Origin of the sequence: Dyadobacter frigoris (assembly GCF_005280585.1) — a bacterium.
GTDB lineage: Bacteria > Bacteroidota > Bacteroidia > Cytophagales > Spirosomataceae > Dyadobacter > Dyadobacter frigoris.
Genome location: NZ_SZVO01000007.1, coordinates 115,344 through 173,014, shown reverse-complemented (window position 1 = coordinate 173,014; position 57,671 = coordinate 115,344). Strand labels below are relative to the sequence as shown.

56 protein-coding genes (2 of these 56 cut by a window edge) are annotated in these 57,671 nt (G+C 39.3%); 26 read left to right on the top strand and 30 right to left on the bottom strand.

Features of this window, described 5'->3' with window-relative positions; all coding sequences use genetic code 11:
* Positions 1–393: the 3' portion of a hypothetical protein gene (locus FDK13_RS16155; protein WP_137341043.1), read on the top strand. Its footprint begins 231 nt before the window's first position; only the last 393 of its 624 coding nucleotides appear in the window; its start codon lies beyond the left edge, outside the window; it ends in the stop codon at positions 391–393.
* 188 nt (positions 394–581) lie between these two features.
* On the opposite strand, the gene FDK13_RS16150 is transcribed toward FDK13_RS16155, so the two are convergent.
* The 4 genes from FDK13_RS16150 to recQ form a co-directional block, all read right to left on the bottom strand.
* Complete coding sequence (locus FDK13_RS16150; protein WP_137341042.1) at positions 582–1,778, bottom strand: anhydro-N-acetylmuramic acid kinase; 1,197 nt, start codon at positions 1,776–1,778, stop codon at positions 582–584.
* A gap of 75 nt (positions 1,779–1,853) precedes the next feature.
* Positions 1,854–3,050, bottom strand: a complete 1,197-nt coding sequence (locus tag FDK13_RS16145) for a PSP1 domain-containing protein (protein WP_137341041.1) — start codon at positions 3,048–3,050, stop codon at positions 1,854–1,856.
* Positions 3,051–3,065: 15 nt separating this feature from the next.
* The gene (gene purD / locus FDK13_RS16140) at positions 3,066–4,355 is read right to left on the bottom strand and encodes a phosphoribosylamine--glycine ligase (RefSeq protein ID WP_137341040.1); all 1,290 of its coding nucleotides are present in this window, start codon (positions 4,353–4,355) and stop codon (positions 3,066–3,068) included.
* 64 nt (positions 4,356–4,419) lie between these two features.
* On the bottom strand, positions 4,420–6,627 hold the full coding sequence (gene recQ / locus FDK13_RS16135) for a DNA helicase RecQ (protein ID WP_137341039.1): 2,208 nt from the start codon (positions 6,625–6,627) through the stop codon (positions 4,420–4,422).
* A gap of 93 nt (positions 6,628–6,720) precedes the next feature.
* Between recQ and FDK13_RS16130 the strand changes: the two genes are divergently transcribed.
* Entirely contained in the window at positions 6,721–7,695 is a 975-nt protein-coding gene (locus tag FDK13_RS16130; RefSeq protein ID WP_137341038.1) for a KpsF/GutQ family sugar-phosphate isomerase, read from the top strand.
* 90 nt (positions 7,696–7,785) lie between these two features.
* On the opposite strand, the gene FDK13_RS16125 is transcribed toward FDK13_RS16130, so the two are convergent.
* Positions 7,786–8,262 carry a DUF4293 domain-containing protein gene (locus FDK13_RS16125; RefSeq protein ID WP_137341037.1) on the bottom strand — a complete coding sequence of 159 codons (477 nt, stop codon included), beginning with the start codon at positions 8,260–8,262 and terminating at the stop codon, positions 7,786–7,788.
* A gap of 331 nt (positions 8,263–8,593) precedes the next feature.
* On the opposite strand from FDK13_RS16125, the gene FDK13_RS16120 reads away from it, so the two are divergent.
* Together FDK13_RS16120 and FDK13_RS36115 are read left to right on the top strand one after the other, a co-directional pair.
* Positions 8,594–9,307, top strand: coding sequence for a PDDEXK nuclease domain-containing protein (locus tag FDK13_RS16120; protein WP_310588133.1), 714 nt, complete (start codon positions 8,594–8,596; stop codon positions 9,305–9,307).
* Positions 9,273–9,452, top strand: a complete 180-nt coding sequence (locus FDK13_RS36115) for a PDDEXK nuclease domain-containing protein (RefSeq protein ID WP_229216058.1) — start codon at positions 9,273–9,275, stop codon at positions 9,450–9,452. The genes FDK13_RS16120 and FDK13_RS36115 overlap by 35 nt, the downstream gene beginning before the upstream one ends.
* Before the next feature lie 4 nt (positions 9,453–9,456).
* Here the strand turns inward: FDK13_RS36115 and rimO are convergent, their stop codons facing one another.
* The 6 genes from rimO to rpmG form a co-directional block, all read right to left on the bottom strand.
* On the bottom strand, positions 9,457–10,767 hold the full coding sequence (rimO, locus tag FDK13_RS16115) for a 30S ribosomal protein S12 methylthiotransferase RimO (protein WP_137341036.1): 1,311 nt from the start codon (positions 10,765–10,767) through the stop codon (positions 9,457–9,459).
* Between the two features lie 247 nt (positions 10,768–11,014).
* Positions 11,015–11,179, bottom strand: coding sequence for a hypothetical protein (locus FDK13_RS35435; RefSeq protein WP_170982815.1), 165 nt, complete (start codon positions 11,177–11,179; stop codon positions 11,015–11,017).
* A 41-nt stretch (positions 11,180–11,220) separates the two neighbouring features.
* On the bottom strand, positions 11,221–11,874 hold the full coding sequence (locus FDK13_RS16110) for a PH domain-containing protein (protein ID WP_137341035.1): 654 nt from the start codon (positions 11,872–11,874) through the stop codon (positions 11,221–11,223).
* Positions 11,875–11,980: 106 nt separating this feature from the next.
* Positions 11,981–12,940: a signal recognition particle-docking protein FtsY gene (gene ftsY / locus FDK13_RS16105; protein WP_137341034.1), complete on the bottom strand. Its 960-nt coding sequence runs from the start codon at positions 12,938–12,940 to the stop codon at positions 11,981–11,983.
* A gap of 166 nt (positions 12,941–13,106) precedes the next feature.
* On the bottom strand, positions 13,107–13,259 hold the full coding sequence (locus FDK13_RS16100) for a DUF4295 domain-containing protein (protein ID WP_137341033.1): 153 nt from the start codon (positions 13,257–13,259) through the stop codon (positions 13,107–13,109).
* A gap of 93 nt (positions 13,260–13,352) precedes the next feature.
* Positions 13,353–13,535, bottom strand: coding sequence for a 50S ribosomal protein L33 (rpmG, locus tag FDK13_RS16095; RefSeq protein WP_137341032.1), 183 nt, complete (start codon positions 13,533–13,535; stop codon positions 13,353–13,355).
* 289 nt (positions 13,536–13,824) lie between these two features.
* Here rpmG and FDK13_RS16090 point away from each other — a divergent pair, with 289 nt between their 5' ends.
* The 3 genes from FDK13_RS16090 (at position 13,825) to FDK13_RS16080 (ending at position 17,153) form a co-directional block, all read left to right on the top strand.
* Positions 13,825–14,376, top strand: coding sequence for a c-type cytochrome (locus tag FDK13_RS16090; protein ID WP_137341031.1), 552 nt, complete (start codon positions 13,825–13,827; stop codon positions 14,374–14,376).
* A gap of 92 nt (positions 14,377–14,468) precedes the next feature.
* Positions 14,469–15,962 (top strand): Asp-tRNA(Asn)/Glu-tRNA(Gln) amidotransferase subunit GatB, encoded by a 1,494-nt coding sequence (gatB, locus tag FDK13_RS16085; protein ID WP_137341030.1) that lies wholly within the window; start codon positions 14,469–14,471, stop codon positions 15,960–15,962.
* Between the two features lie 39 nt (positions 15,963–16,001).
* Positions 16,002–17,153 (top strand): TlpA disulfide reductase family protein, encoded by a 1,152-nt coding sequence (locus FDK13_RS16080; protein WP_137341029.1) that lies wholly within the window; start codon positions 16,002–16,004, stop codon positions 17,151–17,153.
* Between the two features lie 85 nt (positions 17,154–17,238).
* On the opposite strand, the gene FDK13_RS16075 is transcribed toward FDK13_RS16080, so the two are convergent.
* Positions 17,239–18,105: a Rossmann-fold NAD(P)-binding domain-containing protein gene (locus tag FDK13_RS16075; RefSeq protein ID WP_137341028.1), complete on the bottom strand. Its 867-nt coding sequence runs from the start codon at positions 18,103–18,105 to the stop codon at positions 17,239–17,241.
* 19 nt (positions 18,106–18,124) lie between these two features.
* Between FDK13_RS16075 and FDK13_RS16070 the strand changes: the two genes are divergently transcribed.
* Together FDK13_RS16070 and FDK13_RS16065 are read left to right on the top strand one after the other, a co-directional pair.
* Complete coding sequence (locus FDK13_RS16070) at positions 18,125–19,141, top strand: gliding motility protein GldB-related protein (RefSeq protein WP_137341027.1); 1,017 nt, start codon at positions 18,125–18,127, stop codon at positions 19,139–19,141.
* A 63-nt stretch (positions 19,142–19,204) separates the two neighbouring features.
* Entirely contained in the window at positions 19,205–20,290 is a 1,086-nt protein-coding gene (locus FDK13_RS16065; RefSeq protein ID WP_137341026.1) for a complex I subunit 1/NuoH family protein, read from the top strand.
* Between the two features lies 1 nt (position 20,291).
* Here FDK13_RS16065 and FDK13_RS16060 read toward each other — a convergent pair whose 3' ends face one another.
* The 4 genes from FDK13_RS16060 to FDK13_RS16045 all read right to left on the bottom strand — a co-directional run bounded on the left by FDK13_RS16060 (position 20,292) and on the right by FDK13_RS16045 (position 23,304).
* Positions 20,292–20,855, bottom strand: a complete 564-nt coding sequence (locus FDK13_RS16060; protein ID WP_137341025.1) for a Uma2 family endonuclease — start codon at positions 20,853–20,855, stop codon at positions 20,292–20,294.
* A gap of 7 nt (positions 20,856–20,862) precedes the next feature.
* A complete protein-coding gene (locus FDK13_RS16055; RefSeq protein ID WP_137341024.1) occupies positions 20,863–21,312 on the bottom strand; it encodes a YEATS domain-containing protein in 450 nt (149 codons plus the stop codon).
* A 58-nt stretch (positions 21,313–21,370) separates the two neighbouring features.
* A complete protein-coding gene (locus FDK13_RS16050) occupies positions 21,371–22,609 on the bottom strand; it encodes an ABC transporter permease (protein WP_137341023.1) in 1,239 nt (412 codons plus the stop codon).
* Between the two features lie 68 nt (positions 22,610–22,677).
* The gene (locus FDK13_RS16045; RefSeq protein ID WP_137341022.1) at positions 22,678–23,304 is read right to left on the bottom strand and encodes an ATP-binding cassette domain-containing protein; all 627 of its coding nucleotides are present in this window, start codon (positions 23,302–23,304) and stop codon (positions 22,678–22,680) included.
* A 266-nt stretch (positions 23,305–23,570) separates the two neighbouring features.
* Here FDK13_RS16045 and FDK13_RS16040 point away from each other — a divergent pair, with 266 nt between their 5' ends.
* From FDK13_RS16040 to FDK13_RS16025, 4 genes are read left to right on the top strand one after another with little or no spacing between them, the layout of a single operon-like run.
* A complete protein-coding gene (locus tag FDK13_RS16040; protein ID WP_137341021.1) occupies positions 23,571–24,560 on the top strand; it encodes a DUF6089 family protein in 990 nt (329 codons plus the stop codon).
* 20 nt (positions 24,561–24,580) lie between these two features.
* Positions 24,581–25,270: a type IX secretion system protein PorG gene (gene porG, locus FDK13_RS16035; protein WP_229216057.1), complete on the top strand. Its 690-nt coding sequence runs from the start codon at positions 24,581–24,583 to the stop codon at positions 25,268–25,270.
* 5 nt (positions 25,271–25,275) lie between these two features.
* On the top strand, positions 25,276–25,818 hold the full coding sequence (locus tag FDK13_RS16030; RefSeq protein WP_137341020.1) for a DUF2911 domain-containing protein: 543 nt from the start codon (positions 25,276–25,278) through the stop codon (positions 25,816–25,818).
* 28 nt (positions 25,819–25,846) lie between these two features.
* Positions 25,847–26,743, top strand: coding sequence for a S1 family peptidase (locus tag FDK13_RS16025; RefSeq protein ID WP_137341019.1), 897 nt, complete (start codon positions 25,847–25,849; stop codon positions 26,741–26,743).
* A gap of 43 nt (positions 26,744–26,786) precedes the next feature.
* Here FDK13_RS16025 and FDK13_RS16020 read toward each other — a convergent pair whose 3' ends face one another.
* Complete coding sequence (locus tag FDK13_RS16020; protein ID WP_137341018.1) at positions 26,787–27,482, bottom strand: YjjG family noncanonical pyrimidine nucleotidase; 696 nt, start codon at positions 27,480–27,482, stop codon at positions 26,787–26,789.
* A 378-nt stretch (positions 27,483–27,860) separates the two neighbouring features.
* Between FDK13_RS16020 and FDK13_RS16015 the strand changes: the two genes are divergently transcribed.
* The 4 genes from FDK13_RS16015 (at position 27,861) to FDK13_RS16000 (ending at position 30,591) form a co-directional block, all read left to right on the top strand.
* A complete protein-coding gene (locus tag FDK13_RS16015; RefSeq protein ID WP_137341017.1) occupies positions 27,861–28,460 on the top strand; it encodes an RNA polymerase sigma factor in 600 nt (199 codons plus the stop codon).
* Positions 28,435–28,683 carry a hypothetical protein gene (locus FDK13_RS16010; protein ID WP_137341016.1) on the top strand — a complete coding sequence of 83 codons (249 nt, stop codon included), beginning with the start codon at positions 28,435–28,437 and terminating at the stop codon, positions 28,681–28,683. The genes FDK13_RS16015 and FDK13_RS16010 overlap by 26 nt, the downstream gene beginning before the upstream one ends.
* Before the next feature lie 269 nt (positions 28,684–28,952).
* Positions 28,953–29,597 (top strand): endonuclease III, encoded by a 645-nt coding sequence (gene nth, locus FDK13_RS16005; RefSeq protein ID WP_137341015.1) that lies wholly within the window; start codon positions 28,953–28,955, stop codon positions 29,595–29,597.
* A 109-nt stretch (positions 29,598–29,706) separates the two neighbouring features.
* Positions 29,707–30,591, top strand: coding sequence for an FKBP-type peptidyl-prolyl cis-trans isomerase (locus FDK13_RS16000; protein ID WP_137341014.1), 885 nt, complete (start codon positions 29,707–29,709; stop codon positions 30,589–30,591).
* 53 nt (positions 30,592–30,644) lie between these two features.
* Here the strand turns inward: FDK13_RS16000 and FDK13_RS15995 are convergent, their stop codons facing one another.
* The 4 genes from FDK13_RS15995 to FDK13_RS15980 are packed head-to-tail and all read right to left on the bottom strand — an operon-like array spanning position 30,645 to position 35,483.
* Entirely contained in the window at positions 30,645–31,778 is a 1,134-nt protein-coding gene (locus FDK13_RS15995) for a DegT/DnrJ/EryC1/StrS family aminotransferase (RefSeq protein ID WP_137341013.1), read from the bottom strand.
* Positions 31,775–32,374, bottom strand: coding sequence for an acetyltransferase (locus FDK13_RS15990; RefSeq protein ID WP_137341012.1), 600 nt, complete (start codon positions 32,372–32,374; stop codon positions 31,775–31,777). Before FDK13_RS15990 ends, FDK13_RS15995 begins: the two co-directional genes overlap by 4 nt.
* A gap of 25 nt (positions 32,375–32,399) precedes the next feature.
* The gene (locus tag FDK13_RS15985; protein WP_137341011.1) at positions 32,400–33,017 is read right to left on the bottom strand and encodes a sugar transferase; all 618 of its coding nucleotides are present in this window, start codon (positions 33,015–33,017) and stop codon (positions 32,400–32,402) included.
* Positions 33,018–33,074: 57 nt separating this feature from the next.
* Entirely contained in the window at positions 33,075–35,483 is a 2,409-nt protein-coding gene (locus FDK13_RS15980; RefSeq protein ID WP_137341010.1) for an alpha-ketoacid dehydrogenase subunit alpha/beta, read from the bottom strand.
* A 208-nt stretch (positions 35,484–35,691) separates the two neighbouring features.
* Here FDK13_RS15980 and FDK13_RS15975 point away from each other — a divergent pair, with 208 nt between their 5' ends.
* On the top strand, positions 35,692–36,090 hold the full coding sequence (locus tag FDK13_RS15975; RefSeq protein ID WP_137341009.1) for a DUF1573 domain-containing protein: 399 nt from the start codon (positions 35,692–35,694) through the stop codon (positions 36,088–36,090).
* 138 nt (positions 36,091–36,228) lie between these two features.
* Here the strand turns inward: FDK13_RS15975 and FDK13_RS15970 are convergent, their stop codons facing one another.
* Positions 36,229–39,126 (bottom strand): putative LPS assembly protein LptD, encoded by a 2,898-nt coding sequence (locus FDK13_RS15970; RefSeq protein ID WP_137341008.1) that lies wholly within the window; start codon positions 39,124–39,126, stop codon positions 36,229–36,231.
* A 75-nt stretch (positions 39,127–39,201) separates the two neighbouring features.
* Between FDK13_RS15970 and FDK13_RS15965 the strand changes: the two genes are divergently transcribed.
* The 3 genes from FDK13_RS15965 (at position 39,202) to FDK13_RS15955 (ending at position 42,842) form a co-directional block, all read left to right on the top strand.
* Positions 39,202–39,999 (top strand): N-acetylmuramoyl-L-alanine amidase family protein, encoded by a 798-nt coding sequence (locus tag FDK13_RS15965; RefSeq protein WP_137341007.1) that lies wholly within the window; start codon positions 39,202–39,204, stop codon positions 39,997–39,999.
* A gap of 121 nt (positions 40,000–40,120) precedes the next feature.
* The gene (locus tag FDK13_RS15960) at positions 40,121–41,089 is read left to right on the top strand and encodes an MlaD family protein (protein WP_137341006.1); all 969 of its coding nucleotides are present in this window, start codon (positions 40,121–40,123) and stop codon (positions 41,087–41,089) included.
* A gap of 139 nt (positions 41,090–41,228) precedes the next feature.
* A complete protein-coding gene (locus FDK13_RS15955; RefSeq protein WP_137341005.1) occupies positions 41,229–42,842 on the top strand; it encodes an acyl-CoA carboxylase subunit beta in 1,614 nt (537 codons plus the stop codon).
* Between the two features lie 98 nt (positions 42,843–42,940).
* Here the strand turns inward: FDK13_RS15955 and FDK13_RS15950 are convergent, their stop codons facing one another.
* Together FDK13_RS15950 and FDK13_RS15945 are read right to left on the bottom strand one after the other, a co-directional pair.
* The gene (locus FDK13_RS15950; protein WP_137341004.1) at positions 42,941–43,225 is read right to left on the bottom strand and encodes a hypothetical protein; all 285 of its coding nucleotides are present in this window, start codon (positions 43,223–43,225) and stop codon (positions 42,941–42,943) included.
* A 68-nt stretch (positions 43,226–43,293) separates the two neighbouring features.
* Entirely contained in the window at positions 43,294–44,658 is a 1,365-nt protein-coding gene (locus FDK13_RS15945; protein WP_137341003.1) for a M24 family metallopeptidase, read from the bottom strand.
* 114 nt (positions 44,659–44,772) lie between these two features.
* On the opposite strand from FDK13_RS15945, the gene FDK13_RS15940 reads away from it, so the two are divergent.
* Positions 44,773–46,722 carry an SGNH/GDSL hydrolase family protein gene (locus tag FDK13_RS15940; protein ID WP_137341002.1) on the top strand — a complete coding sequence of 650 codons (1,950 nt, stop codon included), beginning with the start codon at positions 44,773–44,775 and terminating at the stop codon, positions 46,720–46,722.
* A 22-nt stretch (positions 46,723–46,744) separates the two neighbouring features.
* Here FDK13_RS15940 and FDK13_RS15935 read toward each other — a convergent pair whose 3' ends face one another.
* The 4 genes from FDK13_RS15935 to FDK13_RS15925 form a co-directional block, all read right to left on the bottom strand.
* Positions 46,745–46,981, bottom strand: a complete 237-nt coding sequence (locus FDK13_RS15935) for a DUF4926 domain-containing protein (protein WP_137341001.1) — start codon at positions 46,979–46,981, stop codon at positions 46,745–46,747.
* Between the two features lie 8 nt (positions 46,982–46,989).
* Positions 46,990–47,334: a DUF6883 domain-containing protein gene (locus FDK13_RS15930; protein WP_137341000.1), complete on the bottom strand. Its 345-nt coding sequence runs from the start codon at positions 47,332–47,334 to the stop codon at positions 46,990–46,992.
* Positions 47,321–47,497, bottom strand: a complete 177-nt coding sequence (locus tag FDK13_RS35430; RefSeq protein ID WP_170982814.1) for a hypothetical protein — start codon at positions 47,495–47,497, stop codon at positions 47,321–47,323. The genes FDK13_RS15930 and FDK13_RS35430 overlap by 14 nt, the downstream gene beginning before the upstream one ends.
* 113 nt (positions 47,498–47,610) lie before the next feature.
* Complete coding sequence (locus tag FDK13_RS15925; protein ID WP_137340999.1) at positions 47,611–48,522, bottom strand: DUF1338 domain-containing protein; 912 nt, start codon at positions 48,520–48,522, stop codon at positions 47,611–47,613.
* Between the two features lie 286 nt (positions 48,523–48,808).
* Between FDK13_RS15925 and FDK13_RS15920 the strand changes: the two genes are divergently transcribed.
* The 3 genes from FDK13_RS15920 to FDK13_RS15910 all read left to right on the top strand — a co-directional run bounded on the left by FDK13_RS15920 (position 48,809) and on the right by FDK13_RS15910 (position 54,883).
* Positions 48,809–51,133, top strand: coding sequence for a PSD1 and planctomycete cytochrome C domain-containing protein (locus FDK13_RS15920; RefSeq protein WP_137340998.1), 2,325 nt, complete (start codon positions 48,809–48,811; stop codon positions 51,131–51,133).
* A gap of 108 nt (positions 51,134–51,241) precedes the next feature.
* Positions 51,242–52,699, top strand: a complete 1,458-nt coding sequence (locus tag FDK13_RS15915) for a DUF1501 domain-containing protein (protein WP_137340997.1) — start codon at positions 51,242–51,244, stop codon at positions 52,697–52,699.
* Entirely contained in the window at positions 52,700–54,883 is a 2,184-nt protein-coding gene (locus FDK13_RS15910) for a chitobiase/beta-hexosaminidase C-terminal domain-containing protein (protein ID WP_137340996.1), read from the top strand.
* Positions 54,884–54,952: 69 nt separating this feature from the next.
* On the opposite strand, the gene FDK13_RS15905 is transcribed toward FDK13_RS15910, so the two are convergent.
* Together FDK13_RS15905 and FDK13_RS15900 are read right to left on the bottom strand one after the other, a co-directional pair.
* Entirely contained in the window at positions 54,953–55,438 is a 486-nt protein-coding gene (locus FDK13_RS15905; RefSeq protein WP_137340995.1) for a heme-binding domain-containing protein, read from the bottom strand.
* 19 nt (positions 55,439–55,457) lie between these two features.
* Positions 55,458–56,198, bottom strand: coding sequence for an MIP/aquaporin family protein (locus tag FDK13_RS15900; protein ID WP_137340994.1), 741 nt, complete (start codon positions 56,196–56,198; stop codon positions 55,458–55,460).
* Positions 56,199–56,358: 160 nt separating this feature from the next.
* Between FDK13_RS15900 and purB the strand changes: the two genes are divergently transcribed.
* Positions 56,359–57,671, top strand: partial view of an adenylosuccinate lyase gene (gene purB, locus FDK13_RS15895; protein WP_137340993.1) — the 5' portion only. Its footprint extends 43 nt past the window's final position; 1,313 of the gene's 1,356 nt are visible here — the first part of the coding sequence; it begins with the start codon at positions 56,359–56,361; the stop codon falls past the right edge of the window.

The window sequence follows — 57,671 nt, the reverse complement described above, 5'->3', positions numbered from 1 at the left end:
ATTATTGTTTGTTGTATATCTATACTTTTTGGAATACTAGCTATGATAAGCCGTTTATATGACTTTAAAATTACTAGAAATATAACTTTAATTAGAAAAATTTATTTTAAAAAGAATAATGTTAAAAGAACAGGAACAGAAAAGGGAAAATTACCACATTCTCAGAAAGGGAAAAATAGCTTGTTAGATTCTTTTTATGTAGTCCTAAAAGTGTTTTTTTATGATATAGATAATCTTAGTATAGAGATGTCCGATTTAATTCAAAATTTCAAAAAGAGGAGTGAATTATCAAATTCACTTGGTTTCGCTACTTGGAGATTTTTTAAGTTGCAAACAGGTGTTTTCGTCATATCGATTTTACTATATCTTATATTCTATTTAAAATATCTTTAGCTTATAATGAATTCCAAAAAAAATTCAAACTGATATCTTTTTGGATAGAGTTGCAAAGCAGGACAAAATCGAGAAATTCGCCATGCTGTTGCCATAAATCAATTTAATAGATTAATGAAGATGAGCAATAACCAAACCTATTAGTTTACTGATATGACGTCATAGTTATCGTCTTTCCATGCAGTAATTTACCCAGGAAATGAAATCTTCCCCATCGTCACACTAGGCACGCCTTCACGTTCTCCAAAAGCAACTTCTCCACCTGCCACAGTTTCGTTGGCTAAAACAGCAAATAACACTGCTTCTTTCGCATCTCCTGATACGCCAAGATCATCGATTAAGGATAAATGGCAGTTTGGCAGTTGCTCATGAATGGCAGCCATCAGCACAGGATTATGGGCGCCACCGCCGCTTGCATAAATCTTATATATTTCATCTGGTTTTATCATGCGTAGAATGGCGCTTGAAATAGTATCTGCACTAAACCTTGTCAATGTAGCAAGAATGTCCTCGTGAGAGATTCTGGACAAATGATTTTTGATAATCAGGTTATTAACAAATTCCTTGTTGAAAACCTCCGGCCCGGTGGTTTTTGGAAACGGCGCCTCAAAAAAGGAAAGAGATTTCAGCGCATCCAATAAAATTTCATTGACTGAACCACTGGCTGCAATCGCGCCATTATCATCATATGGTATATTGAAAAACTGTCGTGCGAAGGCATCAATCAAAGTATTTCCCGGACCAGTATCTGTTGTGAAAATGGCGGACGGATCAAGTGAACCAGGCAAAAAGGTAAAATTCGCGATACCACCCATATTTAATAAAATCCTGTTTTCTCCTTTTTGGGAAAACAGAAAATAATCACCGTAAACGGCAAGTGGTGCGCCTTCTCCTCCGGCTGCGATATGTTTTTGCCGGAAATCACTCAGGGTAATAATCTTGGTTGTTACAGAAATGTGATCTCCGTCTCCTATTTGTAAAGTTGAATTTGGAAAACCGGAAAGATTATGCTGCTTTTTTGGCGCATGAAAAACCGTTTGTCCGTGACTTGCGATAAGATCGATTTCCTCCGCCGGAATGTTCCAGTTTTTTAAACATTCAAGAATCATACGGCCATGTTCCAGTCCGATTAATGGATTTAAAACACATAAATGTTGAAAGTCAATTTCCCTTTTTGCAAAAATCTCGCGGATGTTATCACGAAAATCTTCTGTAAACGGAACCGTTGCAAACTGCTCAACTTCTAAAACAGTATCCGTTCCGCTTCCCTGGATTTTACAAAGTGCAACGTCAAGTCCGTCCAATGATGTGCCGGACATAAGTCCTATGATGCGTCTCGAAGGCTGATTGGCAATTTCAGCCAGACGAATTACATGATTTTTCAAGAATTCAGAATGTTGGGTTTGGTTTAAAAGAAAATGAGCTGCAAAATATCAATTTTGCAGCTCATTTTCTTTATTTTATTGAGGACTTGAAGGTGTTGCCGCCTGAGGCGGCTTAGCTCCGCGGTTTTTGTTGCCGTTCCTGCTTTTCTTCTTTTTCTTCTTTTTCTGTTCTTCGCTGTACTTACGATCAAGATTAGCCAGATCACTGTTGAGTGATTGAGTACCTCTGTCCAGTTTCTTTTCAGGTTCCGGAGTCAGAATTTCAAGTGATTCAGGAATCACATTATTCTTGTTCAACTCCATAATTTCAAGAACTTTATCGATCGCTACGGGATACCAGTTTGTATCTTTTTCAAAACCAAACCACATGATCTTTTTGAAAATGTCGGTTTTTTGAAGTGTTGCCGTTCCTTTCTTTGTTTTTAAAGGAACATCTACCGTCGGAATATCACGCAAAGCGTCGATATAAGTTTCCAACTCGTAGTTCAGACAGCATTTCAACCGTCCGCATTGTCCTGAAAGTTTTGCAGGATTCAGTGAAAGATTCTGATAACGCGCAGCCGAAGTTGAGATATTCTTAAAATCAGTTAACCAGGTTGAACAGCAAAGTTCGCGTCCGCAAGAACCTAATCCGCCTAAACGGCTCGCTTCCTGACGAAGGCTGATCTGCCTCATCTCAATCCGAACCTTAAATTCAGAAGCCAGAGATTTGATCAATTCCCGGAAATCAACACGTTCTTCGGAAGAATAGTAAAAAGTAGTTTTGGTATTATCCGACTGAAATTCAACGTCAGATAACTTCATATTCAGTTTCATCTCACGGATAATTTCCCGTGTACGATACAGCGTAGGCATTTCACGTGCCATTGCCTGCGTGTGTTTGTCCAAATCTTTTTCGTTGGCAATCCGGTAAATAACATGAATGTCATCGCTGATCGCAACGTTTTTACGCTTCATCTGAAGGCGTACAAGCTCGCCCTGTAAGGAAATAGTTCCTATATGCTGGCCTGAGGCCATTTCACAAACAACGTAGTCGCCTGTGAAAAAATCCAGTTGATTTATATTACGGAAATATTCTTTTCTTCCGCCTTTGAATTTAACCTCAACAACGTCAAACTTCTGGCTTGCAGGCACATCCATGTGGCTGAGCCAGTCGAAAACGTTCATTTTATTACATCCACCTGTACCACAGGTTCCATTACTTCCACATCCTGAGACGGCCGATCCTTCTTTAGTACCGCACCCGCCGGATGCACATGATCCACATCCCATAGTTCATCGTCTTCATCAAGAGTTATAACGAATTAAATCCATACCGATGTCGTGTCTGAAATATTTTCCCTCAAACTGAATCGCTTGCGCGGCACGCTGCGATTTACGGACTGCATTTTCAAGCGAATTTGCTACGCCGGTTAAAACCATCACGCGGCCTCCATTTGTCACGACTTCGGTATTTGCATTAAATGTAGTTCCTGCATGAAACAGAAATACATCTTCAAGCTTGTCATTGCCGGAAATTACTTTCCCTTTTTCATAATCTCCCGGATATCCGCCCGATACAAGTACTGTTGTTACAGCCACTTGCGGAGAAATAGTCATTTCAATATCCTGTAAAGTACCTTTCGCCGTTGCAGCTAAAAGGATCAGGAAATCAGATTGAATTCGTGGTAAAACCACTTCCGTTTCCGGATCTCCCATACGTACATTGTATTCAATGACATATGGTTCACCTTTTATATTCATCAATCCGATAAATATAAATCCTACGTATTTTATTCCTTCACTTTTTAAACCATAAAGCGTAGGTTTAACAACTTTTTCTTCAACTTTTCTTAAAAAATTGGCATCAGCAAATGCTACGGGTGATACAGCGCCCATTCCTCCGGTATTTAGCCCGGTATCATTTTCGCCGATTCTTTTGTAATCCTTTGCTTCTGGTAGAATTTTATAATTTTCACCGTCACAAAGTACAAATACTGAAAGTTCAATTCCTTTCAAGAATTGCTCAATTACGACTTTATTTCCTGCTGATCCAAATTTGCCATCAACCAGCATTTCTTTAAATGCTACTTCAGCATCCGCTTTCTTCTCAGCGATAATTACGCCTTTTCCTGCTGCAAGTCCGTCTGCTTTCAAAACAATTGGTAACGGATGGTTCTCAATATATTCAAGACCACTTTCCAAAGTTTCAGCCGTAAATGTACGTGACGAAGATGTTGGAATGTTATATTTTTGCATAAACTGCTTGGAGAAGTCTTTACTTCCTTCAAGCTCCGCACCTGCTGCATTTGGTCCTATGATCTTAATTTTTGCAAGATCAGGACGGTTTTCAAAATAATCAACAATCCCATTTACTAACGGTTCCTCGGGACCAACGATAACCAATTCTATGCTGTTTTCAAGAACAGCCGTTGCAACTGAATCAAAATCATTATAAGAAATTGGAATATTTGTTGCCACGGTGGCTGTGCCGGCATTTCCCGGCGCAACAAACAAACTGTCACAAAGAGGGCTTTGGGCAATTTTCCAGGCAAAAGCATGTTCGCGTCCACCTGATCCCAATATAAGTACATTCATAACCTGATAATAATAATTTTAACGAACAAAATCTTAACAGGCAAAATCCTTGCCTGGATATATATTAATTCGCCAATTCCGATAAAAACTTAATTCGCACTAGCCTTAATTCTTCTTCGCTTACATCGTCGTTTGAGAATTCGTTCAGTGCTGCTGCGATATTATCTGTTTCCGCACTCATGAAATAATCATAAATATCCTGTTGACGTTCTTTGTCAATCACCTGATTGATGTAGTAGTCAAGATTCAATTTCGTTCCGGAATAACAGATATGTTCGACTTCTTCAATAATATCGCCAAGGGCCATATTTTTAACATCGGCAATTTCATCCAGACTTACTTTTCTATCAACCTGCTGAATGATAAAGATCTTGATCTTGGATTTGTTGACCGTTGATTTTATAACAACATCTTTCGCCGTTTCAATCTCATTTTCATCAACATATCTTGTAATGAGATCAATAAACTGGCGTCCGAATTTCTGCACCTTACCCATTCCGACGCCGTTGATCTGCGCCATTTCCTGTTGTGTGGTAGGATAAGTTGTTGCCATTTCTTCCAGAGACGGATCCTGGAAAATAACGTATGGAGGTAGATCTTTTTCTTTGGCAACTTTTTTACGAAGTACCTTCAACATGCCTAAAAGTGCTTCATCATAGGCGTGCGCACTTCCACCAGATGCTGAATCTGTATCATCCTCTACTTTTACCTCTTCTTCATCGAAGTTATGGTCTTTGTAAAGTGTTACAGGATAGGGATCGTTGATGTAGTTAAGCCCTTTTTCGCCGATTTTAAGAATGCCATAATTCTCGATATCTTTTTCAAGATAATTTAAAATGACAAGCTGGCGAATTGTAGAGATCCAGTAATCACGGGATTCGTTCAGTTCGGTGCCTTTGCCAAAAACATCCAGTTTGTCGTGCTCGTAACTACGAACATACTGATTGTCAGTGGCCGTAATTAAGTCGGTAATGTGTTCACCATCAAAACGTTGTTCGGTTAAATGGACAGCACGAAGCACAAGAACTACTTCATCCTGAACTTTGCTTTTTTCTGTTGGTTTGATACAATTGTCGCAGAATCCACAATCTTTATCAAGATATTCACCAAAGTAGCTTAAAAGTTGTCTTCTCCGGCAAACGCCCAAAGTGGAATAAGCTACCATTTCATTCAGCAAATGGCGTGCATTATCGCGTTCGGTAACCGTTTTGTCCTTGTTGAATTTTTCCAGTTTCTGAATATCATCATAACTGTAAAACATCAAACAATTTCCTTCCAGACCGTCACGGCCGGCACGACCTGTTTCCTGGTAATAGCCTTCAAGCGATTTTGGTACATCGTAGTGGATCACAAAACGTACATCCGGCTTGTCAATGCCCATTCCAAAAGCGATAGTAGCAACAATTACGTCAACATCTTCATTCAAAAAAGCATCCTGATTTGCCATACGCGTATTGCTATCCAGGCCAGCATGGTAAGGAAGTGCTTTTACGTCATTAACAGAAAGCAATTCAGCAATTTCTTCAACTGTTTTCCGGCTTAAGCAATAGACAATTCCAGACTTGCCTTTGTTGTTACGAACGTAGCGGATCAGTTGTTTTTTAGTATCTTTTTTAGCGCGGATCTCATAGTAAAGATTTTTACGGTTGAAGGAAGACTTGAAAGTCTCGGCTTCTTCCATTTGTAAATTTTTACGGATATCCTGCTGAACTTTCGGTGTGGCAGTAGCAGTAAGCGCAATGATCGGCAGGTTACCAATGTTTTCGATAATCCCGTAAATACGACGGTATTCCGGGCGGAAATCGTGTCCCCATTCAGAGATACAATGCGCTTCGTCAATAGCGACAAAAGAAATTTTAACTCTTTTCAGAAATTCAAGATTTTCTTCTTTTGTCAAAGATTCCGGTGCGATGTAAAGAAGCTTCAAACTTCCGTCCAGGGCATCATTTTTAACTCTTGTCATCTCCGCTTTTGTTAGCGTCGAATTCAAAAATTGTGCGTTGATCCCAAATGCAGTCAGCTGGTCAACCTGATTTTTCATAAGGGCAATAAGCGGAGATATAACGATTGTCATACCTTCCGTCACAAGTGCCGGCAATTGATAGCAAAGTGATTTTCCTGCTCCCGTTGGCATAATAACGAAAGTATTTTTGCCTAGCAGGATATTTTGAATTATAACTTCTTGCTCTCCCCGAAACTGACTGTAACCAAATATTTCTTTGAGTCTTTCTTTTAATGTGTCTAAAACGACATTATCAACCTGCTTTACCATACTTTGTCAACAAAATGGATATCCCAAAAGTCTCTATCTTTGTCTTTGATCTTAATAATTGGAATTAGTTCTCAATAAAACTGTAATTCAGATTTGAAATTAATAAAAAATATTCAGTCCATCGCAAAGAATGTGATACTGCACGAAGCTATTGCTTTACAGAATCTTGTTGAAAGGATTGATGACGAATTTGAAAAATGCGTATATGCCATTTTAAATTCCGGTGGGCGGGTCGTTGTTTCGGGAATTGGCAAAAGCGCAATCGTTGGACAGAAAATTGTAGCAACCCTGAATTCTACCGGTACTCCGGCATTATTTATGCACGCTGCTGACGCAATTCATGGAGATTTGGGCATGATCCAGGATAATGATGTGGTTTTGGTTTTATCAAAAAGCGGTGATACACCTGAAATAAAAGTCCTGGTTCCGTTACTGAAACGTACCGGAGTTCCGATCATCGCGATGGTCAGCAATACCGATTCTTATCTTGCTCAGCACGCTCAATTTATTTTAAATGCTTATGCACCTAACGAAGCTGATTCGCATAATCTGGCGCCGACAACCAGCACAACGGTTGCAATGGCCTTAGGTGATGCGCTAGCTATTTCATTGCTGGAAACGCGTGGTTTTACACGTCAGGATTTTGCAAAATATCATCCGGGAGGTGCGCTTGGAAAAAGATTATATCTGAAAGTCTGTGATATTTATCCAAATAACACGTTGCCGATTGTTGATGAAAATGCTTCGTTAAAGCAAGTTATTATGGAAATTACTTCCAAAAGACTTGGTGTAACAGCTGTTAATAATGCCAAAGGAGAAATGGCTGGAATAATTACCGATGGCGATTTAAGACGTATGTTAAATCAGCATTCCGGCGAAGAGCTTTTGCATTTAAAAGCTTGTGATATTATGACGGAGTCTCCAATTTGTGTTGATCCTGAGGATTTTGCGGTGAGGGCTTTGGAAATCATGCAGTCAAAAAGTATAACACATGTGGTTGTAGTTGAAGGAACAACCGTAAAAGGATTTGTTCATTTGCACGATTTACTGCGGGAAGGTTTGGTATAGAAAAATAAAATTTGGCACAAAAAAAGGTTTGAAAATTGAAAATTTTGCTTTCTTTTTTCAAGCCTTTTTTTACAAAGATATTTCTCAGAATTATCTCAATCTGTTCGATTGCTGAACGGTTTTTTCATCCTTACGAATGTAACGGTTCGCCATCACGTTTGCGAGCATAGCCGCTACAAGGCCATAAAAACCTATGGTGTAATCGCCAGGAATCTGCGGATCGAATAATTTGGCAGCTTTGTAAAAAGTTAAATAAATAACAATTCCGAGAAGCGTACTCATCAATATTGAATTCACGGCACAAAGAGCAGACTGCAAGATCCGGTTACGAAATTTGACCAATGAAAAAGCAGAAACTCCTGCAATCACAATAGCAAGAACCAATAAATAGGGAACCGAATCAATATTGGATTGTACCGGATTAATCTGATGTGTCATTTTCAGGGCCGTTAAGGAAATCTGCTGATCTCCTGCGGCAGCTATTTTAGTCCAAACGGGAAAGGAAACAAAAATGCCCATTCCTATAATCGTAATGGCTAAAAAAATGGATTGAACGCGTTGCAACATGGGAGATTAAATTTATTCTTTATTTGAAGATGCAAAAATAGGATACTTTAATTTCTAAGCCAAAAATGAAATGGTTTGGATCGTTTAAGTTGACCATTGTTTGATCATTAATTTCGATTTGATAGTGACAGAATTGTAAAAACCCGTCTCTAAACTTTGTGGTTTTTATCTCAATTACAATTCAATAGTCACACACTTCATGGAAATTGATAAAGTACATTTTGAAAACCTGAGGAGGCTCATCAGAGAAACTAAGGTCAAACTTGCCCGATCTGTTAATGCTGAGCTTGTAAATTTATATTGGCAAATAGGAGAATATTTGAGTCAATAGATTCTGGAACAAGGCTGGGGGAAATCTGTTGTTGTTCAATTTGCAAATTATCTTCAGCAAACAGAGTTTAGTGGGCCTGGCTTTTCGGATAAAAATTTGTGGCGGATGAAGCAGTTTTATGAAACATACCATAACTATCCAAAACTCTCGGCACTGCTGAGAGAAATTACCTGGACGAATCATTTAATGATTTTCTCCAAAACCAAGACTATTGAAGAGAAAGAATTCTACTTACAGCTTTGTGTAAAGGAAAGATATTCTTCCCGTGAGCTGGAACGGCAACTTAATAGTGCTGTATTTGAAAGGACAATGCTGGGAAATGCAAAACTCTCATCAACGATGAGAGTTTTGTCTCCGGATATAGGAAGTATTTTTCGGGACAGTTATGTACTGGAATTTTTAAATTTGCCAGAAGCGCATGTCGAAAAAGATTTGAAAAATTTGATCGCTGCAAACATCCGTACATTCTTACTCGAATTTGGGAAAGACTTCGCCTTTTTAGGAGAAGAGTACAGATTGCAAGTAGGAAATCATGATTTCTTCATTGATCTTTTATTTTACAATCGCTCATTAAGTTGTTTGATAGCTATTGAACTAAAAGTTGTCGAGTTTTCTCCTGAACATCTCGGTCAGCTCAATTTTTATCTGGAAGCTCTTGACAGGGATGTAAAAAAACCCAATGAAAATCCCAGTATTTGGTATTTTACTCTGTAAAAACAAAGATGAAACTGTTGTTGAGTATGCTTTAAGTCGTACTTTGTCTCCGACCTTAGTAGCTGATTATCAAACCAAGTTACCAGATAAGAAAATTTTACAAGCTCATTTACAACAATTGTTTGATTCTCAAACTTTCGAATAAGTAATTAAACAACAACATCCCCATACAAATCAAACTCCTCAGCGTTATTGATTTTTACATTGGCAAAATCTCCCAAACGTACATATTGACTTGCCGGAACCAAAACTTCATTATCAACTTCCGGAGAATCAAATTCTGTACGGCCAATAAAATATCCACCTTCCTTACGATCAAACAGAACTTTGTAGGTATTACCGATTTTCTGCTGGTTTAATTCATGAGAAATTCCTTGTTGCAATTCCATAATCGTATCGGCACGTTCCTGCTTGATTTCGGCAGGGATATCATCAGGCATTGTGTAGGAATGCGTATTATCTTCATGCGAATATTGAAACGCTCCCAAACGGTCAAAACGCATTTTCTCAACAAACTCATACGTTTCATCAAAAAGTGCTTCGGTTTCTCCCGGGTGGCCAACGATCAATGTCGTACGCAATGTAATTTCAGGTAGTTTTTCACGGATAGAATAAATCAGTGATTCTGTTTTCTCGCGTGAAATTCCTCTGCGCATTGATTTCAATATTTCCGAAGAACCTGATTGCAATGGCATATCAAGATATTTGCAAATGTTGCTGCGTTCTTTCATCACATCCAGAACATCCATAGGGAAACCAGCTGGATAAGCATATTGTAATCTGATCCATTCAATGCCTTCAACATCAGAAAGTTGAGCCATTAAATCAGATAAATTTCTTTTTTTATAAATATCCAGACCGTAATAAGTAAGATCCTGGGCGATCAGAATTAATTCTTTCGTACCACGTTTCGCAAGTGATTTTGCTTCTTTTACCAACTCATCGATCGGACGGGAAACATGGCTGCCACGCATAATTGGAATAGCACAAAAACTGCAAGGTCTATCGCAGCCTTCTGCAATTTTCATGTAAGCGTAATGCGTAGGTGTTGTGAGCAGACGTTCTCCAACAAGTTCATGTTTGTAATCTGCTTTCAGCGTTTTAAGCAAACGGGGAAGTTCGTTTGTGCCAAACCATGCATCTACGGTAGGAATTTCGATGGAAAGTTCATCTTTGTAACGGTGCGACAAACATCCTGTGACATACACTTTATCCACAATTCCGGCTGCTTTTGCATCTGCGTAACGAAGAATTGTATTGATGGATTCTTCCTTTGCATTGTCAATAAAACCACAGGTATTGATAACTACAATCTGGGAATTATCCTTTTTTGATTCGTGTGTTACATCGAATCCGTTTCCCTTTAACTGGGTATATAAAACTTCGGAGTCAACCAGGTTTTTTGAGCAACCAAGCGTGACAATATTTACTTTATTTGTACGTATTCCTTTGGTTTTCATAGGATGTAGCTATCGGCGATTAGCTTTTAGCTATTAATTTTTATTGAATAGATATTCATCACGCAACCGGAAGTCAGAAAAGTTTCCTGTGAAGTAGTTGATAATGAACGGTCAAACGGGGTGCAAAGTTCGTTAAAATTTGAATAGTAATTTCTATCAGGCGATAGAATAGTTTTATTCTCGAAAATTATTGATTTGGGAGATGTTATATTTTAATTTTTCGTGTGGCTTTTATTCTCACTCATTACTACTTAGAGTACTTTTTCTTCCAAATTTTAATCCGTTCAAATACTTGTTGCGTGGAATAAAAAGGACCAATTTCTGCCGCTTTTATCATAACCTTAAATTCCTGATCATCCATGGGAGCGGCTGGACTTACAAGATTATTTTTTGAAAATTTAAATTTTCCCATAGCCAGATATAAAAATTAAGTCTGTTTGAATCAGATTACTTTTACATAAGTTTGGATTCAACAAATGACCCATATTTTATTACCGGAAATCGTTTTTCCGTCCATTGAAAAGGAATTTTCTTAAAGTATTCCTGTATAGCCCAGGTTCCCGGCATACGATCAGTGAGAATAAAAGAATCTCCATTCATTAGTGAATAGATTGAATACCCAAATCGTACCCTACCACCACTACTTATTGTTTCAATATTTTTAATATCACCTTCTTTTATTAAATAACTTTTTTCTGGGAAATTAATTTCTATGGTTTTTTCATCCGGATGATATGCTATCCGTACATTTTTAGTGTATTGCCAATAATTTAAATCCAGATATAGATAAACCATAAATGGCGCAATCATAACCAGGGATATTAGTATGAGAGCAGTGGTAGTTCGCCAGTCATGTAAATAAGCGGAGGATGAAGTAGTGTAAGGTATCCGAAATAGGCAATAGAAACCGGTCAGTCCGCAATAGTAGATCGCCCAATTTTCGAATTTGGTGAAATATTGAAAGGCTGTGATCTGGTATGACCTGGAGATTTTTAAAGGAGAATGCTTTCCAACAGTATCATCTGTATATTTCAATAATCCCCAGATTGCGCATCCAAAGATTCCGAAAATAAAAGCAAAAATTAGAAATGAACCGTTCTTATCCATAGCCAAAAGTGGTACTTAGTGAACAATAGTTCAAAATACCATTTTGCTGACTATGGAGAAAGCAGAAAGTTATTGAAGTGCTACTAGCAAGGATGAACGGCCGAAATCAGATTTTCTTGAAAAGAGAATCAACAAATTCACTCCGGTCAAAAACCTGCAAATCTTCCATTTTTTCTCCTACACCAATGTATTTGATAGGAATTTTGAATTCATCTGAAATACCGATAACGACGCCGCCTTTTGCTGTTCCGTCTAATTTCGTAATGGCTAATGCGGAGATTTCAGCAACTTTTGTAAACTCACGAGCCTGAATTACAGCATTTTGCCCTGTACTTCCATCGAGCACAAGAAGAACTTCGTGCGGCGCATCCGGAATAATTTTCTGCATGACGCGCTTGATTTTCGAAAGCTCGTTCATCAGATTAACTTTGGTATGTAATCTTCCGGCCGTATCTATAATGATCACATCCGCATTGATTTCCATACCACGTTTCAAAGCGTCGTATGCAACCGCTGATGGATCGGTATTCATCCCATGGTCAATCACAGGAACATCAATACGTTTTCCCCAAAGTTTCAATTGTTCAACAGCAGCTGCGCGGAAAGTATCAGCAGCGCCCAGGATCACTTTGTGGCCGCGTGAATGGAACTGATGGGCAAGTTTTCCGATGGTTGTTGTTTTTCCAACACCATTTACGCCAACAACCATAATCACGTATGGTTTTGGCAAATGCTCCGTTTCAAAACTATCCGTCACATCAACGGATTTATTTTCTGTTAGTAGCGATGCGATTTCTTCACGTAAAATAATATCAAGTTCGGCTGTCGTTGCGTATTTATCTCTCGCAACACGTTCTTCAATACGCTTGATAATTTTTACTGTCGTTTCAACACCTACATCAGAACTGACAAGAATATCTTCAAGTTCGTCAAGCACTTCTTCGTCGATTGTCGTTTTACCAACAATGGCACGGGAGAGTTTGCCAAAAAAACTATCTTTGGTTTTTTCGAGACCTTTGTCTAATGTCTCTTTTTTTTCTTTTGAAAAAAACCCAAATAAAGCCATAGTCTGATGTATAGGTTAAAAATCTAATTTTGTTAGTATGCCAAAAGTATCATATTACTTCTGCATGAATGTTTTTACAACCCAAAAATAAAACAAAAAAGTCCCTCTTGGGACTTTTCGGGCAATCTAATATTAAAACCTTTGAAACATAAGGGAGAAATTCACCTTAGTTTTTAAGGGCACCTTGTACACCATCGATAGGCACCATTTCTTCTTTGAAGGTCCAGGCTCCTGTTTTTGGAGACTTAACGGCTTTAATCACTTTCGCAAATGCTTTACCGCCTTCTTTTTTCAGGGTAGCAACTACTTTCTTTGCCATGTCTGTATATAGTTAATATGTTATTGTATAATTTAAATGCTATTGTAATTACGACATATCGCCAACTTTTCAGTCAGCAAACATTGAAAGTAATTACTTAATCTCTTTGTGAAGAGTATAACGTCTTAGGAAAGAATTGAATTTTTTCAATTCCATACGACCTGGCGTATTTTTCCGATTTTTTGTCGTTATGTAACGTGACATTCCTGGTACACCCGTAGTCTTCTGTTCGGTGCATTCCAATATAACCTGTACTCTATTACCTTTCTTAGCCATTACTTTACATCGTTTTACAAATAGGACTGCAAAAGTAAGAAGATTTCATATTATTTAAAAAACATATTTCAAATAAAATTTAGATAAATAATAAATTTCAAGAATTTACAACTATCGATTTTGGGTTAAATGATTGATAATAAGCTTTTTATATCCTATATTAAATTTACAGTATATGAGGATTTACAATATACAATAGGGAAATCTAAGACAAACTTGCTTTCTTCGTGTAGTGATTAATCGTTGAAACCGATAATCTGGCGGAATTACTTTAAATATGTTAAAAAAAATGGCACTTAAAAAATTTACTTCTCTGGCAACAATTGCCATAGCTGCCTCAATCTGGATCGGCTGTTCTTCGGCTGACGACAAAGCCAAGTATGATACCTTTTATGGCTCTGGTAGTAAGGCTCGTGAAGCAACTGCATTAACAGTTCTTCAGGCTGAAAAAAGAGATACACCTGCACCTGAAAAAACTCAGGCTGCTGCTGCACCTGCACCAAAATCTGACACAGCCAAGGCTGCACCAGCTGCTGAAGGTGCAACACCTGCGGCTGCGGAACCTGCTGCTGAGGCAAAACCAAAACGCAAGCCAGTACCTGCTGACGTATCAGCATTGTTGAACAAACATGCATGTTTGGCATGTCACAATCCTTACGATAAAATTATCGGCCCTCCTTACGCGGAAGTTGCCAAAAAGAAATATACAGTTGATCAAATTGTTGAGTTGGTTCATGCTCCAAAACCTGAACATTGGCCTGGTTTCCCTCCAATGGCTCCAATGGCACACGTTCCAAAAGCAGATATTGCTGTGATTGCTAACTGGATTAACTCGTTATAAGTTGATTTGACGCAGTTTATTATAGAAAAAACGGGTCGTTCATATGGTGGACGACCCGTTTTTGTATCTTTGCTAAAGAATTTTTAACCAATATGACTGAAAGCATACTGAATCCAACGGAGCTGACCGAAGAACTTATTGCCACCTATGAAACGGTAATTGGCCTTGAAGTGCACTGCCAGCTATTAACAGAATCGAAGTTATTCGCTCAAGACCTGAACCGTTTTGGTGCAGAACCGAATACTAATATAGGGCCATTGACACTGGCATTGCCGGGGACTTTACCCAAACTGAATAAAAAAGCAGTTGAATACGCAGTTCGAATGGGACTGGCTTTGGGCTGTTCTATTAGCAGACGTACTATTTTTGATAGAAAAAATTACTTCTATCCGGATCTTCCAAAAGGGTATCAGATTTCCCAGGATAAAAAGCCGATCTGTGAAAATGGCGGGATTATGATTTCTGTAAAGGGAAATGATGGGAAATTGTACGAAAAATATATTCGTTTTCATCATATTCATTTAGAAGAAGATGCCGGGAAATCGGTTCATGATGGAAGTGATACCGATACTTTACTGGATTATAACCGTGCAGGAACTCCACTGGTAGAAATGGTTTCCGAGCCTGATTTAAGATCAGCAGAAGAAACAGGAGCTTTTGTGACGGAAATTCGCCGTTTAGTACGTTATCTGGATATCAGCGATGGAAATATGGAAGAGGGATCGCTACGTTGTGATGTCAATGTTTCTCTTCGAAAAAAAGGCGAAACGAAACTTGGAACGAAGGTTGAGGTTAAAAATATGAACTCGATCCGGAATATGATGCGGGCGATCAATTTTGAAACACGCAGACAAATTTCGATGCTTGAAAACGGTGAAACGATTCAGCAGGAAACCAGGATGTTTGACGTGGACAGCGGAAAAACCTACGGTATGCGTGTGAAGGAAACGATGAATGATTATCGTTATTTCCCGGATCCGGATTTAAGTCCTGTTGTTATTTCGGAGCAGTGGTTAAGCGATATTACGGAAGCGATGCCGGCTTTGCCACAAGCCTTACGTGAGAAATTCACAACGGTTTATGGCATTCCTGTTTATGATGCGCTGGTTTTGACGGATACCAAAGAAATGGCAGAGTATTTTGAGGCCGTTTGTGCGAAAACATTCGCTTACAAAGCAGTATCAAACTGGCTGATGGGTTCTGTGAAATCCTATGTGAATGAGCATGACGGAAACATTGAATCTTTCCCGATTTCAGCACAGATCCTGGCTGAATTGATCGAGTTGACAGAAACCAATGTGATCAGCAATTCTATTGCGACACAAAAAATATTTCCGATTCTTTTAAATGAGCCCGAACGTTCGCCAAAAGAGATCGCGACAACAAATAACTGGCTGCAAAACAGCAATACAAATGAGTTGGAATCGTTGGTAGATGAGGTTATTGCATCGATGCCAGATAAGGTTGAGGCTTACCGGAAAGGTAAAAAAGGTTTATTAGGATTATTCGTAGGAGAGATCATGAAAAAATCGAATGGAGCGGCTGATCCGAAAATGGTTAACCAGTTGCTGGCGGAGAAATTGTAATCTGTACACTTTACATTGGAGAATATTGCAAAGGAAATTATGAAGAAACGCATTAAAACCGACTTGTTTGTTTTAGGATTGGCCTTAACGGGTGTCTCCGTAATGGCCCAGATATCTCCTAAAAGTTTTACGATCAACGGCAAAATTAAAAATGGCTCAGCAGGCGAAAAAGTTTTGTTAAGTCAATCTTTGGTAACCGGAACGGCTATAAAACTGGATTCGGCAAAAATGTCTGCAGACGGATCTTTTACGATTAAAGGATTGGAAAAAGATGGTGGCAGTTTCTATTTGCTGAACATTGCCGATCGCCAGAAGATAGTTTTGCTTTCGGAAGGTGGTGAAACGTTCAATATTGTTGCGGACGGATTTGATAAAGATAGCAAAGGAAATCCTGGTAAAGTAGAAATTACCGGTTCAAAAAATATGGACTACTACGCCAAACTGGTGGATATAAACCGTAGTATGGTTTCAAAAGTGGCTGTCTGGAATGATGAATATGCCAAAGCCGAAGCAAAAAAGGATACAAAGAAAATTCAGGAAATTCAGAAAGCATATCAGGGAGCGGAGCTGGAACAGGTAACTAAAATCAAGGCTTTGATTCCTGAAATGGGTACATCACTGGTTGCTATTTTTGCTGCAAACAACTTTTTAAATCCCGAAACTGATCTTCCTATGTTACAGGAAGTAGCGAAAAGGTTTGAAAGTGTAAAACCAACGCCAAAACTTGCAGAAGCATTTATTGGCCAGATTAAGCGGATCAAGGGGATTTCAGTTGGAGATGAAGCTCCGGATTTTACTTTAAATGATCCGGAGGGAAAACCAGTCACACTTTCTTCTCTTCGTGGGAAATTTGTTTTAATTGATTTCTGGGCATCATGGTGTGGCCCTTGTCGTATGGAAAACCCGAATGTGGTTCGTATGTATGACAAGTTTAAAAGTAAGGGTTTCGATATTTATGGCGTGTCGCTTGACAAAGAAGCAAATGCCTGGAAAGCGGCAATCAAAAAGGATAATCTGACCTGGATTCATGGTTCAGACCTGAAATTCTGGAATTCGGTGGTAGCTCAGACATATGGTGTAAGTGCAATTCCGCAGACTTATTTATTAGACAAAGAAGGAAAAGTTATTGCAAAAAATCTTCGTGGACCAGCTTTGGAAGCTAAATTGACAGAGCTTTTGGGAATGCAGTAATTGAATAGAAAATATTTGATTTAATAAAAAATCCGTGAGGCTTTCTCATGGATTTTTTATTAAAAAACGAGTTGCTTTCGTTTATTTATTCTTCATAATAAAACTGCAAAGGATCCGGAAATTTAAACTCATATTCATAAAATGAATTCAACCTTTCGGCCGAAATAATTTTAAAATCCGGTTTAATTTCAGGTTCCTGAAATGTCGGAGATTCCCAACCAAATTGAGCGCATGATTTAAGATAAATTTCCCTTCTGGTTGGATGTAATGGAGCAACAATATTGAAAGTTTCGTTGACCACGCCTTTTTGTAAAATAGAAACAATAATTCCAACTGAATCATCGGGATGGATATAATTAACAGGTATTGAGCCGGTTGTCATATTTTTTTGTCCCTTCACATATTTCCCGGGAATACGGTTATAACCCAATAATCCTCCGTGACGTAATATTGAAACACTTCTTTTGCCCCGGAGACTAATCAACAGATTTTCAGCTTCAACCATCACCGGGGACGGAGATTGTTCGGGTGAAATAACATCGTTTTCTACAACAATCCGGTTCAAATCAGGATAAATGCTGGTCGAACTAATGTATAAAATCTCTTTAACCGGAGAATTTTTTATGTGGTCAATTACGGATTGAACTTGTCTCGGATGAAAGTCCGGTTCGTTTTTTGATAATCTTGGAGGAATGGAAATTATTAAAGTATCGCAGTCAAAAAATGACTTTATCTCATCATCATTCCCTGAAATTTCCGGATTCAGATTAAACAAAAATCCCTCTATTCCCGATTCTTTAAATTTTTCAATTTTATCCGCAGAAGTTGTGCTTCCTTTCACCTGTGATGAAATATCGTCACCTAGCAAACGTTGAGCTAAGGGAAAGCCGAGCCATCCGCAGCCTAAGATGCTTATCCGTTTTTTTTCTATTTTTGTATTTTGATCAATCATGATAATTCGTTTCTTCCGAATGTTTTATATACGCACTTTAATCATTGTCGGCTGCCTGGCATTAGGGTTTTCATCTTGTAAAACGAATAGTAAAAAAGAACCGGTTTCTGATTCCGGTTTGTTGCAAGTTACGGTACGCACTGAAAATCTGGATGAAGAATTGTTTGCCTGTAAAACGGTACAAGACGTACAAAGTTTTCTGGACAAGCACCCCTATTTATCCGAATGGTACTTCACCGATGCGCCTGTGGCAAAAGCTGAATTGCCTGCTCATCTTTTTCAGATTCTGCAAAATAAAGATTTTAGAGCATTCAAGATACAGCTGGATTCAATCATCGGCGATAGAAATGTTTCTGTAATCAATCCATTAAAAGAAGCTTTTGGACAAATCGCAAAATTTTATCCGCAGTTTAAAGCCCCGGAAGTGAAATTTATGGTGACCGGTTTTGCAGGAAACGATCTGTATATTTCTGATTCTCTAATTGTTATCGGCTTGGATTATTTTGGCGGACCAAAAGCAATGTATCGTCCTGATGTGTACGATTATCAGTTGAAACGTTACCAAAAAGAATACATCGTTCCTTCGATTATTTTCTTTATGTCAAATAAATACAATCATGTCAATGCATCCGATCGTACGCTTTTGGCGGATATGATTGGTTATGGAAAAGGATATGAATTCGTAAAACAGGTCATGCCAAATGCTCCTGATAGTCTGATTTTGGGCTATTCCGAAGAAAGTTTGGCAAGAACATATAATAGTCAGGAAGCTATCTGGTCGTTTTTTGTATCAAATAAATTATTGTACGAAAATACCGATCTGAAAAAACAGAAATTCATAGGCGAGCGGCCGTTTACAACAGAAATTGGTAATGAAGTCCCAGGCGGAATTGGGCGTTGGATAGGCTGGCGGATCGTTAGCCGGTACATGGCCGAAAATCCAAATGTTACGTTACCAGAGCTTATGAAAAATGACAATGCGGCCAATCTCCTGCAAGCTTCCGGTTATAAAGGGCAAAAGGATGAGGAGGAGTAACTTTTTTGCTTACTTTTGCCATCTCAACTCTCAACCGCGCGGCGGCCGCTTTCAACTAAAATAATGCCTATAACACTTCTGATATTTCTTGCAATTGTTCCCGGCTTTGTGGTTGTCGGGGTATATCTTGAACGTAAAGTTTCTGCTTTTATTCAGGACCGCATGGGGCCAATGGAGGTTGGAAAATGGGGTTTATTACAGCTTTTTGCTGATCTTTTGAAATTACTTCAAAAAGAAGATATTGTACCGAAAGCGGCGGATCGCAGACTTTTTTTAATTGCACCTATTGTAATTTTTGCATCCGTTTTTACTGGTTTTGCAGTAGTTCCGCTAGCTCCTGATCTCGCAGGTTCGGGTGCTGCCGTGGGTGTTTTCTTTTTGTTGACAATTGTTTCAGTGGATGTAATCGGTCTTTTAATGGCTGGTTGGGGTTCCAATAATAAATTTGCTTTGTATGGTGCCATGCGTGCTGTGGCACAAATTATTTCTTATGAAGTGCCGCTGGGATTATCTATTCTTTGTGTAGTTATGTTGTCCCAGACGCTTGATTTGCAGATCATCAGTTTTCAACAGGGAATTTATTCGGGAGAAACCGTTTACCTTTTTGGCATGAGAAGATTTGGTATTGATGTAACGGCAGTGGGCGGATTTCTATCCTGGAACATTATCAGAAATCCTTTTTTACTTCTGGCTTACGTTATCTTTTTCATTGCTTCACTCGCCGAATGTAACCGCGCTCCATTTGATTTACCAGAAGGAGAATCTGAATTGGTAGCGGGCTTTCATACCGAATATTCAGGTATGCGCTGGGCATTGTTCATGTTATCTGAATATGGTATGATGCTGCTTGTTTCGCTCCTTGGAGCTATTCTTTTTCTTGGAAGCTGGAACACTCCTTTTCCGAATATTGGTCCGATAAAACTGGCCGACTGGACAAGTGGCGAACCCGGAACCTGGTTTGGTTACTTAACCGGTGCTTTCTGGTTGCTAGGAAAAGCATTGATGGGAATTCTCGTACAAATGTGGGCGCGCTGGACACTCCCACGTCTACGCGTTGACCAATTAATGTATTTGGGCTGGAAAGTGTTGACTCCGGTTGGATTGGTTTTATTCTTTATTTCCGGAGTCTGGAGATTGTTGGGGATTTGAATTACCCAAGCAAGTCATTTATTTCAATTGAAAAGCCATTCAAAATTTTAGATTTTACAATTCCCTCGTGTTTTGCATAAGAAAACCGAAGAAATTCCATATCCAGGTTTTCTAAAATTTCAACTGTCTTTTCCTGGGGATCAACCAGCCAAAATTCCCGTACACCAAAAATTTCGTAAGAATAGCGTTTGGTATTGAGATCATGATATTTATTGCCAAACAGAATTTCTATACCTAGGTCTGGTGCGCCAGTAATTCTGGAGTCTTTTATTATTCCTGAATTAGTTTTGGAGATAAAGAAAATATCCGGTTGATACACATTCATGTCATCAAATTCGACATCCAGTGGAGCGCATAGTACTTCTCCCAGATTGTTTTCGTTTACAAACTTGTGCAGCGCAAAAAAGATCTCACGCAATATGCGTTGATGTTGATAAGTTGGCGATGGAGACATAGATAAATTTCCACTGATAAGTTCATAGTACGGAGGGCCATCCGGCAATTTTTGCAGGTCGGAAGCCTTATAACATGGATTGAGTATCAATGGATTATTGCCTATGCTCATAATCGTATTAGTCAACTATTTCAGCACCATCCAGAATATAATTCATCTTGTAAATATCGTCGGCGTTTAGTTGCAGCGTTCCCTGAAAAGTCAACCTTTCGTCCGTTTTGAATTTTCTTGTACCTTTTTTGAAATTCAATGTCATAACAGTTTCCGGTCCGGCTCCTCCGCAGAAAAAACAGGCGCTGAATGGGAATGCAGATAAAACATACAAATTCGCATCCAGATCAACAGGAAGAATATAACCTGTAATGGTTACGGGCTGATTTTTCAATTTTTGTACACTTGGACCAAAAGTCGGATGCAGCATGTAAATTGATTCCTCCGCGTACCATTTCTTTTTAAATGTTACATCACGCAAAGTTTCCCAGGTCAGTTTTGCCGGAGCGGACACAGGTGTAAATGCGAATAAAGAAGTAAGCAGCAGAGCCAGTGTTATGAAACGAACAGATTTCATATTATATAATTTTTTAGTGCAAAAAGGATTCGGGTGTTAAACAAAAATACAATTAATATCATTCCTCTGCCAGTGTCCGGGAGATATTCAACCGGTAAATGCCTAGCGAAGGTAATGCCGCCGCCAGCAATCCAAGAATAAGTGCTCCCGCTAATAAATAAAGTTCTTCCGGCAGCAGATTAAATTCCCGAATTGAATAATGGAAATCCTGTTCTGCAGCTCTGCTAAAAAGCCACAAACCAATTCGGCTCAGCATAATTCCGGAGAGATATCCGGTAATCGCTAAAATCAAACCTTCCAGCAAAAGCATAAAAAATAATTTTGTTCGTGTTGCACCCATAGAGAGCATCAACGCCATTTCGTATTTTCGTTCTTTAAGTGAATTGTAAAGAGAAATGAAAACACTAACACCGGCTATGACAATGATAACGAGTGCCAAAGCTCTCAATGTTTCAATCCCAACTCCCAAAAGTGAAAATAATCTGTTAATCTCGATACTTGGCAAAGCTGCCTGCATCGAAGTATTTTGATTGATCTGACGTGGAATGGTGATTAGTCCCATCGGATTACGGAACTGGATTAATGCGCTTGTGATCTGTTTTTCTGCTTCGTGATGCGCGTCTCCCATTTCTTCTTCATGCGCTGGATCGTTTTCCTTGATTTCCGCAGCAGGAGTTTCTGCATGTTCATGGATTTCCCAAACGCTTTCAAGATTTGTCAAAACCAGTTGGTCAACCACAGAACCGGTTGGTTCAAAAATGCCTGTAACTTTATATTTTTTGTCATTATGTGCATCGCCATCAGAATCCAGACCATGCGAGCTGGCAAAAGTATCGCCGATTTTGAGTTCAGAGTTTTTCGCAACTTTGCTACCCAAGGTCACCTCCATTGGCTTAGAAAACAAGGCCCCTTCCTTTATTTTTGCCTGAAAATGTTCGACATATTTAGACGTTGTGCCTACAATCCTGAATCCATGATAATTATCCCCCATCGATAATGGAATGATGGTTTTAATAAACGGATTTCTTTTTAGCGCGTTAACTTCGCTTAACGGAATGTTGCCGGTTGGAGAGTCAATCTGATAAATGCTTGAAAGTATAAGCTGCAAAGGACTTCCTTTGGCCCCAACTACCATGTCAATACCTCTGATATTTCTTCTGAATTGTTCGTCGAGCTGTTTGTTCAAAAGCAGTAATAACGAAATCATTCCAATGCCCAGCGTAAGCAGCAGCGCACTTAAAAAGCTGTTTAACTTTTTTTCTTTAAGATTGGCAACACTTATTTTGAAGAGATTCATTCTGATCGTATTTCTATAAGTTAAAGTTTACAATTACTGCAAACTCACGAGGTCATTGAGGATTTGAACTACAAAAAAACCTGATTAGGAAACTCATCTTTGAGCCGCTGATCGTGCGTTACCACCACCAGGCTTGCTCCGATCAATGAAGATTGTTTTTTAAGAAGTTCTATCACTTTCTGACAATTGTTATCATCAAGATTGGACGTCGGTTCGTCAGCCAGGATTACATTTGGATTGTTCATTAAGGCTCTGGCAATACTCACACGTTGTTGTTCACCCTGGCTTAATTGCGTAGTTTTTTTGTTGAGATGATCCGCAAAGCCCAGTTGTTCAGCCAGATAAGACGCTTTTTCCTTATCCTGTTTATTCCCTGCGAGATAATTGGAAAGCAGAATATTATCTATCACCGATAAGGCACTAACAAAATGTGCGCGCTGATAAATTATTCCCAAACTTTTCGCCCTGATATTCGTTCTTTCGGTTGAGGATAAGCCGGACAATGTGTGACCGGATATCTGTATATTGCCTGCGTCCGGTTGCAATAGAAGTGCAAGCAAATGTAAAAAAGTCGTTTTTCCTCTGCCGGATTGTCCAAGGATAAGCAAAGCTTCCTTGTCGTTGCAAGCTATATCGGGAAAACTGAATTGCTTTTGTGGTGAGTAGGAGAACCTCAGGTTTTTACTGGTAATCATCGCGAAGATCTTATTTCAATTATACAATAATAGTAAATTTACAGTTTCTGATTGAGAAAGAACATAATATAAATGGTATTCAAAGTTACTTTTATGACTTTGAGCTGTACTCTATTCAGGTGAAACAACTTGGGGCTAATTTAAATTATACTTGCCTTACAAATAAAATTTAGAGAAATACGTTGAAAAGGAGATATATCCTTAGGAAAACCGACAACTGTTCTATTTTTGCAAAAAATTGATCTAAAATGGTTAAAACTTTTAAAATGAGACCGATAAGCAAAAGGCTGTTATTTTTTTTAGTGCTTGGATTATTGGTTGTTACTTACAACGCTGAGGCACAGGTAAGACGTGGTACTTTTATTCCTTATTCGACCGTGGGATTTGGGGTTGGAACCTCAAATTATTATGGAGATATGGCTTCCTACACTACACCATTGAGGTCAACCTTTGGTATGATGCGATGGAATGTATCAGGAAATTATACGAGACATTTTACACCAAGATTGGCTGCTAGGGCTTCATTTACCTATGCCAGGATTGTTGGGGAAGATTATAAAATGAATAAAAACGATCCGACGAATCTGCGGTTTCCACGTAATCTAAGTTTTCGCAATGATTTGAAAGAATTTGCCGTGGTTGGTATTTTTAAGCTAACTCCGGATAATAGAAGTTATGATCGCAGGCCACAATTCAGTGCCTATTTATTTGGGGGAATCGCGGTTGTTGCGCACAATCCGAAGGCCTTAGACACGCTTGGGGGTAATTGGATTAAACTTCAATCTCTTGGTACCGAGGGACAAGGGCGTCCGGGTTATGCCAAGCCTTATTCGCTTATCCAGTTTGCCATACCCGTTGGGATTGGTGTCAGATATAAAATTAATGACAGGTTTGATATCAGTGCCGAATTGGGTTTTAGAAAAACATTTACAGACTATCTGGATGATGTTGCAGGGAATTATGCGGATCCAGCGGTTTTTGCAGATAATCCATTGGCTTTGAAAATGGCTAACCGGTCGGGCGAAAGATATACAGTTCGAAAAGGTCATGACAGAACGGATGGGTTGACCAAATATACGCAGGCAATTTATAATTCTGGGGATGCAGATCCTTTCCAGGTTTTAAAAGATAATAACTATGGTTCTGTGAATACTTCACGAGGAAACAGTCCATCGCTTAAAGACAATTATCTGATAGGAACTATTCATATCAATTATGTGCTTCCTACACAGATCAAGTGCCCTCCGTTGAAATAAACAGATCAATATAAAATACCTTGAAACAGTTGCGTGTAAGATTTTTGCTGAACCTTCTTGTACTAACCAGTTCGGTTTTACCGGGGATTGTACTTGAAGCCAAAGCCCAAAAAATTGAAGTAGGTGGTGGTTTAGGCGCTTTTAATTATAAAGGTGATATTTCACCATCATTCAAATTCCGGTTTGTAAAACCGGGTGGAAGTTTATTTTTCAGGTACAATCCCAATCAGGCGTTGTCGCTTAGAGCAGAAGTTGCGGCAGGACTGGTTGGTGCTTCGGATCAATACAGCAAAGATCCTTTTCAAAAAGCCAGAAACTTATCTTTTCGGTCCAGAATAACAGAGATCAGCACAGTAGCAGAATATAACTTTCTTGATTATCAGGAAAAACGATATGCTGTGAACTGGACACCGTATGTTTTTGGCGGGATCGGATATTCTAAATTCAAACCTGACGTTGTTACCGACAATTATAAAACCAACACGTTTGTCATTCCGTATGGTGTCGGAATAAAATATCAAATAAAAAGGCCGTGGAATATTGGTCTGGAATATGGTACCCGGAAAACTTTTAGTGATTACATTGATAATCTTGGCGGAGATGCAAAAAATAATGACAAGCTTCAGCAGGGAGATCCATCCAGAAAAGATACTTATTACTATATCCGGCTGTCTGTCAGCTACACCTTTTACCGAATTGTTTGCCCCTGACTCCTATGAAAAAACCTCTCCTGATCTTTTCCATAATTCTTGTTCTTTTAACCATCGGCTTTTTTAGTTTTAGAAAATACACCAAATCATCCAGTCCCGCTGCTCTTGCAGAATTTCATCAAAAAGGAATTGATATTGATGTAAATTATAGTCGGCCATCAAAGAAAAAAAGGTTTATTTTTGGCAGGGAACAGGACAAGGCGGTGGTGCCGTATGGCAAAGTATGGAGAACAGGAGCAAATGAAGCTACATTAATTAAAATCGGTGAGGGAATTGTGTTTGCCGGAAAACCTGTGAAGTCCGGAACATATTCAATCTGGACGATTCCTGGTCAATCTGAATGGAAAGTTATTCTGAACAGGGAAACGAGCCAGTGGGGCACAGATTATAATGATGGACAAGATTTCCTGAAAGCAGATGTTCCAATCAGAATTAACCGAAAAGTCGAAGAATTATTTAAAATTTACTTTGAAGAGCAGCCTTCGGGCATAAACATGATTTTAAGCTGGGATCAAACGGAAGCCATTATTCCAATCCAACTTCAGTAAATTTCCTAACCTCCCCTCCCTTATTATTATGTTTGTTGAAGCCATTGAAAGGGTCGACCAGTTCACCCGTCCTATTCATTTTATAGCGCGTTATTACGGAGGCAGTGATATCATCCCCGGAACCGGAACTTTGTTTTTTATCAATGAAGATGGTTTTGCTATCACATGCCGGCATATCGCCAGACAAATCCTTTATGCCAATCAGATTTACGAAAACTACCTTAAATTCAAAGGCGAGCTGAGGAGATTCGAGCGTGATCCGGGTTTTGATACCCAAAAACAATTTCTGGAAGGTAAGTATAAAATCAATTCTGAAACGCCCATCAGGATTCTTTCCAATTTTATCAATTGTGTTAATGCTTACAAAAGCTTAACTATTAATCTGCATCCGACACAAGATCTTGCCGTAATTCAGTTCAGGGATTATGATACCAAATTCTATCAGGGGCATGCCACGTTTTTGAAAGATACCAGAGATGTAAAGCAAGGAAAATATCTTTGCCGGCTAGGCTATCCTTTCCCTGAATTTACAAATTATCAGCTGAATAAAAGTACAAACGATATTGAATGGATTAAAGAAGGACGTGTTAATACGCCCAGTTTCCCTATTGACGGGATTATAACCAGGCATATAGGAGAAAGTAATAATATTGTAGGAATAGAAATGAGCACTCCAGGACTTCGCGGACAGAGTGGCGGCCCTCTGTTTGATCCTAATGGCGTAATTTATGGCATGCAGAGCGCGACCAGACATCTGCATTTGGGATTTGATCAGGTAAACCGCGAAGTAATCACTGACGGGCAAAGAAAACGGGTCTCAAATTTTCCTTTTCTTAACGTTGGTCAATGTGTTCATGTGGATGTGATCAAAAATTATCTTCGCGAACTGAAGATATCATTTTTTGAGGCAGATGAGGTGAAGTAATTTATAGATACAAGTCAGTAAATTACTTTTTGTCTTCTATCAATTAAAAAATCAACTTTAATTCTTCAAGACGGCGTATGTCGTATGTTGGCGATTCATCGAAAGAAAGTCCGGCAGGATTTAGATAAACTGTATCCAGGCCAAATTGTTTTGCGCCCATAACATCGGCAATCCAGTTGTCTCCTATCATAATACTTTCTTCCGGCAAGGCGTTAGCCATTTCCAATGCGTAGGCGAAAATCTTTGGATCGGGCTTCTTTGCACAGGCATTTTCAAAAGTTATTACGTTTTTGAAAAAGTGAGAAATACCCGAGCTGGAAATCTTTTTTGCCTGAATATCATTAAATCCATTCGTTACAATATGAACGGCATAACCTTTGTCGGTAACGTAATTAAGAATATCAAGCGCACCTTCAAGCAAATGTTTTTTTTGAGGAAGTGTATTAAGATAAATCTCACCGATTTCTACATGATTTGACGGACAAGCAACCCCCAGTTCATCAAAAACCATTTTAAAACGATTTTCACGTATATAGGCATGGTGCAAAGTTCCTCTGTCAAAAGCATCCCAAAGTGCAGTATTTATTCTTAAAAATGACTGAATAAAGTGCTCAATGGAAGAAACGCCATGCTGTTTCAGGTCAGAATTATAATAAATATCTTCAAGTGATTCAGAAGAATTCTTTTCAAAATCCCATAAAGTGTGGTCGAGGTCAAAAAAAAGATGCTTGTATTTCATACCCTAAAATTATTGTTTGTTTTCAAATAAAACATTAAAGTTTTGTCTGGAAATTTTAATTGAATTATTCTCAATTCGATCCAAAGTCCTATAATTCATCGTATATTATTTGATAAGTTCTATTATTTGCGCCAATAGGTATAGACGTAAGTAAATTGTGGTAAAAACGGGCACTTGTGTTATTTACTTGTTAATATGTGTTAATTAGAATTAAATTAGAAAAAAAAGGAGTGCAAACATTTGCAAATCAATTGCCAAATCCATTTCTTTGATTAATATAATTCGAAAAGTACCAATATCACATCATTTTCACACTTACTAAAGAAAGGAGAAACAATATAGACGAACTGCTCTACGTTAACTAAATCGAATAGTAAAATGGAGAAAGTCCAAGTTAGCGACAGTGAGTTGGTAACATTGTATATTCGTGGTAATGAGAAAGCTTTTGAAAAGCTTGTTCAGCGCCATAAGTCAAGAATTTATACGACTATTTACCTGATTGTCAAGGACCAATATGTAGCCGAGGATTTATTACAGGACACATTTATAAAGGCAGTTGACACAATTAAGTCAGGCAGATATAACGACGAAGGTAAATTTTTGCCATGGATTATACGGATCGCACACAACCTAGCCATTGATTATTTCAGACGCGATAAACGCTACCCCAATGTAGTGTTCGAAGATGGAAGCAGCGTATTTAATACACTGGATTTCGCGGAGGATTCCGTTGAGTCAATCCAGATTCGGCAAGAGACGCACGAGCAGTTGAGGGAGATGATCCAACGACTGCCGGATGTACAAAAGCAGGTTCTGATCATGCGCCATTATGAGGACATGAGTTTTCAGGAAATTGCTGATGCCACAGGTGTGAGTATTAATACGGCATTGGGAAGGATGCGTTACGCGTTGATAAATTTGCGCAAGCAATTCAGCCAACGTACCCCGCAATATGACAAAAACTTTTACCTACGATGATGTTATTAGGTATTTATATGCCGAAACAACTCAAAATGAAAATGACCAGATCGTTGAGGCTCTTGCGCTCGACGATGACTTAATGAACTTTTATCTGGATTCTTTGGAAATAAAGGAGCAGATGAACAAAATTATCCGAATTCCATCGGATCGTTCTGTCCAGAAAATTATTCATTATTCACGGCAACAAACAGTCAAACAATCTACTGCCCTTTCTTGTTAGAAAGTTCAATAGATTGTTTTTGTTTATATGACTGTTTGATAATATTATCAGACAGTCATATAATTCCGTTTTCTCTATTGAAAGAGAAAACGGTAATTCTTATATTTTAGTTTGCCGGCTTCATCAGTTAAATTCCTTTCAAATTCCCAGTTGAATTTTGTTATCCCATATTTTAAATAGTATGGCATTGAGTCTTTAATAATTAGTTTTGTCGACGGCCGGATTATTTCTGTCGTAATAGATAATTATCATCATGTTTGTTCAGGTTTATGAATAGGAAAGAGCGCTTTCAATCATTTTTAGCATATTTTACAACAAATTTCCCCGAACCTGAAACCGAGCTGCACTATGGTAATCCTTATGAATTGCTGGTTGCCGTTATTCTTTCAGCCCAATGCACAGACAAGCGTATCAATCAGGTAACTCCGGCTTTATTTGACCGCTTTCCTGATCCTGAATCATTGGCTGCCTCAAATTCAGATGAGGTTTTTACTTATATCCGGTCCGTTTCTTATCCAAATAACAAAAGCAAACATTTGGTCGGAATGGCGAGAATGCTTGTCGAAAAATTCGGGTCAGAAATTCCGGCATCAATTCCTGAACTTCAGGAATTGCCCGGCGTTGGGAGAAAGACTGCAAATGTTATTGCTTCTGTAATTTTTAATCAGCCGGCAATGGCGGTTGATACACACGTTTTTCGGGTTTCCCGGCGTCTGGGATTGGTTCCTTCTACGGCTACCACACCTCTTGCCGTTGAAAAAGGGTTGATGCGCCATATTCCAACAGAACTGGTTCCCAAAGCGCATCACTGGCTTATTTTACACGGCCGTTACATTTGTCTTGCCCGGACTCCCAAATGTAATATTTGCCCGCTTACTTCATTTTGCTTGTATTACGAAAAGCTTAAAATTTAAAATATTTTAATAAGTGTTCCAACCTTTTCACAGCCAATCAGGTCTGAACAATTAGGAGTAGAAAAGTAACAATGAATAACCTATCTTGAAAAACATTAAAAGGAACGAAATGAAGAGTAAATTTTTAACACTGGGCGTGATGTTGGCTGGGCTTGTGGGAATGGTATCCTGTAACAAAGGAATTGAATATGACGACGAAGCAAAGGCGATAGAAAATCAGCAATCAATAGAAAAGTATCTGGCGGATAGCTCCATTACAGCTACGAAGGATTCTTCGGGTATGTATTACGTTTTGAGAAAAGCAAATCCAACCGGAGCAAAACCTAAAGCTGAGGAGGGTTTGACCCTCAATTTTAATGGTTATACTTTGGACGGAAGATTAGTCGCGTCTTCAGTAAATACGGCAAAAATTCCTTTTGTACGTCCGTATAACCTGGGATTTTTACTTGGAGGAATGGAACGTGCACTTAATATCCTTCGTGTGGGAGAATCTGCAACCTTGTACATGCCTTTTTATCTTGCATACGGATCTTATTCATCTGACAATATTCCTGGCTATTCAGTGATTAAAATGAATATTGAGGTTGTTAGCAGCCGTTCGGAAGTACAGCAAATTGATGATTTTATTGCGGTGAATAAATTGACAGTTTCTGATAGATCTACTGACAATCTTGTAATTGTGAGAAATAATGTTGTAACAGGCGATACATTGGGCGTAGGCAAATCGGTAAATATTGCCTATAAAGGAAGACTTTTAACGGGTGCCATATTTGATAATGGGGATAAAACATATCCTTTTACAACCGGCACTGGAGGCACAACTAGTGGTCCTGTTATTGGCTTTGATCGTGCAATTCGCAAATTACGTAAAGGAGAAAAAGCAACGATTATTTTCCCATCTGCATTGGGTTATGGAAAAGGTGGTTTTCAGGCTTCTGGAGTTTATTACATTTATCCGTATTCACCTATATCGTTTGATGTTGAGGTATTATAAATAAAATTTTAACAAGAATTGAAAGCCTTCTGATACAATGTCGGAAGGCTTTTTTATGATTTATGAAATAAACTCTTGATATTCTCACAAATAAATAAAAGATCTTCTTCGCTTAAACTTGATCCAGACGGCAAACAAAGCCCTCTCTCAAAAAGCCCTTCCGCCACATTTCCACCAAAATAAGGAACATCCTTAAAAACCGGTTGCAAATGCAACGGTTTCCATAAATGCCGAGATTCAATATTTTTTGCTTCCAAATGCAGACGAATTTTATCTGGATTTACTCCTTCTGATAATTTCGGATCAATCAAAATACAAGTCAGCCAGCGGTTGGAAAAAAAATCCGGCGGTTCATTCTGAAATGAAATTCCAGATAAACTTCCCAACTCTTTCCTGTAAAAATCAAAATTAGCTCGTCTGCTTTTTACACGATTATCAATTACTTCAAGTTGTGCCTTACCTATTCCTGCACAAATATTACTGAGACGATAATTGTAGCCAATTTCTGAATGCTGGTAATATGGTGCGTCATCTTTGGCCTGTGATGCCAGAAACTTTGCTTTTTTTATTATAATCGGATCGTTTGAAAGTAGAGCGCCACCACCGGATGTGGTAATAATTTTGTTCCCATTGAAAGAAATGATACTTATTTTCCCAAACGAGCCTAACTTTTTGCCGTTATAAGAAGATCCCAATGCTTCTGCGGCATCTTCAATAAACGGGATTTCATATTTTTCACAAAGAAGTAATGTCTCGTTTAACTGCATTGGCATTCCGTAAATGTGCACGCCTATTATAGCTTTTGGTTTTTTGCCTTTTTTGATATAATGTTTGATGGTTTTTTCTAAAATATCCGGACAAAGATTCCAGGTCAAGTTTTCACTATCAATAAAAACAGGCGTCGCTTTGAGATAAACGATAGGATTGGCGCTTGCTGCAAAGGTAAAAGTCGGGCAAATGACGATATCTCCCGGACCTACACCTGCCATAATTAATGCGAGATGTAATGCCGACGTACCCGAAGAAAGTGCCACCGCATTATTCAAACCTACATAATTGGCAAGTTCCTGTTCAAAAGCATCAACATTTGGTCCCAACGGCGCGATCCAGTTTGAGTCAAATGCTTCCTGAATATATTTCAATTCCTTCCCGCTCATATGCGGAGGAGAAAGCCAGATCTTTTTCATGCGTGGCGGGAAATTATTCTGGCGGGGTTGCCGCGGACAATTACGCCATCCGGAATGTTATGCGTTACAACACTTCCCGCGGTAACAAAACAGTTTTTTCCAACCGTTAAACCTGGCGCTATAATACTTCCCACGCCAATTAATGTATTTTCTTCAACACAAACATTTCCAGACAGAATAACACCAGGAGCCAGATGAACGAAGTCGCCAATTATGCAGTCATGATCGACGGAAACAGACGTGTTAATGATCACATGTCGGCCAATGGTAGAATCGGCCTGGATAACTGCATTATGTAAAACAACAGTTCCTTCTCTGATTTTTACACTTTTATCAACAATACAGGAAGGATGAATTATTATCCCAAAAGCATGTTTTATCTGCCCTGAAATTTTTCTTCTGATCAAATTATCGCCAATTGAAATGATCAATTTTTGATCAGAAAAAACAGCCGGATCGTAGAATCCAGCTACTTTCATTCCATAAATTTCTTTTCTGTCAGGATTATCGTCAAAGATCGAATCAATCGAAATTTGATTCGCGAGAATACAGGAAATAATGACTTTGGCATGTCCGCCAGCACCGTAAATTAGCATTTTGAGAAGTGTGTGGTTTGAAGAATTAATTAGTGAGAGATGACGATCCGGTAAATTTTTCCGCCACTTTATTAGAATAAAACGTACGGTTCCTCTGGAAAATCAGTTTTTTTAATGTTATCAAAAAAATCTTTAAATCAAGGTTTAACGACAGATTTTCAACATAATATAAATCATAATCAAATTTTTCTTCCCAACTTATTTCATTGCGTCCGTTAATTTGCGCCCAGCCGGTAATACCGGGTTTTACTTCGTGACGCCGGAGTTGATTTTTGTCATATCGGCATAAATATTCTATCAATAGCGGTCGCGGCCCAACCAAGCTCATGTCTCCTTTCAACACATTCCAAAGCTGAGGAAGCTCGTCGAGTGATGTGCGGCGAAGAAATTTTCCGATTGATGTAATTCTTTTAGAATCAGATAAATATTCTTTATTTCCATTAGCTATGTCAGCCATAGTTTTAAATTTTACAATCGCAAAACTCTTGCAGAATAAACCTGGACGCGATTGAAAAAAGAAAGGTTTGCCTTTATTAAAAAAACACAAAAGCAGTGTCAGAAAAACAAAAAGCGGTGACAGGATTATTAATCCCGCCGCCGCTGATATGATATCAAAAAATCTTTTACCAAAACTTTTGTACATGTCTTCATTTATTAAAATCAACTAATAAATTTCAGACAGGCCACTTAAATCAATCTGTTAATACAAAGCAGGAAAATGAGTTGGATCCGTTTCCTGCATAATTTTGTATGCTACTTCAATCACATCATCCATGTTGGGTTTGGTGAAATAATCTCCATCAGAACCGTAAGGAGGACGATGTGGTTTCGCTGAAATCGTAACAGGCGATGAATCAAGCCAGCGGTATGCATTTTGTGCTTCCAAAACTTGCTGCATCATGAAAGCCGAAGCACTTCCCGGCACATCTTCATCTGCAAAAATCACCCTGTTCGTTTTCTTGATTGACTCCAAAATCCGGTGATCGACATCAAATGGTAATAGTGTTTGTACATCAATGACCTCGACTTCAATACCCAGATTATGTAATTGTGTTGCTGCCTCCATCACTATACGGCACATGGAGCCATAAGTAACGATGGTGACATCTTTTCCTTCTTTCAGAATTTCCGGCTGGCCAAGTGGAATACAAATTTCTCCGATATTATCGGCCAGCAATTCTTTTTGGCGATACGCGTTAAGCGGTTCAACAACCAGAGCCGGATCATCACCTTTTATCAAAGTATTATATAAACCGGCAGCCTGCGTGAAATTTCTTGGAACAACAATATGCATACCGCGAACGCTGCTAAGCATAGTACCCATCGGAGAACCAGAATGCCAGATTCCTTCCAGGCGATGCCCACGTGTACGAATAATTAATGGAGCTTTTTGTCCACCCGCAGTTCTGTACCGAAGACTTGCAAGATCATCCGTAAGCGTTGCCAGGGCATAATAAATATAGTCAAAATATTGAATTTCCACGATTGGACGTAATCCTCTCATCGCCATTCCAATTCCTTGTCCAATAATTGTCGTCTCGCGAATTCCGGTATCTGTAATCCGTAATTCTCCGAATTTTTCCTGTAATCCTGCCAAACCCTGATTTACATCACCGATCATACCCACATCTTCACCAATAGCCACCACACGCGGATCCTGAACAAATAATGCATTGAAATAAGAGCGAATAACTTCACGGCCGTCGACCGTAATACTTTCGTCGGAAAATACCGGATTTACCGGTTCAACTAAAAGCGGAGATTCATCGGATTCACTGTATAGCTGTGAATTATAGCGGACAGCGTTTTCTTTCAGTGTATTTTGAAGCCATTCCTGCATGAGTACGCGGGAAGGTGTGTTTTCATTACGAATAAGCCGAAGCGCTTTTCGGATACTAACTGCATTGTCGCGGCGAACGGGATAATATGTTTTGCTCAGTTCCGTGGCAATGGCCGATAATTCTTCTGAGAAAATACTTTCTTTTGCCGTTTTCTGAATTAATTCTACGGTTTCAAGATGCTCTTTATCAAGATCTTTCCGGTAGGCTTTCCAGGCGCGGTTACGGGCATCTCTGGCCGTTTCTTTTGCGTCGGCCTCAATGCGTTCCAGTTCTTCGTCGGTTGCATAGCCGTTATTTAAAATCCAGCCACGAAATCTCAGGTTACAGTCGCGGTCATTTTCCCATTGGAGTCGTTGTTTGGATTTATATCTTTCATGCGATCCGGACGAGGAATGTCCTTGCGGCTGTGTGAGCTCAGTGACGTGAACCAGCACAGGTACCTGTTCAGTGCGACAGAGTTCAGCGGCTCTTTTATAGGTTTCGATAAGTGCCGGATAATCCCAGCCATTAACTGATATAATTTCAAGACCAGCTTCTTCTTCGTTACGCTGTAACCCGCCAAGTGCTTTTGAAATACTTGATTTTGTAGTTTGATATTCAATCGGAACAGAAATTCCGTATCCATCATCCCAGACAGACATCAGTAAAGGAATTTGCAAAACGCCGGCTGCATTCATCGCTTCCCAAAACATTCCCTGCGAAGTGGATGCGTCACCGATTGTTGCAAAAACAATTTCGTTTCCTTTGTTTGAAAAAGTATCTAAATATTGAATTTCCTTATTCTCTCGGTAAAGTTTCGAAGCATAAGCCAAGCCCACTGAGCGGGGAATCTGGCCGGCTGTAGGAGAAATATCGCATACGGAATTGTATAATTTTGTCTGATCCAGCCATTTCCCGTTTTCATCCAGCCAGCGTGTCGAAAAATGTCCGTTCATCGAGCGTCCGCCTGTATGAGGTTCGTGTTCCAGATCTGCGTGGGCATACATTTGTGCAAAAAATTGCTGCCATGTCAAATTACCCAGCGAAGCTTCAATGGTTTGGTCTCTGTAATAGCCTGAGCGAAAATCACCTAACCGGAATGCTCTTGCCAAAGCAATTTGCGCTACTTCTTTTCCGTCTCCAAAAATCCCGAATTTGGACCGGCCCCCCATGGTATCTTTTCTTCCCAATAAGCTGACTTGCCGACTTTCACAAGCCAGGCGATAGTCGTCTGTTATATTTTCTTTATTCAAAACACTGGAACCGGTCAAACTGTCATTTAGAAGCATAAGCAAACGTTACGGGTTGAAACCGTAGTTAAGTTACATTTTTTTATAATGCACGCCAAAATTATGCAGGAAAATAATAATCATAACAATGAATCATAATAAGTTTAAAAGCATTGTTAACATAAGTTAATGTTTACTAAATTTCGTTTTTAAACTTTAATCTTGTTATTTAAATCAATTTTAACACAAAAACATTACCACTACAACTATGAAAGTATTCTTTTCCGCGTTGGTTCTACTGGTTGGTTTAACCACGGTTAGTTTTGCACAAAAAGGTGTTTTGAAATTCAAAGAAGAAACACACAAGTTTGGTAAAGTTCCTCAGGGAACACCGGTTACAAATGAATTTGTTTTCACGAACACAGGTACTGATCCTGTTGTGATTTCAAACGTAACAGTTTCATGCGGATGTACTACACCTGTATGGTCAAAAGCACCTGTATTGCCAGGAAAAACAGGTATCATCAAAGCAACATTTAACGCGGCAGCGGCAGGTTCTTTCAACAAGCCTGTAACTGTTTTCAGTAACACAGAAGGCGGATCTATTACTTTATATCTTAACGGAGAAGTTGTTGCGAAAGAAGCAGCAAAAGCTTCGTCGAAGTAATTTTATCTCAAAAACATTATATTAAAGCCGGCCCCAAAGGTCGGCTTTTCTTTTTTTAGTCGAAGTACAAAAAGATCAAAGAAGTAATTTTTAACAATATCTGCGACAAGCTCACCAACCAAAGCCAAAAGCTATTAGCTAGTATGCTGCCCGATCCTGGAACGACCGTCTTCTGGTCAGTTTTAAATCCTGAAGGATACTTGATTTTACCTTCAAAATAAAGTTGTAATTACTTACACGGGAAGCACTTCCTGCAAAAGGAGTCCAGCTGAAACTCATATCCCAACAGTGCAGATCGCGATAAAGTGTTAAGGTTGTAATAGTTGGCTTGAAGGCCGTAAAGTCAAAGCCGGTTGTTACACTTATTTTGAAATTAGTTGACAAACTTAAATCACCGGTTGCATTAATTGCCTGAATCAACGTGGCATTCGATAAACCTGGTTTGGTTAATCCAAAGTTATAATTCAGTGTCAAATTCCAGGGGACATTAAAATCAACATACATATCTGCATTACGTCTTATAAATTCCCGCTGCTCTTCGGTGACGTTCGCATCGGGTATTCCGGTCGTGGTTGCGGCCGGTTTCGTTTTATCAGATTTTTTTGGAGAAAAACTAGTTCCCAATGTAAATCCAAGATTTTGCAAATTGGCTAATCCTTGTCCTTTGCTGATTGCATATTGGTTTACTCTGATACCCGTCAAATTAGATTTATAAACCGGATCTGCGATATAGGCATAGGGGTCCAGGTTTGCGTTGAAGTTAAGGTTTAAATTTTTGCCAATACGCGCATTTGCATTGACCGTGATATTGGATAATTTCAAGGAATCAGCCATTAAATTGTAACTGCCTCCTAAACTTAAATTATCCAGCAACGAAACTTTTGTAAACTGTGCGGCTGCCGTATCGCTTTTGGATTTAAGCTTCATTTCAAAAGAGTTATTCAAGCTGAATGAAATCACACTTGTCGCTTTTCCGTTGCTTACACCGGTACCGATACCACTGTATCTGGATAATTTTTTTGTTTCACCCAATTCATTGATCTGTACAGTTTGATAAAAACCGTAATTGTCGCCGGTAAAATCGGGTGTATAAGTGTAGGATAAAGTTGGAATAACAGTATGCCGGATGGCTTCAAGCCGTTTTCCCCGGACAAAGAATGTTCCATAAAAACGGGTATTTATTCCGGCTCCGAAGTTATAGGAATATTGATTTCCTATTTTGTTCAGCGTATCAATATGAACTGTATTACCTCCCTTAAATGTGTATTGATATTGTTTGGTATAAATCTGGCCCGACAAGGACATGCTTGGCGTTAAATTTATAAACCGGAAAATTTTAAAGTTTGGAAGTGAAATCGGGATGCTGTAAGTACCGGTAAACTGAGCATCTTTCGCGAACTCGGGTAAGTTTGCAATATTGAATGGAAGGGGTATCGTTGCTCCTGTCGAATCAGTAGTTTTTCTAATTTTATTATCAACCCTGAAACCTAGTCGGGTGTAAGAAGTATCAATTAAAGTGATTGAGTTTGTCAATGTGTAATTTCCGCTGAAATCCATCCCTAAACGGAAACTGTCATACCATCTTGAACGCCCGCCGTTTAATGCGAAAGGGGCGATCTGGTTTACTCCAAAACTGAAATCAGATGAAATATTTGTTTTTCCACCTACTTTGACACTACTTGTACCAACTCTTTGTCCAAAGTTTTGATTTACACGTAAACTGGCAGCACCCCTTAAATACTGTCCCATTGTCCGGTTATACTGAACTGAAGAACTCGCGACGTTTGCTGTGTATTTTGCCGCATTTGTTTCTTGCAGAGAGTTATAGTTATTACTGGTTATGTTTACATTCGCAGAAAACGTCGAGTTTCCACGAGGCTTCGGAGCATGTGACCAGACCAGACTAAAATCTGATGTGCCGCCAAGACCCAATTCATTTTGAACCTCGTCACTTGATCTGTTTTTGTTATAACGCAAAGCGAAATTACCTGAATATTGGTAACGCTTGGAATAAGTTGTGGCAACGCCTAAACCCCAGCTTCCGGTTGAATAAATCTGTCCGGTTACGGATGCGTTGATATATTCACTGATGGCAAAATAATATCCCCCGTCGCGCAGATAAAATCCCCGGCCGTTTGGTTCTTGTCCGTATGTCGGGAAAATAATACCGGAAGTCCCGGCTTCTTTCTTTTTTGGAAAAGGGAAAAAACCGAATGGAATTACAATGGGCAAAGGAACATCCGCAATGACCAGGTTGAAGGGTCCGGAAATAACCTGTTTCTTGTTAACCATTTTGATCTTCGGCGCATTGATATAATAGTGAGGATGCGTCAGATTACAGGTTGTATAAATGGATTTCTGAATATAGAAATTTCCCTCTGTGTCCTTTTTTACCCTGTCACCACGCACGTTTCCGTCTCCTTGCTGAGTCACAATTCCCCTGATGATTGCTTTTTTGGACTTGAAATTATAGCGGATCTCCTTGGTGTTATACGTTTCTGGTCCATCCTGGAAAATGGGTTCGCCTATGGTTTTCTTGGAAGTCGAATCGTAAGTTCCGTGCGCCAGCACTTCATTCGTTACCCAGTTCAGGCGTATATAATTTGCTTTTAGATTAATAGTACCATAATTTACCTCCGCGTTCCCATAAAGGTGAACCTGTTTCAATACCACATCCATAATGGTGGAATCTTCTGCAGTATACTTGACCACGTTTTGCAGATCGTCCGGATTGGATAATGAATCGGCAGCGAGCGAATCAGCAATGGCCATGTTGGCTTTGATAATGGCTGAGTCCGCCAGCGTAGAATCTCTTAAAGGAAGAGTATCCGTTTTGATGATTTTCCCATCGGGAGTTTTGGCCAAAGCAGATTTGTCTGCCGCCGAAGGTGCAGAATTTTTGGTTTTGGCTTTCGACGTAAGAAGATCTTTACCAGATTTCTTTGTGCTTTGCTTCACACATGCCATTGTGCCTAACAGAAGAAACGCAACAAGTACCAGCGATATAATAATCGCCTTTTTTTTCAGTTCTAACAAAAGGAGTATTTTTGCATAACGAATGTCAAAATTAGCAGAGAAACTCCTAAAGAATAACGCCGTAACTAAAAAATAATGTTAAAAGTTCTTAAAATCGTAATTGCAGCGAGTTGTTTAGCTTTGAGTCTGGCCTTTGCTTTTCGTAAAAACCCCGCTTCATATAATTTGCAAAGTAAGGTAAATGTTGTGGTAATTGATGCCGGTCATGGTGGTCATGATATTGGAACAAGAGGAAAAAAAGCCAGAGAATCAAATGTGGCACTAAGAATTGCACTGGCGTTAGGTCATAAAATCAAGGAGGATTCTCCGGATGTAAGGGTACTTTACACCCGCGATACGGACGAATTTATTGAACTCGGAGAACGTTCCGCTTTCGCCAACAGGAATAATGCAGATCTTTTTATATCCATACATTGCAACTCTACGCCCAATTCGCACAGTGTTAGAGGAACTGAGACGTACGTGATGGGGTTACACAAGACAAATGGTAACCTGGAAGTTGCAAAGCGTGAGAACTCGGTAATTCTTAAAGAAACGAATTACAAGCAAAAATATAAGGGTTTCGATCCGGATTCTCCGTTGGCCGCAATTATGCTTGCAAACTACCAAAGCGCATTTATTTCAAGCAGTCTGCGTTTTGCGGATCATGTTGAAAAGAAATTCCGCTCGGTTTCTGACCGTTCAAGCCGTGGAGTTAAACAGGCTGGATTTCTGGTATTATGGAGAACAACAATGCCCAGTGTGCTTATTGAAACGGGATTTTTGTCAACTCCGGAAGAAGAAGAATATTTAAATTCGGAAGAAGGCCAGGATGAAGTAGCGGAATCTATTCTTCAGGCATTCAAGGTTTATAAGAAACAAATGGATAACTAACATCTGTTTCTTAGTAGGGGTTTTTATTGATCAGTTGTCATTAATCAATAAGGAAAGAATTTGTAAACATTTATTACTTTAAGCTTTCGGCGAATGTTGAAAGCCAATTACTATTAACTTCATGAAGCTAACAAAAGAAGTAAAAGTCGGGTTAATGGCGATTATGGCGATGGTCTTATTATATTTCGGCTTCCATATCCTCAAAGGCTCAGACGTATTTTCGAGAACATATAAATACTATGTAGTTTACGATAATATTGACGGACTTACGGCGTCTAATCCTGTGTTACTGAATGGATTAAATGTTGGACGCGTTCAGGAAATCAAATTATTGCAAAATCAGCAAAACCGTCTTCTGGTTTCTCTTGATATTCAAAAAGGTATTGTTTTGCCAAAAGGAACTATTGCGTTACTTGCAGATGGAGGTTTGCTTGGCGGAAAAGTTATTCACCTTGCTATGGGAACTTCCTCTGTCAATTTGCAGGACAATGATACACTACTTGGAAAAAAGGAATCAGGGATTTCTGCGGTTTTACAGGAAAAAGCGTTACCATTGGTTACGCATGCCGATTCATTAATTCAAAATCTTGCAGCCGTTGCGGATGGATTTAAAGAAACCGGAAAGATCTTAAACCAGATGTTAAAAAACTATGATCAAACAGGAAATGCGGTACAGGGACTTGTTACTGAAAACCGTAAAAATCTTTTGGTCATGACTTCCAATCTCAACAAATTGTCTGAGTCGCTGGTGGAAACAGAAAAAGGGTTAAAACCAATTTTGGCCAAAACAGGATCATTTGCAGATTCTCTTCAGGCTTTAAGATTAGGTACTACGGTTCAAAGTGCAAATCAGACGATCTCAGAATTACGTCATATATTGGCTGAGGTTGAATCCGGGAAAGGAACCGCTGGTAAATTGATAAAAGATGAAACGCTTTATAACAATCTGAACAGCACCATTGTCAGTCTGAACAAACTGATGACGAATTTCCGGGAATATCCTAAGCGCTACGTACATTTATCGGTTTTTGGTAAAAAAGATAAGGGCCCGTCGGAATCACCTTTGGATACGACAACGAAGATCAAATAGAAGTACAAGTTAAGGTTCAAATATAGAGAAAGTCGTTTGCTGTCAGCAGGCGACTTTTTTGCTTTTGATAGCAAAGGTTCCAATAAATTTCTACCTTGAATTTGAAATAATTATTGTTTCAAATACATTTCATCAGACTATGGCAAATCAGGAAAACACACGGCAACTTATTGAAAATCTCAATGAGCGATATGAAAAAGTAAAACTGGGCGGAGGACTGAAAAAGATTGAAAGTCACCACAAAAAAGGAAAACTGACAGCAAGGGAACGAATAGAATATTTAATTGATACAGATTCTTACTTTTTAGAAATCGGCGCTTTCGCAGGTGATGGAATGTATGCTGAAGATGGTGGTTGTCCGTCTGGCGGGGTTGTTGCCGGGATCGGATATATTTCTGGCAAGCAATGTGTGATTGTTGCGAATGACGCGACTGTAAAAGCGGGTGCCTGGTTTCCTATAACAGCGAAAAAAAATCTGAGAGCGCAGGAAATTTCCATGGAAAACCTGCTGCCGATTATTTATCTGGTCGATAGCGCCGGTGTTTATCTTCCGATGCAGGCCGAAGTTTTTGCAGATAAAGAACATTTCGGGAGGATTTTTCGAAATAATGCAAAAATGTCGGCGATGGGGATCGTACAAATTTCTGCGATTATGGGAAGTTGTGTGGCCGGTGGAGCTTATCTACCTATTATGTCGGACGAAGCGATGATTGTGGAAGGAACCGGATCTGTATTTCTGGCCGGACCTTATCTGGTAAAATCTTCGGTTGGAGAAGATGTGGATGCAGAAACTTTGGGTGGAGCTGCAATGCACTGTGAGATTTCCGGTGTCACAGATAACAAATATCCGGATGATAAAACATGCCTTGATGCAATCAAAAGGCATATTGATAAAATCGGACAATCGGCAATCGCAGGTTTTGATCGGAAAATAGCCCTAACACCTGCCCGTTTCCCGGAAGAGATTTACGATATTCTTCCCGTAGACCGGCTGAAACCTTATGACATGAAACAGATTCTGGAATGCATTGTTGATGCTTCGGAACTTGATGAATATAAACCTGATTATGGGAAGACTATCATTTGTGCTTATGCAAGAGTGGAAGGCTGGGCGGTTGGAATTGTAGCGAATCAGCGGAAAATGGTAAAATCCGGGAAAGGCGAAATGCAGATGGGCGGGGTGATTTATGGTGAATCAGCCGATAAGGCTGCACGCTTTATCATGAACTGTAATCAAAAGAAAATTCCGTTGTTATTTTTCCACGATGTGACGGGTTTTATGGTCGGAAGCCGTGCAGAACAAAGTGGGATAATTAAGGATGGAGCAAAAATGGTCAACGCTGTTGCGAATTCTGTGGTACCAAAATTTACGTTTATCGTTGGTAATTCATATGGTGCAGGAAATTATGCCATGTGCGGAAAGGCTTATGATCCACGCTTGATTTATGCCTGGCCAACAGCACAAATGGCAGTTATGAGTGGTGCAACGGCTGCTAAAACGTTGGTTCAAATTCAAACGGCAACGCTGAAATCACAAGGAAAAGAAATTACGCCCGAAGCAGAACAGGAATTGTTAAGACAAATTACAGAGCGCTATAATGAGGAATTATCACCTTATTATGCAGCTGCCAGACTTTGGGTTGATGGAATAATTGATCCGGTGGAAACGAGAAAAATAATTTCTGTTGGTATTGAAGCAGCAAATCATGCGCCGATTAAGGAAGTTTTTAATGTAGGAATTATTCAGGTTTAGTATTTGAAACAGAGAACTTTTTAAGCAAAAAAGAGGAGTCAGATTTTTAAATCTGACTCCTCTTGCGTATTGATATTCTCAAAATTATACATCAAATATTAACTCCTTATTTCAAGAAGCATATCATCCGTAATGTTATTTTTTTCCTTGAAATCGGAAACTTTGTCTACAAAAGAGACATGCAGCGCTTCGATATTTTCAAGGTTTTTATAGGCACCATCGTAAATTTCATTTAGAGATTTGTCAAGATCCTGCACGTTCACATTCATGTTCTCAGTCTCAACCTGGCCTATTTTCTTAATAACGGCCGTTTCACTATTCTTCAAATCTTCGATTTCACGAAGAATTTTTTCCATCGATTTAAACTTTTCAATCTTATCCATAAGTCTTAAGTTGTTGTTTGATAATGATATTGGATAAAATATCGTACCAATCCCAAGACTTAGGAATTCTATTTACCGACGTTGGTCATCAATCTTGGAATAACAAAAATTTCTTTTTGGCGTCCGTTGATAAATCGAAAACCGGTTTTATCGAAATATCCATCCTCTTCCAACATGATGCGGATCGTCTTATCCCACTCGCCGATTTTCACTGCTGCATTTAATTCAATCGAATAGGCAGTATTTTCATAAAGTGGGTAATCTCCGGGACCTTTTACACCTTTTTGCTGATCCCACAAACCGATAGTCGGGCCGGCCGCGTGACCGTGTGATCCAATCGGGTGCGTGTAAATTGAACCATTTATGCCTTCTTTTTCTGCTTGCGCTAATGCGTCCAGAAGAATTTGATTACCCGTTTTGCCTGATTTAAACTGAGAAACCAAAATGTCCTGAAGACGATTTCCGGTAACAAATGCTTTTTTCAAATATTCAGGGACAACGGTTTCATTCGGTTTAAGAATGTAAGCATGTTGCTGCTGATCTGTATTAAGTCTCAGATACGTTATTCCAAAATCGCAATGAAGCAGATCTCCCGGCAAAATTACCTGATTGCCCGGACGTTTTGAAAATGTTCTTAAATGGTCAAATTTCTGGTCGTCTGCGCGCTGGATATCAATGGTCGGATGAAACCAGGTTTCCAATCCTAAGTCTGTAATACGTTGTCTAAGAAACCAGACTACATCATCAATCGTAGTTATTCCCGGCTGGATCACTTTTTCAGAAAAAGCTTCTTCAATAATTTCATGAGAAATCCGGCAGATCATCGGATAAATAATCATTTCCTTTTCCGTTCTCGTTTCCAGCCAACCTACGGCCAGTTTTTCTGCTGATACAATTTTTTGTTGAAATTCTTTTGGAAGTTTTTGAAGAAACTCTTCATGTTCGTTGTAGGTCAAACCATCGGCATGTCCATAATTTTTAGAAAAGTTAAGCGCAATCTTCTTTGGATTTTTTTCCTTGATCACTTTTGCCAGCGCATCCCACTGATCCGGATTAGAACTTAAATCCCACTCGCCTTTCAATAATGTGCCAACATCATATCTTGCAATCGCTAATTTATCAAGCGGTTTCCCGGCTCCCGGATCAAAAAATACCATAACTGTCCTTCTGCGAGCCGAAAGCCAGGTACTTGGAAGCATCGTTTTCATGACCGGATCTTCATTATATTCTCTTGAAATAATAACCCACATATCAATCCCTTCCCGCCGCATTAAGGTTGGAAGCAAATTTTCAATCCGGTCTTCCAGAATATCATCAACGGCAATGGCACGTTCGCGTTCCGTTAGAATAATGGGAACAGTTTGAGAAAAACCAGCATTGGAAATCAGAAAAATAAATAGAAAGATTAACAGAATAGGAGAAGTCCGGGACATTGGCAGTAAAGAAGTTAGGTTAATAACAAAACAATATAATGATTGTTGTCTGGAAAAATAAATAAGGTTTATGCTTATATGTTAGAGATAAGCCATTCCTGTCTTTGTACTATTATGAAACAGATAAAATACTTTCCCTGCACTTTTTTCATTCTTATACTTCTGAGTTTTTCCAGCACCTTATTGGCACAAGCTGATGAGCAGATTTCCGTTTGGAAAGGCTTTGAAAAGATTGAATTTTCATTCCAAAATACAAAAGCCTGGTATGTAAAACCAAAGCAGGCTCTTCCCGGAAATCCATGGGTATGGCGCGCTCATTTTCCGACCTGGCATACGGATATGGATAGTGTTTTGCTGACAAGAGGATTTCATATTGCCTACGTCAATACAAACGATCTTTTCGCGCACCCGAAAGCGATGCAGGTTTGGGATGCTTTTTATGATTATCTGGTTAAGGAAAAACAATTTGCACCAAAAGTTGCACTGGAAGGTGTCAGTCGCGGTGGTTTGTATGTATATGGATGGGCGAAAAGAAATCCTGATAAAGTAAGCTGTATTTATGCCGAGGCACCGGTTTGTGATCCAAAAAGCTGGCCGGGAGGAAAAGGCAAAGGACAAGGTTCTCCGAAAGACTGGGCAAGCTGGCTGGAATTGAACAAACAGACAGAGGAAACTGCAAAATCTTTTGACGACATTCCATTAAATGATCTGGCTGGGCTGGCATCTTTCAAAGTACCTATTTTACACGTGATCGGATTAAACGACAAGATCGTCCCGCCATCAGAAAATTCCGATATTTTAATTGCCAATTATATAAAACTGGGCGGTCTGGCCACGGTTATTCCCATGACGCGGGGAGAACAGGCGCTGGAAGGACATCATTTTACAATCGAACATCCGGAAATGCTGGCGAATTTTATTTATGATAACAGCGTCCCTGTTTTAAAACCACTTTCACATGCTCCTTATATCGAAGTAAACCGTGGATTGGCAAACGCCTACGAAAAATTCAGGACAACGAAAAAAGGAATCGTAGCCTTTTTAGGAGGTTCCATTACACACAATCCGGGATGGCGAAATAAAACTGCGAAGTATTTACAAGAACATTTTCCTGAAACAGAATTTACATTTATCGCAGCCGGAATTCCTTCTTTAGGAAGTACGCCGCATGCTTTCCGTTTTCAGCGTGATGTTCTGGCAAAAGGCATACCTGATTTGCTTTTTCTGGAAGCAGCGGTTAATGACAGAGGAAATGGTTTTAGTGAAAAAGCGCAAGTAAAGGCTCTGGAAGGAATTATTCGACAGATGTATGCAAAAAATCCCAAAGCAAATGTCGTAATAATGGCGTTTGCTGAACCGGCTAAAAATGCAGATTATGATGCGGGGAAAGAACCTCTTGAAGTCAGTGTACATCAGCGAATTGCAAAATATTATGGTGCAGCTTATATCAATCTGGCTCAGGAAGTTTATGACAGAATTAAAGCCGGGGAATTTTCATGGAAATATGATTTCAAAGATCTGCATCCGTCACCCTATGGTCAGGAAGTTTATTTTCAAACAATTAAGGAATTGTTGAAATTGAATCCGGATATTACAACGACGGGAATATTAAAATTGCCTAATGCCATTGACAAATTTTCCTACGAAAAAGCAAGTTATCATCCCGTTGCAGAAGCTAAAAAACTAAACGGTTTTAAAGTTGATCCTGATTGGAAAGCTGCTGATAAAGTGTCAACACGACCAGGTTTTGTAGATGTGCCAATGCTGGTTGGTGAAAGTGCAAATGCTTCTTTCGAATTTGATTTCAAAGGTCGCGCAGTTGGAATAGCAATTATTTCCGGCCCGGACGCGGGAAAAATTTCCTATTCAATTGATGGAAAAAAAGCTCAGACCATGGATTTGTTCACCCAATGGAGCACGCAATTACATTTGCCCTGGTATTTGATGTTAGCGGATGAGCTTTCTTCAGGTAAGCATACTTTGAAGCTGGATATCGCTCAGGATAAAAATGAGAAGAGTATTGGGAATGCTTGCAGGGTGGTTTATTTTTTGGTGAATGAGTGATGAGCCAATTCTTGTAGGTAAACTAATCTATGATTAATTCACGGACATGAGGAATTTCTTGATGCGAAACTTTTCTAATTTGAGATGCTAACAAGGTTTCTACTGCAACGGTTTTACCATCAAAAGTTACGAATTCAACCTCATAACCTTCACCATTGTTATAGACCATAACGACGTTCCCAATATCCCCTTTTTCCAAACCTGATTGTGGCAAATCAGTGTTTAAAATGATTTTATCAAACTCCCTTATGTTTTCCATAACCTCCATTATTTGGGATAAGCTGTCACTAATTTAGGAATTTCACTTTGATTTTCAATAAACCAGACTGTTGTTATAGGATATGTTTTTCCAGTCACATCTAAATTGCCTTCAATAATAAATTTTGTTCCAAAATGATTTTGAACAACTTTGGAAATCTCGTTAAGCTGGGGAATTAGCATTAATTGTCTTGAAAACTCTTGAATATTGATTTCAGAGAATCCAATTTTTCTAAAATAAATCGCTTTTGAACCACCAGTTTCATGATCAAGATTTAATAAGTAGTCTTTAAGCTTATTACTTGAAATGTATATATTATTATAATGAGGTAAATACATTTTACTTCCACTCATCTCTTACCTGCTTTTGGTAAGTTAATCCGTCTAAACCTCGTTGAAGTTTTCCTGCATATTTCTTAACATCAAAACCTTTTCGGGTGGCTATGTCTTCTTCAATAGCTTTCATCGCATCTTTAATTGCTGAAGGCTGTGCATCTTTCTTGATCACTACAACCATGATTATTTTGGTTAATTTTTTTCAATCGGTTTAACTTAATTCTAATTTACTCATTCGCTTTTGATTAGCAATAAGTTAGTGGCCCTTACCACAACTTTGAATAAAATAGTTGTTTACTTGCCCGTTTGCGTCGTGTAAGTACTTTCAAAAATCTTATCCGCGTTGGTCGCTTCAAATCCATCCCGTCGATTTTTTCTTGAAATTTGATCAGTTGGCAGATTTTGAAATTTAGTTAAAACCTTTCTTTCTGCAAATTCTACATAAGAGCCTGAAATTTTATATGTTTCGCCATCTGCAAATTCGGCTTCGAGCATTTGTGCAACGGTAGCACTTTGTATCAAACCACCATCCGGACTGGTTTTAATTTTTCCTCCTGATGTATTGAGCGAAATTCCATGCTTTTCCAGAAATACGTTAAAATCTGAAACGGTATTATAACCTTCGGGTAAGTTGTGTACGCTGATCGTGAAGTGATTTAGATAATAGCGATTATATATTACCCAGGCCGCATATTCGCTTTCTTTTAACAAAGTCAGATAATCGCTTAACGTAGGTGTGCGCCAAAGCGGCGTGTGCAAAAAAGCATCAACATCTTCACCATTGTTTAAATCAAGATTATCCACCGGATCACTGATGACTTCATCCGTATAACTTTTAATAATACGCTGACTTTCTTCAGAAAGATCGCCCACACGAAGTTCACTTACAAAAATCCGCGGATCTGTTTCCCTTGGCGGACTATACCACCACGCATCCAGTTTTTTACCTTCAAAGAAATAATGATCCTTTTTTTCATAACCGTAATGAAGAAAAATCTTTTCAAAAGATTGAATTCCAAGCCGTGGAACGCCCATGGTACGGAAAGCAATGTGATCGTTTTCTATATCCTTTTCAGTGCCAATAATTCCTTCCGAAATCATGGAATTTAAAATCTTTTTTACGTCAGGAACGCGCTCTGTATAGCGACGCATCAGTCCAGGTAAAACAATATCAAGTGTATCTGTATTTTGATTTATAATGGACATATAAGTTTCGGTTTAAAGTCTGTAATCTGATAAATTGAAATAGTGGGTATTATTTGGGTAAATAAAATATTGTTAAGTGATTATTCCGTAAGTTAAAGCTCAATTGAAATTTTTTGCATGAACCTTTGAGAAAAAAGATATTTACAGTATGTTCATACATATTAAGCAGTTAGAAACGTTTTATTAAAATAATTTAAAATATTTAGAGTATAATCATACCGTTGATTATTTTCTTTAGTAATGCTTTATTGAAAAAGTTTATAACCCTGATAACAAATTGAATTTAATGAAGAAGCGACTCTTCTTTTTGGCTGGAATACTTCTTACGATCGTGATAGGCGTAATATCATGTTTCCAGAAGAATGGTGTAGCCGGGAAGAAATCTTCAGACGAGGTAATCAGCTACAATTTTAATATCCGGCCCATTTTGTCCGACAAATGTTTCGCCTGTCATGGTCCTGATGCTAATAAGCGGGAAGCGGGTTTACGTCTGGATATGGCCGAAAGTGCTTATGCAAAATTAAAGAGCGGAAAAGGAGCCGTCGCCATTTTCCCTGGTAAACCTGAGCAATCCGAATTGTACAAAAGAATAACTTCTCTTGATCCCGAAATGCAGATGCCAACGCCGGAATCGCATTTGGGATTACTCAATGAGTCTGAAATTGCTACTGTAAAACGCTGGATAGAACAAGGCGGGAAATATGAAAAACATTGGGCATTCAGCGCTCCTGTTTTACCAAAAATACCGGAAGTTGATAAAAAAGATTGGCCAAAAAACGAGATCGATTATTTCGCTCTTTCCAAAATGGAAAGTCTGGGCATTACGCCGAATGAAGAGGCAGATAAAAGTCATTTGTTGAAAAGAGTTGCACTGGATTTGACAGGCTTGCCTCCTTCGCTGGAACTTCAAAATAAATTTGCTGCTGACAACAGTGCCAATGCTTACGAAAAAGTAGTCGACGAATTACTCAGCCAAAAAACGTATGGAGAAAAAATGGCGCTGCACTGGCTGGATGTCGCCCGCTATGCGGATTCTTACGGTTATCAGGATGATGAAATCCGCACACAATGGCCATGGCGGGATTGGGTGATCAGTGCCTTCAATAAAAATCTTCCTTATGACAAATTCCTGACCTGGCAAATAGCAGGTGATATGCTTCCGAATGCCAGCAAAGAACAAATCCTTGCAACCGCTTTTTTTAGAAATCATAAATACACCGAAGAGGGCGGTGTGATTCCGGAAGAGTATCGGATTGAGTATAATATTGACAAAACGAAAACGTATGGAATGGGAATTCTCGGTCTTTCCGTGGAATGCGCGCAGTGCCATGATCACAAATATGACCCAATTTCCCAGGAAGATTATTACCGGCTTTTTGCCTTTTTTAATAATACCAAAGAAGTTGGTTATGAAGGGGACGTGTCTCAGTCGAAGCCAGCTAAAAATCCGATCATGAGTATTTCGGACGATGAGGCGAAAAAGATTCTGACTTTTATCAATCGTCCTGATACGAGCCGGTTAATGGTTTCGGTTATGGGTGAACGGGATACTTTACGTGCAACGCACATTTTAAACCGTGGTGTTTATGATGCACCCGGAAAAGTTGTCACGGCGTCGGGACTTCCGTCTGTGATGAAATTTGACACAACAAAAATTCCTCAAAACAGATTGGGACTGGCAAGCTGGACAACGAGCAAGCAAAATCCGCTAACAGCCAGAGTTTTTGTAAATCAGATCTGGCAGGAATTTTTTGGTAGAGGTATTGTGAAAAGCACGGGTGATTTCGGGATGCAGGGAGAATTACCAACACATCCTGCCCTGCTTGACTGGATGGCCGTAGATTTTATGAATCATGGTTGGGATATGAAGCGACTTGTAAAGGAAATCGTTACTTCGAGCACTTATAAACAATCTGCAAAGCTTACCAAAGAAAAGGAAAAGCTGGATCCGGATAATATTTATCTTTCCCGTGGGGCTCGTTACCGTCTACCGGCGGAATCCGTCCGGGATATTGTGCTGTCCAGCAGCGGATTATTAAATTCAAAAATCGGCGGACCTAGCGTGAAGCCTTATCAGCCAAAGGGTTTGTGGGAATCCGCAACTTCTGGCCGTGGTCAATTGGCAAAATATAATCAGGATCATAATGATGCACTTTACCGGAGAGGAATGTACACATTTATCAAACTCACCGTTCCGCCGCCATCGATGATCATTTTTGATGCCAGTAACCGGGATCATTGTGAAGTGAAACGTTCTAAAACGAATACACCTTTACAGGCTTTGGTGATGCTCAATGATCCGGCGGTTTTGGAAGCATCCAGGGTTTTGGCGGAAAAAATGGCGCTTAAATCTTTATCACCGGAGCAGAAAATTACGGAATCATTTCAAAGAATTGTTTGCAGAAAACCGTCAGATAAGGAAATCAAATTGCTGACGGAATATTATAATGATGAGTTTTCTTCAATTGGAAAAAATAAGAACCAGGCCCACAAAATTTTGAATGTGGGAGAACATCCGCATGAGTTGAAGGTGAACGAGAATGAGGCAGCAGCGTTAATGCGGGTGATTAATACATTGTATAACATGGAAGAGACGATCACTAAATCCTAATATTTAACCGCAATAGACGCAATAGTTTTACGCAATGGACGCAATTAATATTAGTCCTTGCGCCTATTGCGAAACCCATTGCGTCTATTGCGGTTAGAAAAACTGAACATGGAAAAACCGATTTTTGATTTTGGTTTAAATACGAACCGCCGGCATTTCTTATCCAAACTAAGTTTGGGTTTAGGAAGTGCTGCCTTGGGTTCCCTGCTGATACCTGATATGTTCAAAGGAGGAGGCGAAAGCGATGTGAATGATCTCATGGCCGGATTGCCACATTTTGCCCCCAAAGCAAAACGGGTAATTTACCTTTTTCAAAACGGTGCACCGTCCCAGCTTGACTTATTTGATTATAAACCGATGCTGAACAAAATGCACGGTCAGGATTTGCCGGCATCCATTCGTGCTGGTCAGCGGCTAACCGGTATGACGGCCAATCAGGCAAAATTTCCACTTGCAGGGTCTGTTTTTAACTTTGCTCAATATGGAAAATCGGGTGCCTGGATGAGCGAGCTGCTTCCGCATATGTCTAAAATTGTGGATGACCTTTGTATTATAAAATCACTCAATACCGAAGCTATTAACCACGACCCTGCCTTAACTTTTTTCCAAACAGGTGCGCAGGTAGGAAACCGTCCGAGTATGGGTTCCTGGTTGAGTTATGGTTTGGGTAGTGAAAACCAGAATTTACCAGGATTCTGCGTGCTTTTGTCGCGCGGAAAAGGAAATGGGCAAGGAGTTTATTCTAAATTATGGACGAATGGATTTCTGGATTCGGTTCACCAGGGTGTACAATTCAGCAGCGGCGAAAATCCGGTACTTTATCTGAATGATCCTGATGGAATGAACCGCGATGAAAGGAGAAAGATGCTCGATAATCTTTCCCGGTTAAATCAGAATACGTTTGACGAATTTGGCGATCCGGAAGTAACAGCCAAAATTCAGCAATATGAAATGGCCTTTCGTATGCAAACAGCGGTTCCGGAAATTACGGATATGACCAAGGAGCCGGAATCAATCGTGAAAATGTACGGGCCGGAATGTTTGGTACCCGGTACTTATGCGGCAAATTGTCTTTTAGCAAGAAAACTGTCTGAACAAGGTGTCCGGTTTATTCAGCTTTATCATCAGGGCTGGGATAGTCATGGCGGATTACCAAATGAAATTAAAGGGCAATGCATGGACGTTGATCAAGCCTCTGCTGCATTGATAACAGATTTGAAACAAAGAGGATTACTGGACGAAACGCTGGTGATCTGGGGTGGAGAATTTGGCCGGACAAATTATTGTCAGGGTACCTTGACAAAAGATAATTACGGCCGCGATCATCATCCAAGAGCATTTACGGTCTGGATGGCTGGCGGTGGTGTGAAACCGGGAATTGTCTATGGAGAAACAGATGAATTTGGTTATAATATTGTAAAAGATCCGGTACACGTGCATGACTTTCATGCAACAATTTTAAATCAATTGGGCTTAGATCACGAAAAATTAGTTTATAAACATCAGGGACGCCGTTACAGGCTTACTGATGTTGCTGGCAAATTGGTAAAAGGAATTATTGCTTAAATGGAGCCAGCATCACGACCGAATGGCCGTTCTTTTTCAGATTGGAAGGGATGGATATACAATTTTGCCTTCTTCCTGAATGGCCTTTTAATTTTTCTTGTACTATTTGAAAACCGGTTTGTAGTACCAGTATGGATGCAATCTTTGGGGCGTATGCACCCATTGGTTTTGCATTTTCCTCTGGTTGTTTTGATGCTTTATTCGTTCTGGATTCTTATTGTTGAAAAGAAAGAATCCAGTAAATGGAATGAAGATCTGGCTGATACTCTTTTATTGATCGGGATTGTAACCGCGGCAATCGCAGCTTTCTCCGGTTTTGTACTATCACAAGAAGGTGGTTATGAAAAAGGTGCTATTTTCTGGCACAAATGGCTCGGAATAGTAATTTCTGTCGCTAGTATTTTTTGGTATAGTTTTCAAAAATATTTGCCTCCCTGGAAAATTCCTGCAAAAATCATTTCTGTTTCGCTGCTGGTCATGCTTTTGGTCGGCGGTCATTTAGGCGGCAATATCACACATGGCGAAAATTTCCTGACTGCGCCGATGCAGCTTGCCGTTGTTGAAAATGACAAAGTAACTTTCGAAGAAGCAAACGTCTATACCGATCTGGTTGAACCCATTTTGGAACAAAAATGCATTTCCTGCCATAATGCACAGAAATCCAAGGGTAATTTGCAAATGCAAACTAAGGAATTGTTTGCGAAGGGCGGAAAAGAAGGAGCTCCCTGGGATACCACAAAAGCTGATTTGGGAATTTTATTAACACGTGTTCACCTTCCTTTGGATGATAAAAAACATATGCCGCCAAGAGGGAAAGCACCGCTTACCGATGATGAAATTGCGTTGTTGGAAGCATGGATAAAAGGCGGTTCACGGTTTGATGAGATGGTGAAATCGGTTAGTCCGCAAAACCCGATTTATAGTTATGCACAAAATGTTTTAGCCGGATCCGAGGCGGAAGAAAAATATGATTTCAGTGCGGCAAGTCCGGAGAAAATTAAAGAATTGAATTCAACCTATCGTTTGATCAAATCCGTTGCCGCAGAATCTCCTGCCTTAGCAGTCAATTTTTATAACAGGGCTAATTTCAAAAGTGAAGATATTGCTGCATTAGCACCTTTGAAGGAACAGATTATAGAAATGGATCTGAGTAAAATGCCGGTTAAGGATGAAGATTTGAAAACAATTTCCCAATTCACGGAATTGCGGAAACTGATCTTAAATTTTACAGATATCACCGGATCGACATTGCCGGAATTGAAAAAATTGACAAAACTTAAAAATTTGTCATTGAGTGGTACCAAGGTAAAATTGCTCCAAATTCAGGCGCTATCAGAAATTCCGGCTTTAAAAAATGTCTTTGTGTGGAATACAGATCTGACATCGCAGGAAATGCTTACTTTGACAAAATCGGGAAAAATAAGTTATGAAACGGGTTTTAGAGGTGATACCGTAGTGCTGAATTTAAATCCTCCGATTATCGAAAATGAAGATCAGATCCTTTCCGGAAATACAGCTATTCGGTTGAAACATCAGATTCCCGGAACAATAATCCGGTATTCATTGGATGGAAAGGAGCCGGATAGCACAACTTCGACGATTTATAATAAACCTTTTCCTGTAAGCAAAAACACAAAACTGATAGCAAAAGCATTTAAAAAAGGATGGTATGGAAGTAAGCCGGTAGAAAAGTTTTTCTTTAAATCCACTTTTCACCCCGATAGTGTCAGATTGATTACCAAAGCAGATTTGAAATATCCGGCGCAGGGAAACAAAACATTGAACGACCGTGTCAAAAGTGATAATTCAGCTTCAAGCGGAAAATGGCTGGGATATCGCGATCAGGATTTGCAGGCATATTTGTATTTCAATAAACCAGTCAAAGCACAAAGCATAACGATAAGTATGCTTCGTAATGTTGGAGGATTTATTTTTCCGCCAACCCGAATAGAAGTTTGGGGAGGTTTGAGTGAAAAACAGATGAAGTTATTAAAAGTATTGACACCCAAAATGCCTGATAAAACCACAGCCAACTCAGAAAATCTGGTATTTGATTTCGATTTTCCTTCACAAGAAATCAGCTGTTTGAAAGTAGTAGCAAAGCCTCTTTCAAAGTTGCCGGAATGGCATCCGGGCAAAGGTCAAAAAGCCTGGGTTTTTATGGACGAGGTATTTGTAAATTAAAAATTCCTGTAACATTCATCTTTAAAAAAGACAGAATGTTACAGGAATTCGTTTAAGATATCCTATTGCTTATTTATCCTTCTTTACAAAAGCCTCAGGGTTTTTAGCCTGAATTTCTTTGCGGATTCCTTTTGCCCAATCCGTTACTTCTGTGATTTCAGTATCTGTCAGTTTAGCATTCGAATGCAGCCAAAGATAGGACTCTAGCGGCATTCCATGTTCTTCAATTTCTTCTGAAAACTCATCGAGTTTATGATCCGCTTTTTTAGGTTGATAAGATGCAAACTCGGACAAATTAAAATGTCTTTTTCCATCCACAATATGGTCATTCATAAACCATGCGCCTGGCTGAAATTGTGCATACCATGGATAAACAGTGTTGTTGGAATGGCAGTCGCGGCAAGCTTTACTTAATATCAACTTTACGTTTTCAGGAGTTTCGTAATGTTTTTCAATGTCGTTAGGAGACATTGCGGTGGATTCATTACGAGTTGGTCTGATAAATTGCATCAAAATGAAAATAACCAAAAGACCGATCAATATTTTCTTCGCCATAGTGAATAAGGGTTATCTGTTAAAATGAAAAGATACGTAATATAATGGCACCAACAATGGCGCCTAAAATGGGCCCGGCAATTGGAACCCAGGCATACGACCACTCAGAAGAACCCTTTTTGGGAATTGGTAAAACAGCGTGTGCGATTCTCGGTCCCAAATCTCTTACCGGATTAATTGCATATCCCGTTGTTCCACCTAACGATAACCCAATACTCCAAACGAGCATACCAACAAGATATGGCGCTATGCCCGAAGGAATCGGTCCTCTTTGTACATCAGAAGTTCCTGAAAAACCTATGGCTGCAATGCCAACAATTAAAACAATGGTGGCAATGAATTCACTTAAAAAATTAGCTCCCGGCGATTTAATCGCAGGATTTGTAGAAAAACAAGCCAGCTTGCTTCCCGGATCTTCTGTTGCTTTCCAGTGAGGCAGATATTGTAAATAAACGATAACGGCTCCTAAAAATGCACCAATTAATTGCGCTGTTATAAAACTAAAAACATTGCTATAATCACTTTTCAAAACTGCGAATGCTATCGTTACTGCGGGGTTTAAATGTGCTCCGGGACTTCCAAAAGCATTGGCAACAAATACACCGAAAATTACTGCAAATGCCCAGCCGGCGGTAATTACAATCCATCCTCCATTTTCACCTTTGGTTTGCTTCAAAACGACGTTGGCGACAACGCCGTTTCCTAATAAAATAACGATCATAGTACCGACTAGTTCTCCGATAAATGGGGTTTGCTGCATAGGGATGGATTATGGAATAAAGATTGTTAAGCAAATATGTAAATAGTATCAAAATAACCTAGACAAATGCTAAAAAGAATATTTCGTAGCCATTATACCAGTTTCTCCTCGTGAATTCTTCTAACTTTGTATCAAAATTTATCTTTCTGCATTGTAAATCATGTCATTAAATCAACTTACGGCTATCTCGCCGGTCGACGGTCGCTATTATAAGCAAGTATCTGAGCTTTCTTCATATTTTTCTGAATACGCCCTTATCTATTACAGAGTATATGTTGAGGTGGAATATTTCATAGCACTTTGCGAAATCCCGCTTCCTCAGCTATCAGAATTTGACAAGAAACTCTATCCTTCTTTACGTAAGATTTATGAGGATTTTAATGAAGAAGACGCGCTTCACATCAAGGATATTGAAAAAGAAACAAACCACGATGTAAAGGCGGTTGAATATTTTATCAAAGAAGAATTCGAAAAACTGGGCATTGAGGCATACTCGGAATTTATCCATTTTGGTCTTACTTCTCAGGATATTAATAATACTGCCATTCCACTTTCTTTGAAAGATGCGCTGGAAAGAACGATCAAACCGTTGTTCCGTCAGGTTCTTTTTGTGCTTAAGAGAATGTCAATTGAATGGAAAAATATTCCAATGCTGGCTTTCACACACGGACAACCTGCTTCTCCAACACGTGTTGGGAAAGAATTTCTGGTATTTGTTGAAAGATTGGAACGTCAGCTTGAAATGTTGGAAAAAATCCCGCATTCAGCCAAGTTTGGCGGTGCAACAGGTAACTTCAACGCGCATCATGTAGCTTATCCAAAACAAGACTGGATGGCTTTTGGAAATCATTTTGTAGATGGATTGGGTTTAAAACGCAGCCGTCATACAACACAAATTGAGCATTATGACAATCTTGCCGCGATTTTTGATAACCTGAAAAGACTAAATACAATTCTGACAGATCTTAACCGGGATATGTGGACTTACATTTCCATGGGTTATTTCAAACAAAAAATTAAGGCTGGTGAAGTAGGTTCGTCTGCTATGCCGCATAAAGTAAATCCGATCGATTTTGAAAACTCGGAAGGAAACCTTGGATTGGCTTCGGCATTGTTCGAGCATTTTGCACAAAAGCTGCCAATTTCACGTTTACAAAGAGATTTAACGGATTCTACGGTTCTTCGTAATATAGGTGTTCCGCTGGCGCATCAGGCCATTGCTCTTAATTCTTTGATCAAAGGATTAGGTAAGCTTGAACTTAATGAGGATAGGCTGAAATCTGAACTGGAAGATAACTGGGCAGTAGTTTCAGAGGCTATTCAAACGATTCTCCGTCGTGAAGGTTATCCAAAACCATACGAGGCGCTTAAATCGCTGACGCGTACAAATGCAAAAATTACGCACGAATCAATTTCACATTTTATTGAGACGTTGGATGTTGCTGAAAGTATTCGTGAAGAGCTGAGGCAGAT

What these genes read in the sequence shown, in the direction of transcription:
- FDK13_RS16145 (WP_137341041.1), bottom strand. Translation starts at nt 3,050, where the DNA reads ATGGGATGTGGATCATGTGCATCCGGCGGGTGCGGTACTAAAGAAGGA.
- purD (WP_137341040.1), bottom strand. Translation starts at nt 4,355, where the DNA reads ATGAATGTACTTATATTGGGATCAGGTGGACGCGAACATGCTTTTGCC.
- recQ (WP_137341039.1), bottom strand. Translation starts at nt 6,627, where the DNA reads ATGGTAAAGCAGGTTGATAATGTCGTTTTAGACACATTAAAAGAAAGA.
- FDK13_RS16125 (WP_137341037.1), bottom strand. Translation starts at nt 8,262, where the DNA reads ATGTTGCAACGCGTTCAATCCATTTTTTTAGCCATTACGATTATAGGA.
- FDK13_RS36115 (WP_229216058.1), top strand. Translation starts at nt 9,273, where the DNA reads ATGAAAATCCCAGTATTTGGTATTTTACTCTGTAAAAACAAAGATGAA.
- rimO (WP_137341036.1), bottom strand. Translation starts at nt 10,767, where the DNA reads ATGAAAACCAAAGGAATACGTACAAATAAAGTAAATATTGTCACGCTT.
- FDK13_RS35435 (WP_170982815.1), bottom strand. Translation starts at nt 11,179, where the DNA reads ATGGGAAAATTTAAATTTTCAAAAAATAATCTTGTAAGTCCAGCCGCT.
- FDK13_RS16110 (WP_137341035.1), bottom strand. Translation starts at nt 11,874, where the DNA reads ATGGATAAGAACGGTTCATTTCTAATTTTTGCTTTTATTTTCGGAATC.
- ftsY (WP_137341034.1), bottom strand. Translation starts at nt 12,940, where the DNA reads ATGGCTTTATTTGGGTTTTTTTCAAAAGAAAAAAAAGAGACATTAGAC.
- FDK13_RS16100 (WP_137341033.1), bottom strand. Translation starts at nt 13,259, where the DNA reads ATGGCAAAGAAAGTAGTTGCTACCCTGAAAAAAGAAGGCGGTAAAGCA.
- rpmG (WP_137341032.1), bottom strand. Translation starts at nt 13,535, where the DNA reads ATGGCTAAGAAAGGTAATAGAGTACAGGTTATATTGGAATGCACCGAA.
- FDK13_RS16090 (WP_137341031.1), top strand. Translation starts at nt 13,825, where the DNA reads ATGGCACTTAAAAAATTTACTTCTCTGGCAACAATTGCCATAGCTGCC.
- gatB (WP_137341030.1), top strand. Translation starts at nt 14,469, where the DNA reads ATGACTGAAAGCATACTGAATCCAACGGAGCTGACCGAAGAACTTATT.
- FDK13_RS16080 (WP_137341029.1), top strand. Translation starts at nt 16,002, where the DNA reads ATGAAGAAACGCATTAAAACCGACTTGTTTGTTTTAGGATTGGCCTTA.
- FDK13_RS16075 (WP_137341028.1), bottom strand. Translation starts at nt 18,105, where the DNA reads ATGATTGATCAAAATACAAAAATAGAAAAAAAACGGATAAGCATCTTA.
- FDK13_RS16070 (WP_137341027.1), top strand. Translation starts at nt 18,125, where the DNA reads ATGTTTTATATACGCACTTTAATCATTGTCGGCTGCCTGGCATTAGGG.
- FDK13_RS16065 (WP_137341026.1), top strand. Translation starts at nt 19,205, where the DNA reads ATGCCTATAACACTTCTGATATTTCTTGCAATTGTTCCCGGCTTTGTG.
- FDK13_RS16060 (WP_137341025.1), bottom strand. Translation starts at nt 20,855, where the DNA reads ATGAGCATAGGCAATAATCCATTGATACTCAATCCATGTTATAAGGCT.
- FDK13_RS16055 (WP_137341024.1), bottom strand. Translation starts at nt 21,312, where the DNA reads ATGAAATCTGTTCGTTTCATAACACTGGCTCTGCTGCTTACTTCTTTA.
- FDK13_RS16050 (WP_137341023.1), bottom strand. Translation starts at nt 22,609, where the DNA reads ATGAATCTCTTCAAAATAAGTGTTGCCAATCTTAAAGAAAAAAAGTTA.
- FDK13_RS16045 (WP_137341022.1), bottom strand. Translation starts at nt 23,304, where the DNA reads ATGATTACCAGTAAAAACCTGAGGTTCTCCTACTCACCACAAAAGCAA.
- FDK13_RS16040 (WP_137341021.1), top strand. Translation starts at nt 23,571, where the DNA reads ATGAGACCGATAAGCAAAAGGCTGTTATTTTTTTTAGTGCTTGGATTA.
- FDK13_RS16030 (WP_137341020.1), top strand. Translation starts at nt 25,276, where the DNA reads ATGAAAAAACCTCTCCTGATCTTTTCCATAATTCTTGTTCTTTTAACC.
- FDK13_RS16025 (WP_137341019.1), top strand. Translation starts at nt 25,847, where the DNA reads ATGTTTGTTGAAGCCATTGAAAGGGTCGACCAGTTCACCCGTCCTATT.
- FDK13_RS16020 (WP_137341018.1), bottom strand. Translation starts at nt 27,482, where the DNA reads ATGAAATACAAGCATCTTTTTTTTGACCTCGACCACACTTTATGGGAT.
- FDK13_RS16015 (WP_137341017.1), top strand. Translation starts at nt 27,861, where the DNA reads ATGGAGAAAGTCCAAGTTAGCGACAGTGAGTTGGTAACATTGTATATT.
- FDK13_RS16010 (WP_137341016.1), top strand. Translation starts at nt 28,435, where the DNA reads ATGACAAAAACTTTTACCTACGATGATGTTATTAGGTATTTATATGCC.
- nth (WP_137341015.1), top strand. Translation starts at nt 28,953, where the DNA reads ATGAATAGGAAAGAGCGCTTTCAATCATTTTTAGCATATTTTACAACA.
- FDK13_RS16000 (WP_137341014.1), top strand. Translation starts at nt 29,707, where the DNA reads ATGAAGAGTAAATTTTTAACACTGGGCGTGATGTTGGCTGGGCTTGTG.
- FDK13_RS15995 (WP_137341013.1), bottom strand. Translation starts at nt 31,778, where the DNA reads ATGAAAAAGATCTGGCTTTCTCCTCCGCATATGAGCGGGAAGGAATTG.
- FDK13_RS15990 (WP_137341012.1), bottom strand. Translation starts at nt 32,374, where the DNA reads ATGCTAATTTACGGTGCTGGCGGACATGCCAAAGTCATTATTTCCTGT.
- FDK13_RS15985 (WP_137341011.1), bottom strand. Translation starts at nt 33,017, where the DNA reads ATGTACAAAAGTTTTGGTAAAAGATTTTTTGATATCATATCAGCGGCG.
- FDK13_RS15980 (WP_137341010.1), bottom strand. Translation starts at nt 35,483, where the DNA reads ATGCTTCTAAATGACAGTTTGACCGGTTCCAGTGTTTTGAATAAAGAA.
- FDK13_RS15975 (WP_137341009.1), top strand. Translation starts at nt 35,692, where the DNA reads ATGAAAGTATTCTTTTCCGCGTTGGTTCTACTGGTTGGTTTAACCACG.
- FDK13_RS15965 (WP_137341007.1), top strand. Translation starts at nt 39,202, where the DNA reads ATGTTAAAAGTTCTTAAAATCGTAATTGCAGCGAGTTGTTTAGCTTTG.
- FDK13_RS15960 (WP_137341006.1), top strand. Translation starts at nt 40,121, where the DNA reads ATGAAGCTAACAAAAGAAGTAAAAGTCGGGTTAATGGCGATTATGGCG.
- FDK13_RS15955 (WP_137341005.1), top strand. Translation starts at nt 41,229, where the DNA reads ATGGCAAATCAGGAAAACACACGGCAACTTATTGAAAATCTCAATGAG.
- FDK13_RS15950 (WP_137341004.1), bottom strand. Translation starts at nt 43,225, where the DNA reads ATGGATAAGATTGAAAAGTTTAAATCGATGGAAAAAATTCTTCGTGAA.
- FDK13_RS15945 (WP_137341003.1), bottom strand. Translation starts at nt 44,658, where the DNA reads ATGTCCCGGACTTCTCCTATTCTGTTAATCTTTCTATTTATTTTTCTG.
- FDK13_RS15940 (WP_137341002.1), top strand. Translation starts at nt 44,773, where the DNA reads ATGAAACAGATAAAATACTTTCCCTGCACTTTTTTCATTCTTATACTT.
- FDK13_RS15935 (WP_137341001.1), bottom strand. Translation starts at nt 46,981, where the DNA reads ATGGAAAACATAAGGGAGTTTGATAAAATCATTTTAAACACTGATTTG.
- FDK13_RS15930 (WP_137341000.1), bottom strand. Translation starts at nt 47,334, where the DNA reads ATGAGTGGAAGTAAAATGTATTTACCTCATTATAATAATATATACATT.
- FDK13_RS35430 (WP_170982814.1), bottom strand. Translation starts at nt 47,497, where the DNA reads ATGGTTGTAGTGATCAAGAAAGATGCACAGCCTTCAGCAATTAAAGAT.
- FDK13_RS15925 (WP_137340999.1), bottom strand. Translation starts at nt 48,522, where the DNA reads ATGTCCATTATAAATCAAAATACAGATACACTTGATATTGTTTTACCT.
- FDK13_RS15920 (WP_137340998.1), top strand. Translation starts at nt 48,809, where the DNA reads ATGAAGAAGCGACTCTTCTTTTTGGCTGGAATACTTCTTACGATCGTG.
- FDK13_RS15915 (WP_137340997.1), top strand. Translation starts at nt 51,242, where the DNA reads ATGGAAAAACCGATTTTTGATTTTGGTTTAAATACGAACCGCCGGCAT.
- FDK13_RS15910 (WP_137340996.1), top strand. Translation starts at nt 52,700, where the DNA reads ATGGAGCCAGCATCACGACCGAATGGCCGTTCTTTTTCAGATTGGAAG.
- FDK13_RS15905 (WP_137340995.1), bottom strand. Translation starts at nt 55,438, where the DNA reads ATGGCGAAGAAAATATTGATCGGTCTTTTGGTTATTTTCATTTTGATG.
- FDK13_RS15900 (WP_137340994.1), bottom strand. Translation starts at nt 56,198, where the DNA reads ATGCAGCAAACCCCATTTATCGGAGAACTAGTCGGTACTATGATCGTT.